Genomic DNA, 57,671 nt, shown 5'->3' with positions numbered 1-57,671 from the left:
GACACAGCAATCAGATGAGAACATTGGTTCTATGATGATAATTTCCCCTTGGGTAAAAGTTCGTCTGGAGAGACCCTCAATGAAAAAGACCAAGATCGTATGTACGATTGGACCTAAAACTGAATCTGTAGAAATGCTTACTAAACTAGCTAACGCTGGTATGAACGTAATGCGTCTTAACTTCTCACACGGTGACTTCGAAGAGCACGGCCAACGTATTCGTAACCTACGCGAAGTAATGGCTAATACAGGCAAAGAGCTAGCAATCCTGTTAGATACTAAAGGCCCTGAAATTCGTACAATCAAACTAGAAGGCGGTCAAGACTTCTCTCTAGTAGCTGGTCAAGATTTTACATTTACAACTGACACTTCAGTTGTAGGTAACCAAAACTGCGTTGCAGTAACTTACCCAGGTTTTGCTAAAGACCTAACAAAAGGTAACACTATCCTAGTAGACGACGGTCTAATCGAAATGGAAGTGTTAGAAACAACTGATACTGAAGTTAAGTGTAAAGTACTTAACAACGGTGACTTAGGCGAAAACAAAGGTGTTAACCTACCTGGCGTTTCTGTAAAACTGCCTGCGCTTGCTGAAAAAGACAAAGCTGACCTTAAGTTCGGTTGTGAGCAAGGTGTTGATTTCGTTGCTGCATCTTTCATCCGTAAAGCTGAAGACGTACAAGAAATCCGTGCGCTTCTAACCGCTAACGGTGGCGAAAACATCCAAATCATTTCTAAGATCGAAAACCAAGAAGGTGTTGATAACTTCGACGCTATCCTTGATGCATCTGACGGTATCATGGTTGCTCGTGGTGACCTAGGTGTTGAGATCCCAGTAGAAGAAGTAATCTTCGCTCAGAAGATGATGATCGAGAAGTGTAACCGCGCACGTAAAGTGGTTATCACTGCAACTCAAATGCTTGATTCTATGATCAAGAACCCACGTCCAACTCGCGCAGAAGCGGGCGATGTTGCTAACGCAATCATGGATGGTACAGATGCAGTAATGCTTTCTGGTGAGTCAGCGAAGGGTAAATACCCAATTGAAGCTGTCACTATCATGGCGCAAATCTGTGCACGTACTGATTACGTTGTTAAGCCAGAGCTAGGTTCTCGTCTAGATAGCCCTCGTCTACGTATCACAGAAGCGGTATGTAAAGGTGCAGTAGATACAGCTGAGAAACTAAACGCTCCGCTAATTATCGTTGCTACTGAAGCTGGTAAGTCAGCTCGCTCTGTACGTAAGTACTTCCCAACAGCACGCATTCTTGCTGTAACAACAAATACTAAGACAGCAGCTCAGCTATGTCTTTCTAAAGGTGTTACACCTGTTGTTGTTGATTCAATTGAAAGCACTGATGCATTCTACCTACGCGGTAAAGAGCTAGCGCTTGAAACAGGTCTTGGTGCTAAAGGCGACATCGTTGTTATGGTTTCTGGTGCTCTAGTCGCTTCAGGTACTACAAACACAGCATCTGTACACGTACTTTAATTCGTACCTACAGATGTACAAAAAGGAGCTCTTGTGGCTCCTTTTTTATTTTATTCTCTTAACACCTTAAACATCCTCCCCCTTAAGGTGCCCCTTTTAATCTTAACAATAAATACGTGATAGCCCTTACTTTAGGGAATGCGACATCATTATGTTAGCCATCACTTATATGATACCCCTTCTATAAATGATCAAATAGCACCTAAAATGTTTAAGCAATAAACAAACCAATGTATACTTTAGTCTCAAATTGCTAATAAATTCATATATAACAAGACGATAAATTCTCAATAATAATAATAACGAGAATTTAAGAAGCTGAAGAGGATTGACGTGTCTAGCCCGACTTTAACGAATCAGGTTATGGAGATCATCCGACAAGATATCTTGCTCGGTAAACTGACTCCAGGCCAAAAGCTCGTTGTTGCTGATCTTAAAGAGCGATACAACGTAGGCGCATCTCCAATTAGAGAAGCCTTAGTACAATTATCATGGAAAAAGTACGTTAAATTTGCACCACAAAAAGGATGTTGGGTCGCCCCCGTTTCAATTGAAGAACTACAAGATCTTTTTAGTGCTAATAATGTTATCTCTCGAGAGCTACTAACACGTGCGATCACACAAGGTGATGAAGCTTGGGAACTCAATATCTTAACGACCTATCACAAACTCAGTCGCTTAGATCCAGCACTTGATGACACTGATTTATCAGAATGGGAGCAACGACATAGTGATTTTCATACCGCTATTTTAACCAGTTCCAACTCTCCTGTAATGCTTGATATCTATAATGATATCTATGATCAAATAAAACGTTATCGTCATATTTGGGTGAGTAAAACACGACAAGCTGAAGATCGTTACAACGATCAAGGGGAACACGAAGCCTTAATGAAAGCAGTCCTTGATCGTGATATAGAGCTCGCACAGAAAATCATGCAGACCCACTTTGAAAGAGCGGTTGATGATATAAAAAACCACCTCTAACCTTTTCAATACTAAATAAAAAGCTCGTTAATACAATTAACGAGCTTTTTTGATTACCAGCCAAAGATCTCTTTATGGTGGGTGTTTAACAGTAATACAACTAACAAAAAGTAAATTGCACTCACTTTACAGCCTAAAATAACGAGAATAGCTGTGGTTAATCGGACCAAAAATTGCCGCAGCATCGCTTACCTCATATGGTATAAGCGCTTCCCTGCCTTCTGCTCCTTACTAAAGGTTAGTCGATATCTATGTATTAAAAAAACTAAAGCCGATTGCTTATTACGACAATCGGCTTTGTTAATAAGTGCGCTATACAATTACGCCTTTAATGCACGCTCTCCTCGAGCCATGCCTACTACGCCACTTCGAGCGACTTCAATAATTTCTGTCGCTTCACCTACTGCCGCTAGAAATGCATCAAGTTTTTCACCTGTACCGATTAATTGAATCGTATAAATTTGGCTTGTCACATCAATAATCTGTCCACGGAAAATATCTGCAGTACGTTTAACTTCTGCTCGCGCAAAACCACTTGCTTTGACTTTGGTAAGCATTAATTCACGCTCAACATGCTCTGATTCAGTAATGTTACTGACTTTTAAAATATCAATCAGCTTATGAAGGTGTTTTTCAATTTGCTCATAAGCCGATTCATTTTTCACATTGGTCGTGATGTTCAAACGAGACAACGTTGGATCGTCAGTCGGCGCAACAGTAAGTGACTCGATATTGTAACCACGTTGAGAAAATAGCCCCACCACACGAGATAATGCGCCCGGTTGGTTTTCAAGTAATACTGAAATAATTCTACGCATTATGTTCTCTCCGTCTTGCTTAACCACATCTCATTCATTGCACCACCACGGATAAGCATTGGGTAAACATGCTCTGTTTCATCAACACTGATATCAATAAAGACTAATTTATCTTTTAGTGCTAACGCTTTCTCTAGTTCACTTTCTAATTTATTAGGATCTGAAATTCGCACACCGACATGGCCATAAGCTTCAGCGATAGCCGCAAAATCAGGCACAGAGTCCATGTATGAATGAGAGTGGCGACCTTGATAGATCATATCTTGCCACTGTTTTACCATGCCTAGGAATCGGTTATTTAAGTTAATAATCTTAACTGGGATATCATATTGCAGCGCCGTAGATAGCTCTTGAATATTCATCTGAATACTGCCATCACCAGTTACACACACCACTTCTTCATCAGGCAAAGCAAACTTCACTCCCATCGCAGCAGGCAAACCAAAACCCATCGTGCCTAAACCACCAGAGTTAATCCAACGACGTGGCTTATCAAACGGGTAATAAAGCGCGGCAAACATTTGATGCTGACCAACATCAGAAGAGACATAAGCTTCGCCATTCGTTAAGCGGTGAAGCACTTCAATGACTTGCTGTGGTTTAATACGATCGCCATCAGTGTCATAACTTAAACATTCACGTTCACGCCACGATTCAATTGATTGCCACCATTGCACGATCTCTTGTTGATCATTTTTAACTTCATGCTCTTTCAATAATTTAAGCATGCTATTTAATACGGTATCCGCCGATCCCACGATAGGAATATCTGCTGATACGGTTTTAGATATTGATGAAGGATCAATATCTATGTGCATGATCGTTGCGTCAGGGCAGTACTTTTCTAAGTTGTTGGTCGTACGATCATCAAAACGCACCCCAATACCAAATATAAGATCTGCGTTATGCATTGCCATATTCGCTTCATAAGTGCCATGCATACCCAACATACCTAAACACTGTTTATGTGTACCAGGGAATGCCCCTAACCCCATCAGGGTATTTACAACAGGAATGTTTAATGACTCAGCAAGCTCAATCAATTGCTCGCTACACGATGACATGATGGCACCGCCACCGACATACAATACTGGCTTTTTCGCAGATAATAGCGCTTTAACACCACGTTTAATTTGTCCTTTATGACCTTGGGTCGTCGGATTATATGAACGTAAGGAAATCGATTCTGGATATTGATATGGATATGCTTCAGCAGGGTTTAACATATCTTTAGGGATATCAACCACAACAGGACCAGGACGGCCTGTAGATGCTATATAGAAGGCTTTTTTGATGATTTCAGGGATGTCTTCAGGTTTGGTTACAAGAAAGCTATGTTTAACGACTGGGCGTGAGATCCCAACCATGTCACATTCTTGGAATGCATCGTTACCAATTAAGCTACTCATTACCTGCCCTGATAACACGACCATAGGAATTGAATCCATATAAGCCGTTGCAATACCAGTAATAGCATTCGTTGCGCCAGGACCAGAGGTCACCAGTACAACACCTACATCACCCGTAGCACGCGCATAGCCGTCTGCCATATGAACTGCAGCTTGTTCATGACGAACAAGAACATGTTCAATATCGCTTTTCTCATGAAGGGCATCGTAGATATCAAGAACAGAGCCACCAGGGTAGCCGAATATATGCTTAACGCCTTGATCGATCATAGAACGTACGATCATATCAGCGCCGGACAACATCTCCATATTTTGTCTCCAGGTCGATGAAACATAGTTAGGGCTTATTTTTAGCCTAATAAACGCCATGAATAATTCATGCTATGTATACTGCGCAATGCCATAACAACACACAGTTACCTGCAACAACTTTAACGCTTTTGCAGCATTTGAATCTAGAGGAAAAGTCGACTTTGATTTTAAAATCTTAAAAATTGCTGTTTTATGACTTTTTACAGGTCAATAAAACCATCTAGGCACATTAATAACCACTGCATAGTTTTATTGCCAAATATGTTACTGGATAAAATAAAAAAGGAGCCATAACGGCTCCTTAATTTATTAAAAATAAAACATTACTTGTCTTTATGAGAGGCCTTTTTATGGCTTTCCTCATACATATGTTCAATTTCTTTGTGATAACGATCTTGAATCACTTTTCGACGAAGTTTTTGAGTCGGCGTTAACTCGCCTTTGTCCATCGAAAATGATTTAGGTAACAATGTAAATTTTTTCACTTGTTCAAAACGTGCTAAATCTTTTTGTAGCTCCACAACACGCTTTTCAATCAACTCGACAATTTGGCTATGTTTGATCAGCTCTAAACGGTCTTTGTATTTGATATTTAATTCGCGTGCATGTTCTTCAAGCGTTTCAAAACACGGAACAATCAAGGCTGATACAAACTTACGAGTATCAGCAATCACAGCTATCTGCTCAATAAAGTGATCTTTACCTATCGCACCTTCAATCACTTGCGGTGCAATATATTTACCACCAGACGTCTTCATTAACTCTTTAATACGATCTGTGATAAACAAGTTACCTTGATCATCAAGATAACCCGCATCACCGGTTTTCAAGAAGCCATCTTCAGTGAAATTTTTCGCGGTTTCTTCTGGCATATTGTAATAGCCACGCATAATCATTGGACCACGAACTAAAATTTCATTCTGCTCGCCAATTTTAACTTCAGCACCAGGCATTGGCATACCAATAGAATCAGGGTTATAACAGCTGTCATCCCAACAAGAAACCGTCGCTGTGGTTTCTGTCATGCCGTAACCTAACTTAACGTTAATTCCAATCGCATGAAAAAAGCGTCCAATGCCCGCATCTAATTTCGCACCACCACATGGCATAAATTTAATATTACCACCGAGTACTGCCTGTAGTTTAGATAGCACCACTTTCTCGGCTAACGCATAAGACTTCTTCAATAACCAAGATGGCTCACGACATTCTTGACGGGCAGCAGACATCTTAGCGCCCATGTTCACCGCCCAGGTAAATATCATTTTGCGGTGTAAGGGTGCGCGAGAGACTTTATCGTGAATACCTGAATAGATTTTTTCAAATACACGAGGAACCGCTGACATATAGTGCGGTTTCACCGTGATTAATGCTTCTTTTAATTTATTCGTATCTGATAGGTAGCAATTTACAACACCACGATGTAGTGCGTAAAACGTCCATGCGCGTTCAAAGACATGCGATAACGGTAAGAAGCATAATGACGTATCACCTTCATCTAATGCTAAACGTTGATCATGTGCTTCAATCTGAGAAGCAATATTTGCATAGTCTAACATGACCCCTTTCGGCGTACCGGTTGTACCCGAGGTATAAATCAGTGTGATCAGATCATCCATTTGTTTTTCAGCTAAACGAGTATCAAGTTCTAGCTGATACTCACCACTTGCTTGCTTAACAAACTCATTATAATGACACGCCAATGGATGTTCTGGGATCGTAACATCGTCAGACAATGCAACAATGCGTTCAAGCTGAGGACATTGCGCTGCAATTTCAACAGCCGCATCCATTTGAGCTTGCTCGCCAACAAAAAGTACTTTTACACTTGCGTCTTGAAGAATATAAGCCGCTTGCTGCGCTGTACTTGTTGGATAAATAGGAACGGTAATACAACGATTGTATAACGCGGCAAAATCAGCAACAGTCCAACGAGGCATATTGTTTGCGAATATGCCAACTTTATCTTGTACTTGTAAGCCTTGGCACAATAATGCTAAAGCCAGTTGCTGAATTTGCTCACCAAAACAATTCCAACTAATATCTTGCCACTCACCATCGACTTGATGACGTAATGCAGGCTTATCACCTAAGCGAGAAACTTGACTGCGAATGCGGTGAACAATATGAAAATCGTGTTGTGCCATAAGTACTCTATTTTTTTAGCTTACACTTGTAAGCTTATTCGAGATATGCAGTCTACAATTCAGCCTATAAAAAGCCAACCATAATGCACATAAAATTATATTTCCCAACGCTTACCCGCTACTCTACGCCTTGTGAATAAAGGCTATCAAACGACTTTTTAATCAAAAAGCAAAAGTGTAAGAATCTATAAATAACATGGTTGAAGAACGAAAAAATCAACCTTATTTCACGTTGCGGCATTATTCATATTGCGAAACAGCAGACAACTCTTACCACTATAATATCGATAGCTTTTAACCAAAAAAGGTCAGCAATTGTGCTGACCTTCACGTTTATATCATGGGGTTTATTACGTTAAATCGCCACAAATTGTCATTAGCTGATCTCGCATCCAGATATTGCCTTTATCCTTTTGTGTAGATTCATGCCAACTTAGGTAACCGCTAATTTTGTTATTCGCAAAGGGAAGCTCTAACACTTTTAAGTGTAGGTTATCAGCCACAGATTCTGCTAACCAACGAGGCGCTACCGCTATTAATTCAGATTGACCGACCACATACATGATATTGCTTAAACTCGCACCTTGATAAGCTTCATTGTAACTGTGCGCTTGATTGTAAATATGATCGGCAAAACCTTTAATTTCAGGGTTCGTTTTTAATACGGCGTGCATTTCATGATTAAATTCAGCTTCAGAAATACTGTCATGTAAACGGGGGTGATTTCCAGATGCGATAACAACAAGTTCATCACTGAATAATTCTGTGCTACAAAAACCTTGTTCATCAAAGCGTACATAATCAATCACAAAATCAATTTCTTGATAACGCAATTTCTGTGCTAATCCGGCTTCAAATTCTGCTTCAAGTTGAAGACGTAAATGAGGAGCTTGGGAGTGCATTTCTTTTAAAATCTGAGGTGCAAAACGTATGTCTGAGGGGCTGCAAATTGCCAACTTAAAAGTACGGCTAGATGTCATTGGATTAAAGATAGAACATGGCAACTCATTCTTCACTAATTGCAGTGCTTGGCGAAGTGGACCAAACAATTGTTTTGCGCGTTGCGTGGGTTGAATACCGCGACCATGACGAATAAATAGCTCATCATTAAACATTACTTTAAGGCGCGCAACTGCATTACTTACCGCAGGTTGTGACATACCTAGATTATGTGCAGCGCGAGTAATGTTCTGCTCTTGCATTACGGCGTCAAAAACAGTTAATAAATTAAGATCAACACTACGTAATGTTGATTCCATTGAGTAACTTTCTGTTGGGAAAACTGACGCTGTTTTACGTGTCATATTATGCCTCTAAATTTATGAGTTCATCGGCACGTCCTATGCCTTCAGTAACTTAGAAGCTTAATTATTGCTTCTAATCTAAACCCGCTTGATTTGGGATGAGACCAGTATTATCCAAACAAATTGATGAGACTAATAATAGAATATAAGTGATTATGAAGATTGTATGAATTAATCCACATTCAGAAATATAAACATTAAAAAATCATAATCTTAAATCAAACATAAAATAAATAAAAAAAGATATGAATAAAATTTTAGACCTTTTTTTAAGGTGAAAAGCGATAACAAATTCAAGAATAATCAGTAATTTTTTCTATTAATTCATTTCACCAATGATTTAATAAGCGAAGGTGTTGTCGTAATATATTGGCTTTCAGGGTAATGCTCAGACATTGCTTCAGCAACTGATTCTGGAAACTCGACTTGCTGCCATAACTCTTCTTTTAGCGTATCAAGATCATGCCACTCCTTATTAAGTAACCACTTACTAACTTCACTTGCGACATCTGGGATTTTAACCCGCCCAACACTCTCGCTATCAAGCCAAACTCGCATCGTCGTCACATCTAATGATGGAGTAACATGCGCTAATCCCATCATCGCTAACGTCGCAACATTACTACTTTGTTCAAATTGCCCTTGGAGTGGTTTTAACAATAATTTTTTCCCTAGAGAAATGGCCTCTGAAGGCAGTTCAAAACCACCGTTTGCCACAACACCTTTACAGCAATGTAAATGGTGATGAAAACCCTCTCGACTTAATGGTTTCAACTGCACGTTTTGCCATTGTGATTTACTCTCAATATCGGGGTGATAACAAACAAAATTCACTTGCTGGAAATGAGAGAGTAAATCGGTAATTTGAGAAAGTGACTCAAAGGGTAAATACACCAAAATAAATGGTTTTTGCTGACAACTTGGTGTATCAAAACAAGGAATAATTGGCGGTAATATTGGGCAGTTAAAATGGTGCCAATGCAGACCAATTTGATATTGAGTCGGAGCAAAATAACGTGTAAGTAATCGATCAAATACGCTTTCATTCGCTTTTGGCACATCATACAGGAAAGCAGCTTGATGACTTAACGAGAGACTGGGCACTTTCTGCTGTTTTGCAGCCCATGCCGTAATGGGCTCAAAATCATTCAACACAAAATCATAACGAGATAAATCTAACGTTTTCACCTCTTGTCGAAATTGCCGTAAATTAAGCTGATGCCATGTTTTTAACCGTTGGATACAGCCTTGTTCGGTAACGAAAGTCAACCCTTTTCCCAATTGATAATCACCAAAGCAGGCCATATCAAAAAACTTATCTCTTTCTCGCCCTGAAAAATAATAATCAACCTCACAATCTAATCCATCAAAAGCACGTGCCATTTCACGAGCTCGAGAAATATGGCCATTACCCGTACCTTGGATCCCATAAAGTATTTTCATTGTATGTTCCTTACAAGATATAACCGGCTAATTCGAAACAAGCAAAACCTAATAATGCGCCAGCAATGATATCGCTAAGATAATGTACCCCCAGCAATACACGGGAGAAGCCAATGCAGCTTGCCCATAGCCACACCATTTCACTATACGAAGGATAAAAGCTTGAAATTAAGGCGGCCATCATAAAAGCCGCCGCAGTATGACCTGATGGCAAGCTATAGCGATCTGAGGGTTTAATAAAGGAGGGTAAACTAACCGGACGACTGCGTTTAAAGCTGTTTTTGAGCAACCAATACAATGGGAGTTCAATCAAAAACATCAACAAACCATAAAAAATGAAAGCCCCCCCCTGTTGTTGATCACCCCACCATATGAGCAAGCCAATCATGGCATATAAGTGACCATCACCGGTTCGTGAAACAATACGGCTAATTTTAGCCAATGGAATATTAAATCGATGACAGAGACATAGCGTTGAAAACGCATAATCAAAACGCTGAATAGGGGTAAGTAATGTCATCATTGTTCTCCTTTTTATAACTATCACTAGGATAAAAAGGACTTGTGACAACAAGGTGAAACTTCAAAGGAGAGTCAGTGACAATCTAGAAGAAAAGAGAATTACGTAAATTGTTAATAATTTGACAACTATTTATCATTAAATGTTATTGCCCTATCATCTCTGTTTTTTTCCCTTATTTATGGAAAAACATATCGCAATAATTAAAAATCAATTAGTTACCGCCATAATTGTAAAATAAACGTAATTATTGGTTGACCTTTGACCTGTCTATTTGGTATTCATTTGTTAATCAACTTTATATAAGTGTGTATAAAATGAAAAAACGTTTCTCTTTACTCCTTAGCCTCCTCCTTATCGTGACTTAAATCGCGCGGGTTGCTTTTGAGTGGGAAACGCCACTAAAGATTTTAAAACCCGCGCAACTTGCGCGGGTTTTTTCATATATCGACTAGCGCAAGTGAATGCGAACTAACCTGTAACGGTAATAGATTAAAAGGAAGTAGCAATGAAAGATCAGGTCATTATTTTCGATACTACGCTACGTGACGGTGAACAAGCGTTATCGGCAAGCCTTACCGTAAAAGAAAAACTACAGATCGCATACGCATTAGAGCGTTTAGGCGTTGATGTGATTGAAGCAGGCTTTCCTGTTTCATCCCCTGGCGATTTTGAGTCAGTACAAACTATCGCGAAACACATCAAAAACAGTCGTATTTGTGCTTTATCACGAGCAGTAGCAAAAGATATTGATGTAGCGGCAGAGTCATTGAAAGTCGCAGAAGCTTTCCGCATTCACACCTTTATCTCAACCTCAACCGTTCACGTACAAGACAAGCTACGTCGTAGCTATGATGATGTCATTGATATGGGTGTCGCAGCTGTAAAGCGCGCGCGTAATTATACTGATGATGTTGAGTTTTCATGTGAAGATGCGGGCCGTACACCAATTGATAATCTGTGCCGCATGGTAGAAGCCGCTATCGATGCGGGCGCTAACACCATTAACATCCCTGATACCGTGGGCTACACCCTGCCAAGCGAATTTGGCGGCATTATCACTCAACTATTTAACCGCGTTCCAAATATCGATAAGGCAGTGATTTCTGTTCACTGTCACGATGATTTAGGCATGTCTGTTGCCAACTCAATGGCGGCCGTTCAAGCGGGTGCTCGTCAGGTAGAAGGAACCATTAATGGTCTAGGTGAGCGTGCAGGTAACTGCTCACTAGAAGAAATTGCGATGATCATCAAAACGCGTCAGGAGTTACTGGGCGTTACAACCAATATCAAACACGATGAAATTCACCGTACCAGTAAAATGGTTAGTCAGTTGTGTAATATGCCAATTCAAGCCAATAAAGCGATTGTTGGTGCTAATGCCTTTAGTCACTCATCGGGTATCCACCAAGATGGGATGCTAAAAAATAAAAACACCTATGAAATCATGACGCCTGAATCGATTGGCCTTAAAAACCAAGCACTAAACCTAACCAGTCGCTCTGGTCGTGCGGCAGTTAAAAGTCACATGGATGCATTGGGCTACACCGAGAAAGAGTATAGCCTAGATAAACTGTATGCTGATTTCTTAAAACTGGCTGATCGAAAAGGCCAAGTGTTTGATTATGACTTAGAAGCACTGATGCATTTTTCTAACCTTCGTGATGAAGATGACTACTTCAAGCTGAACTACCTAAGTGTTCAGTCGGGTAGTGTGATGGCCACCACCAGTATCAAACTATTGTGTGGTGACGAAGAAAAATGTGAAGCGGCGGTCGGTAATGGTCCTGTCGATGCGTTATACCAGTGTATTTACCGCCTAACAGGTTATGACATTGTACTGGATAAATTTGATTTAACTGCAAAAGGCGAAGGCGAAGACGGCTTAGGACAAGCTGATATCATCGCTAATTATAAAGGCAGAAAATACCACGGAACGGGCTTAGCAACCGATATTGTAGAAGCGTCTGGTCAAGCGTTACTGCACGTTATCAATAGCATTCACCGTGCAGATCAAATTGAAGAAATAAAGCAGCGCTCAGCAACTCACTAGTTGATAACGCTTACAGCGACTCACGAATTTATACTTTTAAACAATTATGGAGAGCAAGATACCATGGCTGGTTCTTACAATATTGCAGTTTTACCCGGTGACGGGATTGGTCCAGAAGTGATGCAACAGGCACATAAAGTGCTAAATGCAATCGAGGCTAAATTTAATCTAACCTTTAATCGTACAGAATATGATGTAGGTGGTATTGCTATCGATAATCATGGCTGCCCACTACCTGATGCCACTCTAAAAGGCTGTGAACAATCCGATGCCGTATTATTTGGCTCTGTTGGTGGCCCTAAGTGGGAGCATTTAGCACCTAACGATCAACCTGAACGTGGTGCTCTTCTACCACTTCGTAAACACTTCCAATTATTTTGTAATCTACGTCCAGCTCAAATTCACCGTGGCTTAGAGAAGTTCTCTCCGCTACGCGCTGATATTTCAGAGCGTGGTTTTGATATTGCTGTTGTGCGTGAGCTCACTGGCGGTATTTACTTTGGTCAGCCAAAGGGCCGCGAAGGTGAAGGCGCACAAGAAAAAGCGTTCGATACTGAAGTCTACTACCGCTATGAAATTGAACGTATTGCAAAAATTGCGTTTGAATCAGCTCGCTTACGCAGCAAAAAAGTCTGCTCTATTGATAAAGCTAACGTCCTACAGAGCTCTATTTTATGGCGTGAAGTCGTAGAAGAAATCGCAAAAGATTACCCTGATGTGACGTTAACTCATATGTACATTGATAACGCGACCATGCAGCTGATCAAAGATCCTTCTCAATTTGATGTCATGCTATGTTCAAATATCTTCGGCGATATCATCTCGGATGAATGTGCAATGATCACAGGTTCTATGGGTATGTTGCCTTCAGCTAGCCTTAACCAAGATAAGTTTGGTATGTACGAGCCTGCCGGCGGTTCAGCACCGGATATTGCAGGTAAAAACATTGCAAATCCAGTCGCGCAGATCCTATCAGCAGCACTGATGCTTCGTTACAGCCTAGGTGAAGAAACAGCAGCGCGTGCTATCGAACAAGCGGTATCACAAGCGCTGGAAGCTGGGGAGTTAACTGCCGATCTTGCGAGTGATAAACCAGCACTCACCACCAGTGAAATGGGCGATAAGATCGCAGCCTACATTCAACAAGCATAAGGGAGCATTGAGCAATGTCGAACACTAATAATAACGCTTCAGCTTCACCTAAAACGCTTTATGAAAAAGTTTACGATTCCCATGTTGCCGTTGCAGCAGAAGGGGAAAACCCGATCTTATATATCGACCGTCACCTTGTACATGAAGTGACATCCCCGCAAGCTTTTGATGGCTTGCGTGAGAAGGGTCGTAAAGTGCGTCAAGTATCAAAAACATTCGCCACGATGGATCACAACGTTTCTACCCAAACTAAAGATATCAATGCATCGGGGGAAATGGCACGTATTCAAATGGAAACACTGGCAAAAAACTGTGAAGAGTTTGGTGTCACCCTGTATGACTTAAACCACAAATATCAAGGCATTGTACACGTCATGGGGCCTGAGCTGGGTATTACTCTGCCGGGTATGACCATTGTTTGTGGTGACTCACACACCGCGACTCACGGTGCCTTTGGTGCACTGGCCTTCGGTATTGGTACCTCGGAAGTAGAACATGTCTTAGCCACCCAAACCTTAAAACAATCTCGTGCGAAAACCATGAAGATTGAAGTTAAAGGTAAAGTAGCTGAAGGCATTACAGCAAAAGACATCGTCCTTGCCATCATTGGTAAAACAACCGCAGCTGGCGGTACTGGCTATGTGGTTGAGTTCTGTGGCGAAGCAATCACAGACCTTACAATGGAAGGTCGTATGACCGTTTGTAATATGGCGATTGAACTAGGCGCTAAAGCAGGTTTAATTGCACCGGATCAAACGACCTTTGATTATATTAAAGATCGTGAATTTGCCCCGAAAGGCGCAGACTTTGATGCCGCAGTAGAATACTGGACATCATTGAAATCCGATCCGAACGCCGAGTTTGATGCCGTTGTAACGCTCGATGCTAAAGACATAAAGCCGCAAGTGACATGGGGAACAAACCCAGGTCAAGTGATTGCCGTTGATGAGCCAATCCCTGCCCCTGAAAGCTTTAACGATCCCGTTGAAAAAGCCTCTGCAGAAAAAGCATTAGCTTACATGGGACTAGAAGCTGGCAAAGCCCTGTCTGATTTTGCCGTTGATAAAGTCTTTATTGGTTCATGCACTAACTCACGTATTGAAGATATGCGCGCAGCAGCAGCCATTGCCAAAGGGCGTAAAGTTGCCGCTAACGTACAAGCTTTAGTCGTTCCAGGCTCAGAGCAAGTGAAAGCACAAGCTGAAAAAGAAGGGCTTGATAAAATCTTCATTGAAGCAGGCTTCGAATGGCGACTACCCGGTTGTTCAATGTGTCTGGCAATGAATAACGATCGCTTAGGTCCCGGTGAGCGTTGTGCGTCAACCAGTAACCGTAACTTTGAAGGTCGTCAAGGTCGTGATGGGCGTACTCATCTAGTTAGCCCAGCCATGGCAGCAGCAGCGGCATGTGCCGGACATTTTGTTGATATTCGCCAACTAGATGCCGCATCGGTGTAACAAAAGGATTTGAACATGACAGGTTTTAAACAACACACAGGTTTAGTTGTACCGCTAGATACGGCAAATATTGATACCGATGCGATTATTCCAAAACAGTTTTTGCAGAAAGTAACTCGAACTGGATTTGGTAAGCACCTTTTCCATGATTGGCGTTTTCTAGATGATGCAGGCGAGCAGGCAAACCCTGACTTTATTATGAACGCCCCTCGCTACCAAGGCGCGAGTATTTTACTGGCGCGTGAAAACTTTGGTTGTGGCTCTTCTCGTGAACATGCACCGTGGGCGCTTGCTGATTACGGTATCCAAGTTATGATTGCGCCAAGCTTTGCCGATATTTTCTATGGTAACTCGATCAATAACCAAATGGTGCCCGTACGTCTCTCTGAGCAAGACGTTGACACTTTATTTAAGTATGTCGATGAAAATGAAGGCGCACAGATCACGGTTGATCTTGAAAAAATGATCGTCAGTGCGGATGGTAAAGAGTACACCTTTGAAATTGATGAATTCCGTCGTCACTGCCTATTAAATGGCTTAGACAATATCGGTTTGACACTGCAACACGAAGATAAAATTACAGACTTTGAAAACCGTATTCCTCGCTTCTTAGCGTAATCGTACATCATCTGAAATCGGACGCCCTGTTTAATATAAACAGGGCGTTTTTATTTAAAATATCAAAAAGATAATGAAATTAGCCAATACTTATTACGGTCTTAATCAATATTGTTACTTATTATATTAATAGGAAAAATATGCGTATTGTTATTGCCACTTGGCTGCTGTTATTCACTCTGCCGATCTTTGCTGCGCCAAAATCCGAACTCTGGTCATATTGGCAACCTCATGATCCTAAAAACACAAACAAGATCAGTCATCAAGATTGGCAGCAACTACTCGATAAATATCTTGTCATTCAACCGGATCAAACCTTATTTCGTTATAACCAAGTATCAAGTGCAGACAAACAAAAGCTAGCAACTTATATTAAGCGACTCAGTGCCCAAAATCCTCACCGTTATAATCGTGATGTTCAATTTGCCTATTGGGTTAATTTATATAACGCCCTAACCGTTCAATTAATTATTGATAATTACCCTGTAAAATCAATCACTAAATTGGGAGGTTTATTTAGCTTTGGACCATGGGATCAAACCATTATTACCATTAATAATAAAAAGCTAACTTTAAACGATATTGAACATCGGATCTTACGCCCTATCTGGCAAGATCCTAGGATCCACTACGCAGTCAACTGTGCCAGTCTTGGTTGTCCTGATTTACTGCCTAAAGCGTTTAATAGCGATCGATTAGACTCCCAGTTAGATCAAGCTGCAACACGTTTTATTAATAGTGAAAAAGCAATAAAAATAACAAAAAATGGCATCACACTGTCATCTATCTATGATTGGTATCAAACTGATTTTGGATCGTTAACTGAGTTACAACAACACCTTAATCATTATCGTATTACGCCTAACCTACAATTCACTCAGATCCATTACATCTATAATTGGCAACTTAATCAGAAGCTATAACTTCGATACAGTTGCAGGTACAATAGTTTGTTCTCATTGGGGAGCCATTTGGCTGAGATTGTTAGGCATACGTGCTTTATAGCAGGACCCATTGAACCTGAACCAGGTAATGCTGGCGTAGGAATTGAGATGCTCGAACATGCTTTCGAGCTCGCTGACCATTGCATGATGCAACAGCACTCAAACCTGTGCCGCTCTCTCTTTCAATTTTTGTCCCAAGGATGCAGGACATCTCGGAGCGCATAGTGAAAAAAATAAACACTCTTCTTCCCCTAATCTCTCTGTCATTAGTTGCAAGCTCAGCTTTCGCCTCAGACAATACTCTTAATGTTTATACCTACAGCTCCTTTGCTTCCGACTGGGGTCCTGGTCCTGTAGTAAAGAAAGCGTTTGAAAAACAATGTAATGGTTGTACGGTCAATTTTGTTTCTTTAGAAGATGGCGTATCGATTTTAAATCGCGTTCGTCTTGAAGGGAAAAACAGTAAAGCAGATGTGTTATTAGGGCTAGATAACAACCTAATGACAGAAGCGAAAAATACCGGCCTATTAGCAAAAAATGATGTTGATACCAGTAAGCTCACGCTTCCTAAAGGTTGGAGTGATGATACTTTCATCCCTTATGATTACGGCTATTTTGCCTTTGTGTATGACAGCGATAAACTGAAAAACCCACCAGCGAGTTTAGATGCTCTGATCAAAGATCAAAATATCAGCGTTATCTATCAAGATCCTCGTACTTCAACCCCTGGCCAAGGTCTAATGTTATGGATCAAATCGGTCTACGGTGATAAAGCCCCTGAAATGTGGCAGCAACTAGCGAAACACACCGTGACCGTCACTAAGGGTTGGTCTGAAGCCTATAACATGTTCTTAAAAGGCGAATCAGATATGGTGCTTTCATACACCACATCACCAGCCTATCACATCATTGCTGAAGACAAACACCAGTACAAAGCGGCTAACTTTAAAGAAGGCCATTATATGCAAGTTGAAGTGGCAGCGAAGATGAAAAATAGCCCACATCCAAAACTTGCCGATCAATTTATGCAATTTATTGTAAGTGATGCTTTTCAGTCACAAATTGCTACCCACAACTGGATGTATCCAGTAACAAAGCAAAGCCTACCGAAAGGTTTTGATGAACTCACCGTACCAAGCAAAGCACTTGAATTTAGTGCCGACGAAGTGGCAACACATCGCAAAGCCTGGATCCGAGAGTGGCAGCAAGCCCTCACTCAGTAATGGTTTAAGACTTTGAACAAACGCATTACCTTATTGCCCGGCATTATCAGTGCCGGGCTGATCACTTTTGTTGTTGTTGCCGCGCTCACCGCCTTAATCAGCCAAGCTAACGACTGGCAACTATCAACACTATGGCATGATCCTTATCTGCGACATGTAACAGGATTTAGCTTCTATCAAGCCATCTTGTCGACTCTATTTAGCATCATCCCAGCGATTCCCATTGCTTATGCACTCTCACGACGGCAGTTTGTAGGAAAAGCTCTGCTATTACGTTTATTTGCGATGACGCTCGTGATGCCCGTCTTGGTTGCTGTTTTTGGGTTATTATCGATTTATGGCAAAAGTGGATTGATCAGTCATAACCTAGAAATACTAGGCTTACCGCCATTAAACATTTACGGTTTAAGCGGGATCTTACTGGCGCACGTATTTTTAAACCTGCCACTGACCGTTCGTTTTCTACTGCAAAGCCTCGATGGTATCCCCGCAGAGCAACATCAGCTTGCGGCGCATTTAGGTATTACTGGCTGGAGTAAATTTCGCTTAATTGCATGGCCTCGACTACGCCAACAACTGCCGCATATCACGGGTTTAGTCTTTATGTTGTGCTTTACCAGCTTTGCCGTGATCATGTCGCTTGGCGGTGGTCCTAAATCAACCACTATCGAGCTCGCCATATATCAAGCGTTGCGTTATGACTTTGATTTAGCGACAGGTGCGATTTTAGCCTTATGGCAAATGCTACTTTGCTGCTCATTAGTGCTTTTTACCCAACGTTTTGCTAAACCGCTTTCTACCCTAAACGGCTCTATCAGCAAAAAGGTAGTGAATTATAACGATACATGGCGCGCTAAATGTTGGGATGTATTCTGGATCATCAGTGCGTTAGTGTTTGTTATACCACCGATCATTGCCGTCTTTGTATCGGGTATTAACCATCAATTATTTAATATCTTAGAACAAAAGCAGTTATGGTCAGCAATCACTAACTCACTCCATATCGCACTATTTTCCTGCTTATTAGCATTTTGTCTTGGCGTCATGATCCTCATCACGAGTCGTAGCTTACGCTTAGCACGTAAAAAACTGGCTGCTGACGGGATTGAAATGATCGGCACAGTGATTTTAGTGACACCTGGGTTAGTGTTAAGTACTGGTATTTTTCTTTTACTGCGCCAATATACTGATGCTTACAGTGCTGCGTTTTGGGTTGTGGTCTGTGTTAATGCCCTAATGGCACTGCCCTATGTAATCAAAACATTAAGTCAACCAATGCTCCACCTCGCGCAGCAATATAATCCGTTATGTCGCAGTTTAGGGATGACGCATCTATCGCGATTACGTTTGGTTGAGTGGCGTGCGTTACGTGCCCCTATTGCCCAAGCTCTCGCTATTAGCTTTGTCTTATCTCTGGGGGATTTAGGTGCGATTGCATTATTTGGCAGTCAAGACTTTCAAACGCTGCCACTGTATTTATTTGAACTAATGGGCAGTTACCGAATGGATGCTGCTGCTGTTGCTGCACTGGTTTTACTGTTACTCAGCTTAGGTTTATTTAGTGCCGTCGAGTATCTTGTTGTTACTCGCCATCGCCAAGGAGTTCATCATGCTAAACATTAATCAACTCAACTATACCTACTTACCTCAACACAAAAATGAGGTTGCGATGGCGTTGAGCTTTGATGTTCAGCTTGAGCAGGGAGATATCGCTGCACTCATTGGCCCAAGTGGCGCAGGTAAAAGTACCTTATTCGCACTCATTGCTGGCTTTCTCGTCCCTGATAGCGGTGAGATCACCGTTAATAGCCAATCTATCTGTCAGCTAGAGCCTGCGCAACGTCCACTCTCGATGTTATTTCAAGAGCACAATTTATTTCCTCACCTCAGTGTATTTGAAAACATTGCGTTAGGTATCAACCCAAACCTTAAACTTACCGCAGAGCAAAAACAGCGAGTGACTAATTCAGCGAAACAAGTGGGGATTGATACCTATCTTGAGCGTTTACCTGAGCAGCTTTCTGGCGGGCAACGTCAGCGAGTAGCATTAGCGCGATGTTTATTACGAGAGCGCCCTTTGCTACTGCTTGATGAACCATTTTCGGCCCTTGACCCTGCACTGCGTGCGGAGATGTTAAACCTCGTTAAGCAATTAGCCACAACCCGTAATATGACGGTATTGATGATCACTCATAGTCCTGAAGATGCCGAAAAAATTGCCAATAAATGTATTTTTATTAATGAAGGTACTATCAAAGCGGTAGGAGAAACCTGTGATGTTTTATCTAATCCCGTATTACCTGAGCTTAAAAACTATCTCGGTTTAACCCTACCAGAAACATAACCGCAGAATGCAATAAGTAACAATATAAACAAAAAAGCGAGCACCCAATGTGCTCGCTTTTCTTATTCTTCTTGCTAGTGATTAAAGATTTTCTTCGGCAAATTCAGCTAGACGGCTTCGAACCACCCCGTTGAGATAAATATTGGCGCTACCTTCAAAGTTTTTAAAGCGCTCAACAATATAGGTTAATCCCGAGGTCACTGGGGATAGATAGTTGGAATCAATTTGAGCAAGGTTACCCGAACACACAATTTTTGTTCCTTCACCACATCGGGTAATAATGGTTTTAATTTGTGAAGCTGTTAAGTTTTGACATTCATCGAGTAAAACAAAGGCATTTTGAATAGAACGCCCACGCATAAAGTTAATCGATTTAAATTGAATATTGGCTTTATCAAAAATGTACTTCATTGAGCCATCAGTACAAACATCATGCTTATGAAGTGCTTCCATAGTATCGGTAACCGCTGCCAGCCATGGCATCATTTTTTCTTCTTCGGTACCCGGTAGGAAACCAATTGATTCGGCTATTTCGGGCGTATTACGAGTGACAATAATTTTGTCATACATCCCTTTTTCAATGACCTGCTCAAGTGCTGCAGCCATTGCTAAAATGGTTTTACCACAGCCAGCAGGACCCGTTAAGATCACTAAATCAATCCGAGGATCAAGCATTGCATCTAGCGCCATCCCTTGATAAATATTTTTAGGATTAACGCCCCAAGCTTGTCGATGCATTAGTCGCTCTTGGCTAATGTCTTTAATGGTGACACTTTCATCATCAATACTTTGAATTCTAGCAGCAAAATCATTGCCTTCATCCAGTAGATATTGATTAACAAAGGGAGTTTCAAATAAGTTTTTAGGTAAGGTATGTAAAGTTGAACGACCTCTATTTTCCGACTGACACTCAGCAACATTTTCCCAAAAATCGCCTTGATAGCGATGAAAGCCTTTGGTTAATAATGCGACATCATCAATCAACTGATCGGTACGATAATCATCAACATACAAGACGCCTGCACCTTTGGCACGCAGTCGCATGTTGATGTCTTTAGTCACTAATACCACAGAACGTGGTGCATGTTTTTGTTGCAGAAAGAGAACGCTATTAAGAATACGATTGTCACCCGCCTTATCACTAAAGGCATGGACGGTTTGTTTTACTTCATAGTCAGCAAAAATAGCAATAGTACCGCTATGAGCCACTTTGTCGTTGAAAGGAATACCAGCCGAAATTTGCTCTGGTGGTGCGTCGTGGAATATATCTTCAAGCGCACGTATCGCGACTCGAGCATCACGAGAAACATCACGCTTACTGTCTTTAATTCTGTCCAATTCTTCCAGAACCGTCATGGGAATAACCACGTCGTGTTCCTGAAAAGAAAAGAACGCCAGAGGTTCATGAAGCAGAATATTTGTATCAAGTACAAACAGTTTCCGTTCGGCGTCGTCCATAGGCACCTCCTTGGTAGTCTGGACAGCGATAATTAAGCTATCACTCTATTAGCTTACGTCAAAATTACCCATCTGGTTTAATTATGACGTCTTTCTTATTAAGCCCTCGGTAGATGAAAGTTTTATGATGATTTTACTGTGACCGATTTTCATCACTTTCACCGTGACCTTAATCACATCATGCAGTAACATGAGTCCCCTTTTTGAGCTATGCACAAATTTTAAATTCTAGCGTACACTTATCTTCAGTGTAGCTTATTAATACTTTGCACAGCTTATTGCAGTCTCTTTGATATCAAATAATTAGAAGGTTTCTACCACTATGCCATTTGCTTTGGGTCAACGTTGGATCAGTGATACAGAAAGTGATTTAGGTCTAGGTACCGTTGTCGCTCTTGAACCAAGAACGGTTACCTTGATGTTCCCCGCATCAGAAGAAAATCGCCTATATGCACGTAATGATGCCCCTGTTACCCGTGTCATGTTTAACGTTGGTGATGTGATTGAAAGCCATGAGGGTTGGTCACTAAAGGTAGAAGCGATCAACGAAGATAAAGGCGTGATCACCTACGTAGGTACGCGTACCGACACAGAAGAAGAAAATGTCGCGCTACGTGAACTTTTCTTAAGCCACCAAATTCGTTTCAATAAACCGCAAGATAAATTATTTGCAGGTCAAATTGATCGCATGGATCGTTTTGCACTGCGTTACCGCGCGCTGAAAAACCAATACGAGCAACTAAAAAGCCCATTACGTGGTTTATGCGGTATGCGTGCAGGTTTGATCCCACACCAGTTATATATTGCTCACGAAGTCGGTCGTCGCTATGCGCCGCGTGTTCTCCTTGCCGATGAAGTCGGTTTAGGTAAAACCATTGAAGCCGGTATGATCATCCACCAGCAGGTTCTATCAGGCCGTGCTGAACGTATTCTGATCGTGGTTCCTGAAACCCTACAACATCAATGGCTAGTTGAAATGATGCGTCGTTTTAACCTGCACTTTTCTATCTTTGATGAAGAGCGTTGTGTTGAAGCATTTGCTGATGCCGCTAACCCATTTGATACCGCGCAATATGTATTGTGTTCATTAGACTTTTTACGTAAAAGCCGTCGTCGTTTTGAACAAGCGCTAGATGCTGATTGGGATCTATTGGTTGTCGATGAAGCCCACCACCTTGAGTGGAGTGAAGATAAGCCTAGTCGTCAGTACCAAGTGATTGAAGCCTTAGCAGAAAAAACGCCAAGTGTGCTGCTACTAACCGCCACACCAGAGCAATTAGGTCGTGAAAGCCACTTCGCACGCTTACGTATTCTTGATCCTGATCGTTTTTACGACTATGAAGCCTTTGTTGAAGAAGAGCGTCAATACGAACCCGTTGCTGATGCTGTAACCCAACTGCTTGCTGGTGAAAAACTGAATGATGATGCGAAAAACACCTTAACCGAGCTGCTATCTGAGCAAGATATCGAGCCAATGTTACGTGTGATCGAAGATTCAGCTCAAGACGATCCTGAAGCATTAGCGGCGCGTCATGAATTGATCAACAACTTGATGGATCGCCACGGTACGGGCCGCGTATTGTTCCGTAATACCCGCTCAGCAATCACAGGTTTCCCTCAGCGTCACCTGAATATGTACCCGTTAGCAATGCCAACCCAATACACCACAGCCATGCGCGTTGCGGCAATGATGGGCGGTAAAATGGGTATCAATGAGAAAGCGATCAAGCTACTTTACCCGGAAGATATCTACCAAGAATTTGAAGGTGAATCAGCAACATGGTGGAACTTTGATCCTCGTGTTAACTGGCTACTTGATATGCTAAAAGCCAACCGTAACGAGAAAGTGTTGGTGATTTGTTCTCGTGCGCAAACCGCATTAACCTTAGAACAAGCATTACGTGAACGTGAAGGCATCCGTGCTACTGTGTTCCACGAAGGAATGTCGATTATCGAACGTGATAAAGCGGCGGCTTACTTTGCCCAAGAAGATGATGGCGCTCAGGTACTATTATGTTCTGAAATCGGTTCAGAAGGTCGTAACTTCCAGTTTGCAAACCAATTGGTGATGTTCGATTTACCAAGCAACCCTGATTTACTTGAGCAACGTATTGGTCGTTTGGATCGTATTGGTCAAAAGCGTGAGATAGAAATTCATGTGCCTTACCTAGAAGGCACTTCTCAAGCACTATTAGCGCGTTGGTTCAACGAAGGCTTAAATGCCTTTGAGGAAACCTGTCCGACTGGCCGTGCTGTCTATGAAGCGGTATGTGAAGATCTGATCACCTTGCTTGCCAGTGACAAACACGATCTTGAAGCGCTTGAATCCGTTATTCAGCGCAGTGCTGAAATGCACAATGAGCTTAAAACCAAGTTAGAGCAAGGTCGTGATCGCCTATTAGAAATCCATTCTAATGGGGGCGAAGAAGCTCAGCAGTTGGTTGAGAAGATCAGCGCTAAAGATGGTGATACTAACCTTGTGACTTTCGCACTGGGCTTGTTTGATACCATTGGTTTAAACCAAGATGACAAAGGCGAAAACGCAATTGTTGTGACCCCATCAGAGCACATGATGGTGGCAAGTTATCCAGGCCTTCCTTACGACGGTTGTACCATCACTTTTGAACGTGATACTGCACTTTCTCGTGAAGATATCAACTTCATCAGCTGGGAACACCCAATGATCCAAGGCGGTATTGAATTACTGCTAAGTGAAGGCGTAGGTACGACAGCGGTGTCATTGTTGAAAAACAAAGCACTGCCTGTTGGTACACTGCTACTTGAGCTTATCTATGTGGTTGACGCTCAAGCACCTAAGCAATCAGGTATTGGTCGTTTCTTACCCAAAACACCGATCCGTATTTTACTTGATGGTAAAGGTAATAACCTATCAGCTAACGTTGAATTTGAAGGCTTTAACCGCCAACTTAGCCCAGTCAATCGTCACCTTGGCAGTAAGCTCGTTAACTCGGTTCAAAAAGATATTCATACTCTGATTGAGCACGCAGAGCGCGAGATCAGCAAAGAGCTTGATGTCGTACGAAGCCAAGCACAAGCTGAAATGGAAAACACGTTGCGCGCTGAGCTTGATCGCCTTCAAGCCCTGAAAGCGGTTAATCCGAATATTCGTGATGACGAATTAGAGCTAATTGAAAGCCAAATCATTGAGTTAACTAACTACATTGAAAAAGCACAAATCCAGCTTGATTCACTGCGTTTGATCGTTGTTAGCCATAACTGATCAATAACTCATCATAACTAAATTAAGGCCGTGAATGTCATTACTGATATTCACGGCTTTTTTCTTTAATCACATCACCAAGCATACCAATTTACTATTATTCATATTAATATTCGCCCCGTTGTTATTCATACCTATCCTACGAGTGCATCATGAAACCATTGCCAGTGTTGAACTACAATCCACCTACCGATCCGTGGTTGGATACTCTTTTTCTTGATAGCGACATCATCGCCGTTAATAAGCCTGCTGGCATACTCTCAAACCCAGGACGTGCACCAGAGCATCACGACAGCATATTTGCTCGCGTTCTTGAAAAATACCCTAAGTCACAAATTGTGCACCGTTTAGATATGGGGACATCAGGCTTAATTGTGCTGGCTCTAAACAAAAAAGCGGAGTGTCATTTAAAAGCCCAGTTTCGTGAGCGAGAAACACAAAAAGTGTATTACGCTCGTGTGTGGGGACATATCGAACAAGACACAGGAACCGTGGATCTTCCCTTGATCTGTGATTGGCCTAACCGTCCACGCCAAAAAGTATGTTTTGACGATGGCAAGCCTTCTGTAACGCATTATGAAGTCTTAAGCCGTGATGAGAAAACAACCTTGGTCCGTTTACTGCCCGTAACAGGTCGTTCTCACCAATTGCGTGTTCACATGCAAGCATTAGGTCATCCGATTTTAGGCGATAAGTTTTATGCTAATGAGGAAGCAATGGTAGCCTCTCCTCGTTTACTGTTACACGCAGCAGAACTGACTTTTACGCATCCAGGAAGTGATCAACCGATGCATTTGTTTGCCCCTTGTGAGTTTTATCCAGAAGCGCCAACACAAACGATTTTTAGTAAATAAAACCACTGAGTAATCAGCAACTATCACACGGAAGTTAGATCACGATAAAAAAGAATGCTAGCTTTGTTTTAACAAGCAAAAACCTAAACTAGCATTCTTCTTTTCACACCAAGCGGAACAAAGGTTCCATGGAGTCTAACAGTGGAACATATTGTATTTTTAGATCGTGCTACTATCCCAGCACACATTGATATTCCTCGCCCACAATCTGCTCATCAATGGATTGAATATCAACGTACATCGCCATCTCAAGTCATTGAACGTCTGCAACACGCAACTATCGTCATTTCTAACAAAGTCCAACTCACTGCTGATATTTTATCTCAGCTGCCAAACCTGAAATTTATTGCCATCGGTGCGACAGGAACCAATAACGTCGATGTCGATTATTGTCACCGCCATAACATTCCGGTTTCCAATATTCGAGGTTATGCGACTCGCTCTGTTCCTGAACACGTGCTCGCAATGATCTTTGCGCTAAAACGTAATTTAATGGGCTATCAGCAAGATATCATCGCGGGTGAGTGGCAGAAACAACAACAGTTCTGCTTTTTCACTCATCCAATTAGCGATATCGCAGGCTCAACAATAGGTATTGTTGGTAAAGGCAGCTTAGGGGTAGCGACAGCCAATCTTGCAACCGCGCTGGGGATGAAGGTGCTATTTGCAGAGCACAAGCACGTCACCACCTGTCGTGAAGGCTATACGCTGTTTAACGACGTATTACAGCAAGCCGATATCATCACCTTGCATTGCTCGCTAACAGATACCACTGAAGATCTTATCGCAAAAACAGAACTGGCACAGATGAAACCTAACGCTATTTTGATCAATACCGGACGTGGTGGACTGGTGAATGAGCAAGATTTAGTCGATGCATTGCTCGATAAAAAAATTGCCGGCGCTGGCTGTGATGTTTTTACTTCTGAGCCGCCAACTGATGATAATCCATTATTACAACAGGCACATTTGCCTAATCTATTACTAACCCCACATGTTGCATGGGGATCTGATTCCGCGATTCAAACACTGGTAGAGCAACTTATTGAAAATATTGATGGCTTTTGTAACAACAAACCGCAAAACCTCGTTTAAGAGCTTTAAAAACAAAAAAGCGAGCACCAAGCTCGCTTTTTCAATTTATTATTCAGCGTAATAACAATTATTTGAATCCTTTCTCTTTTCGGATCAAATCATAGGCAGCTTGTAGCTCTTGGGTTTTTTGTTTCGCTATTTCCATCATTTCTGGTGGTAACCCTTTCGCTGCGAGTTTATCTGGATGGTGTTCATTCATCTGTTTACGATAAGCACGTTTCACATCTTGCGCAGAGGCATTTTCATCAACCCCTAAGACATTAAACGCATCAGCTAATTGATCTCGACTAGGAGGCGCTTGGAAGCCACCACCTTGTTGTTGATATTGCTGATGGAAACCACCTTGTTGAAAACGAAACGCCGCTTCTTGCATACGCAAGCGTTGTTCAAGCTGGGCTTCAGAAAAGCCAAGGTATCGCGCAATAATATGCAGTAACTGACGCTCTTTAGGATGTAATGAACCATCCGCAAATGCTGCTTGAATTTGTAATTCTAAGAAAAATTGGAGTAAATCAGCACGTCGTGCACGACTACGAACACGATTTAGCATCTCTTCTAATGGGAAGTTATCTTCTTTTCCCTCACGAAACGCATTCTGCGCTTGAAGTCGAGATTCGCCTTGTAACCCCATTCGATCCATAATCGCACTTGCAACACGAATTTCCTCTTTTGTCACATGCCCTTTCGCTTTTGCGACATGCCCCATTACTGCAAAACAAGCATGGAAAAACTCTGCTTGTTGCTCTGCACTACTGGCTCTGTTCTGACCAAAACCGGCAAAACCGCCATTCATCTGACGAGCATAAGCCTTATCAAACTGGTGACCAATAAATAAACCAATCAACAATCCAGGCAATTTTCCAATGGAGAGGCCAAGCAACGCACCAATAATTTTTCCCCATATACCTGTCTTCTGCATTCTATACTCTCTGGTAATTTGTTAAATTTTTTCAATGTTTACCCAACAGCATGCGCTGAAAAGATGCCGTCGCGTCGAATTTGCATTATGATAGCTGTCATTTATCGGGAATGCTTGTAAAAAGCGCAATTATTCGCCTTGCTCTCAAACTGATACAGGAATGTTGAATCTGATGTCACTCACCTCTCACAGCTTACTTGCCACCATGATTGGTCTTGCCCTTTATGGGCCGGCAATGGCAGAAGATGCCACATCTTTACATAAAGATATCAACGGTAAACATGCTGTAGCAGAAGATCAAACAACAAAAACAGCCGTTAATAACGATCCTTTAGCTATGGCAGATGGTGTTTTTATTTCGCCAAAAGACCGCAAAGAAAATGCCACATCTTTAGATAAAGATATCAACGATAAACACGCAGTAGCAGAAGATCAAACAACAAAAACAGCCGTTAATGACGATCCTTTAGCTATGGTACGTGGTGTTTGTATAGCACCAAAAGACCGTAAAGAAGATACCAAAAACACACCGATCCACATTGAAGCTGACAATGTTCAAGCTAAAAATGAGCATAAAGCCGTGTATTCTGGTGACGTTATTGTTCAGCAAGGAACGCGTACGATTGCTGCCGATACTGTGACACTTCAACAACCACAAAATATTGTTACAGCAAAAGGCAACGTTTACTACCATGACGGTGGTATAGAAATGGAAGCGAAAGAGCTCCATAGCGATCTTGATACCAAAGACTCACAAATGGATGATGCTGTTTATCGTATGACCTGCCAGCCAGGGCGCGGTGACGCAGAGCAAATCGACAAGAAAAATGTTGATGGTACTCAGTTCTACAAAATGAAAGATGGTACTTTCACTACCTGTCCAGAAGGCGATAAAAGTTGGCGCTTTGCTGCTGGCTCTTTGGAGCGTGATGGTGATTCACCCTTTGCCGATTTATATAACGCGCGCTTTGAAGTACTTAATGTACCGGTATTCTATCTTCCGTGGCTTCGTATTCCTGTAACCGATGAGCGTATGACGGGTTTCTTATACCCAACGTTAACCTATGGCTCACGTAATGGTATGGAATATGAAGCGCCATTTTATTGGAACATTGCGCCAAACTATGACTTAACATTAACGCCAAAATACATGAACCACCGTGGTCTACAAACAACGGCTAAATTCCGCTACCTGAATGAATTAGGTGAAGGCCAAGTTGTCGGTGAGTACATGGGCCATGATAAAAAAGCCGATTACGTAGATTATCAATTGGAAGACAATAAACCCAACACGGGTAAATATTGGGGCTTCCAATGGACACACAGTGGGATCATCGATAAAAACTGGTTAGTTGATATCGACTACAGCAAAGTCAGTGATTACAAATATTTTGAGCGAGGCTTAGATTCTAGTATTGGTGAGCGTGAAGATAATAACCTGCTTCAAACGGCAGAAGTATCTTACCGAAATGCGAACTGGGATACGATGTTAATGGTCCGTGATTTTCAGCTTTTAAAAGATCCTGACGTAGCTGAATCATCAACAGATAATCGTTCACCGTATCGCTTAATGCCACAACTATCATCAACTTACTATAAAACAGATCTCGGCTACGGTCTCGATTTTAAAATGCCAATGAGTATCAGTAAGTTTGAGAATAGTTCGATATTCAAGCCTGACGCTGATCGTATAACTTTTGAGCCGACATTAACGCTTCCCTACGCGACACCTTGGTGGTCTGTAACTACTCAGGCAAAAGTGAACTACGCTCATTACAACCAAGATAAAAAAGAGTTAAGCAAAAACTCAGATTTTGATGCTCTTAAAGACAGTGTTAATCGTGTTGTTCCTGAATTTCGTGTCAACAGTAGCTTATACTTTGAGCGTGATACCTCCATTTTAGGTAGTCATTATACCCAAAGTTTAGAACCACAAATTCAATACCTTTATGTAAAAAATGTTGACCAAGACGGTATTTATAACCCATTTGATTATATCGGTGGCGGCTATGATTCAACCCGTTTACAACAAGATTACTACGGCTTATTTAGCGATCGGACATACAGTGGTAACGACTATATAGCTCCTGCGAACCAGTTCACCGTCGGCGCATCTACACGCTACTTTGATGAAGATTTTAAGGAACGATTTACCCTATCCATGGGTCAAATCTTCTATATCGATAAACCTGTTAACCAAGGAACTGATAATAAAGAAGCCAAAAGTTACTCAGCGACAGCGATTGAAACAGAATTTAACCTTGATGATAATCTGTTCTTAAAGAGCGCAATGCAATATGACTCAAGTGAGAATGACATTCAGCAAGGTAATGTGACCGTTGAGTACCGTAATGGTGGGGTATTTGTTCAACCGAGTTACCGTTACGTATCAAGTGATTACTTAACAAAATACGTGAACAACCCGAACCCTGTCATTTCAGGCACGAAAGATAAGCGTGACGGTATTTCACAGTTAGGTTTATCCATTGGCTTCCCAGTTAGCGATAATGTTGATGTTAAAGCTGATTACTACCAAGACATGAATGTTAACAAAATGCTTGAAAGTAAAGTTGGCTTCACCTACACATCTGCATGCTGGATGATAGGGCTTAGCTACAATCGTTACGCGAAAGATGCAATATCACAAGATTTTACTGAATACGATAGCAATGTCACTTTCTCATTCAGTTTACTTGGTTTACAAGGTGCCGGACCTTCATTCGGTCAATCATCGGATGATGGCGGTAATATTTTATCTTACGGCGATCCGTTCACTCTTAATAATTAATAGTTAGGCGACACATGTGTCGCCTTATAACCTGATGGAATATAAATGAAAACGTGGAAGTATTCTGTACTTAGTCTAATGATGATGGGTATGTCAGCAACCAGCATGGCAGCACCTCAGGAACTTGACCAAATTGTGATGACTGTTAATGATGGCGTGATCTTACAAAGCGATGTGAGCGCCATGCTAAAAACTGTTCGTCTTAACGCTGCTGAAGAGCACCAACAATTACCGCCTAATAACATTTTACGTCAGCAAGTGATGGATCAACTGATCCTTGAAAACTTACAGATCCAACAAGCTCAGCAGCTAGGGATCCGTATTGATGACAGTCAATTAGATCAAGCGATCGCCGATGTGGCTAAACAACGTAATATGAGCGTAGACCAACTACGTCAAAGCCTTGCTAAAGCAGGAGTTTCTTACTCTATGTTCCGTGAGCAAATGCGTAACGATATGCTAGCCTCTGAAGCGCGTACCATTATTGTTCGTAAACGTGTTAACGTTCTGCCACAAGAAGTTGAGTCTTTAGCCAAACAAATGGCCGAGCAAACTCAACAAAACGTGCAATACAACATTAGTCAAATTCAAATTCGGGTTGATGAAGATGCTGATAAAGCAGCACGTGAGAAAGCAAAACAAGAAGCAGAAGACATTGTTGCTCAACTTAAAAAAGGCGCAAACTTTTCACAACTGGCTTACCGTTATTCAAAAGGACCTAAAGCTCTAAAAGGGGGCGAATGGGGCTGGATGAGTAAAGCAGAAATGCCAACCGTCTTTGCTGATCAGATTAAAAATAACGCTAAAGATGCGATCATTGGGCCATTCCGTAGTGGCGTTGGTTACCACATTTTAAAAATCAACGATGTAAAAGGTATGCCAAACGTCTCTGTTATTGAGGTAAAAGCCCGTCATATTTTAATCAAACCTTCAATGATTCTAAGTGATGCAGCAGCAAAAGCTGAGCTTGAGAAAATTCGCCAAAATATTATTAGCGGTAAACAAACCTTTGCGGCAGCAGCAAAAGCCTACAGCGAAGATCCAGGTTCAGCGGCAAATGGTGGTCAACTAGGCTGGCAAGTACCAGATATGTATGCTCCAGCATTTAAAGAAAAAGTAGAAACGCTACCGATCGATAAAATCAGTGAACCGTTTAAATCTGCATTTGGTTGGCACATTGTTGAAGTTGAAGGGCGTCGCAAAGTCGACCGTACGGATGCTGCAATGAAAAACCGTGCTGCACAAATCATCTTTAACCGTAAATTCAATGAAGAAGCACAGACATGGTTACAAGAACTACGTGCAGGTGCTTACATTGAACCAATGAATACAACCAATAATGGCTAAATAAAGACATGACTGACACACAACGGATTGCAATCACCCCCGGTGAGCCTGCTGGAATAGGCCCAGATTTAGTCATCGCCTTATGCCAAGAAAATTGGCCGCACCAACTTGTTATTTGTGCTGATGCGCAGGTTATGGTAGAACGTGCGGCTAAATTAGGTTTACCACTAACCATTTTACCTTATCAGCCCGATCAACCCGCCCTGCCACATAAAGCAGGAACGATGACGGTTGCGCACATCAATACTGCAGTTGATGTTGTCGCTGGCACGTTAGATGAACGTAATGGCATGTATGTGCTCTCGACGCTTAAACGTGCTGCAGAAGGGTGTATGAATGATGAATTCGCCGCCGTTGTCACCGGCCCTGTACATAAAGGGGTCATTAACCGCGCTGGCGTATCATTTAGTGGCCACACTGAATTTTTTGCTCAACAATCTGACACTGCACAAGTTGTTATGATGCTAGCAACCGAAGGATTACGCGTCGCGTTAGTGACAACTCATATCCCTCTAAGTCATGTATCACAAGCAATTACAGAAGACAGATTAAAACAGGTGATTCGTATTTTACACGCTGATTTAATCAGTAAATTTGGTATTGAGTCACCAAAAATTTATGTCTGTGGATTAAACCCCCATGCTGGTGAAGATGGTTGCTTAGGGATGGAAGAAATAAATATTATTACTCCTACTCTTGAACAATTACGCCAGCAAGAAAACATGGATCTTATCGGCCCTTTACCGGCCGATACTATTTTCCAAGAAAAATATTTAGCTGATGCCGATACGGTATTAGCCATGTATCACGATCAAGGGCTACCGGTGCTGAAATATAAAGGCTTCGGTAAATCAGTTAACATTACGTTAGGATTGCCCTTCATCCGAACTTCAGTAGATCATGGTACCGCACTGGAACTCGCAGGTACCGGACAGGCAGATACAGGTAGCCTTTGGACAGCGCTATCTCACGCCCTAGAATTGGTAGATAAACAAGCATGAGCAGCGATCAAGTCCATCTAGGTCACCGCGCCCGTAAGCGCTTTGGCCAGAACTTTTTGAAAGACCCTTACATCATTGATGGCATAGTGTCAGCAATTAACCCATTACCAGGTCAAAACTTGGTTGAAATCGGTCCGGGTCTGGGTGCTATCACCGAGCAAGTTGGTAAACTTGTTGATAAATTTACTGTTATCGAACTCGACCGCGATCTTGCAGAACGCCTTGAAAGTCACCCAGATCTAGCTTCCAAGCTAACGATCCACCAAGGCGATGCAATGCGTTTCGACTTCACGCAACTTATTAAAGAAAATAATAAGTTACGTATTTTTGGTAACTTGCCATACAACATTTCGACCCCTTTAATGTTCCACATTTTTGAATTCCACAAAGATGTTGAAGATATGCACTTTATGCTGCAAAAAGAAGTGGTTAACCGTCTTGCGGCAGGCCCTGGTAGCAAAGCATATGGCCGCCTAACGGTAATGGCGCAGTATTACTGCCGCGTGATGCCTGTACTTGAAGTGCCGCCAGAATCTTTTGTACCTGCGCCAAAAGTCGATTCAGCGGTAGTACGTCTAACACCTTACGAAGTGTTGCCGTTCCCATGTACCAACCTAAAATGGTTAGATCGTGTATGTAGAGAAGGCTTTAACCAACGTCGTAAAACGATTCGTAACTGCTATAAAGCACTCTTTACAGCAGAGCAACTTGAAGCACTGGGGGTTAACCCAGGCAATCGCCCAGAGAACATTACCGTTGAACAGTTTGTGGCAATGGCGAACTGGCTTGATGCGAATTACCAAAAAGATGCGAAAGCTTAACCTCATTTAAGTGGATTACACAAAAACCCCGATAGCTTCACGGTTATCGGGGTTTTTCTTTATTTGTGGTTGAATGACGCTAAAATGAGAAGAGATCATAAACAAAGGATGTTGTCTGTGAGTACCACTTCTCCCCCAACCATAAAATGTCATGTCGTTACTCATTACCTCGATGATCAATCCGAGCCTGACAAGAGTCGCTATGTGTTTTCCTATACCATCACTATTCATAATCTTGGTCGTGGTCAAGCACAATTGCTTAAACGCCACTGGTTGATCACCGATGCCAATGGCAAAAAACTAGTGATTGATGGTGATGGTGTTGTGGGTAAACAACCCATAATTCAAGCAAGTGATGACTATACCTACACCAGTGGTACAATTATTGATACCCCGCTTGGTGTGATGCAAGGACATTACATTATGGAAGACGGGGACGGTAATAGCTTTAAAGTTAACATTGCCCCTTTTCGTTTGGCTGTGCCTAACATTATTCACTAGCTGTTTACTTTCACTTTCCTCAATAATGAGAGCAATATGGCAACCTACCTTGTTGGTGATATTCAGGGCTGCTTACCTGATCTAAAAAAACTCCTTGCTCAAGCGCATTTTGATCCCAAGCACGATCACCTTTGGCTTGCTGGCGATCTTGTCGCCCGTGGTCCTGAATCATTAGAAACATTACGTTTTGTAAAAGCACTGGGTAATAGTGCACAGGTGATCCTCGGTAATCATGATCTTCACCTATTAGCCGCTTCAAATGGCTTCGCACGTTTAAAACCGAGTGATAAAACTCAAGCCATTTTAGACGCGCCCGATAGCCCAGAATTACTTCATTGGCTACGCCATCAACCATTGCTGGCTGAACATCCTGATTTTCCATTAGTTATGGTACACGCTGGCATTAGCCCACAATGGTCGTTAGCGACGGCGCGTCAACAAGCTCGCCGAGTTGAAGCGATCCTTCAGTCTGAACGTTATGTATGGCTATTAGAAAATATGTATGGTGATGGCCCTGATTTTTGGCAAGAAGAACTTAATGAATTAGATCAGCTCCGCTATACCATCAACAGTTTTACCCGTATGCGCTTTTGCGAGCCTAACGGACGTTTAGATATGCAGTGTAAAGTAGAGCCAGGAAACCCTGAAGTTGGCAACTTGATCCCGTGGTTTGAAGTAAAGCGCAGTGAGCCGATTGAGAAAACCATTATCTTTGGTCATTGGGCGGCACTCATGGGACATCAAGATAAGCATTGTATTGGGCTTGATACAGGGTGCGTGTGGGGAAACAGTTTAACTATGTTACGCTGGGAAGACGGACAACGCTTTGTTACCGAATGCCCTATTTATTAAATCTTGCCACTTTATCCTATCCAATAATGCCCACTAGCATGGGCATTATTAAACAGTATGATTAATTGCGTTCAAGTACCGTAAAGTCCATCGCATAAGCATTTTTTTCATCTGCTTCATAATGCTCAGACTTCACTTGATGCCACCCCTCTCCCCATTCAGGGAAACGTGTATCACCGTCTAAATTAGCATCAATAAACGTTAAATAAAGACAATTCGCTTTTGGTAAACACGCTTGGTAAATACTACCACCACCGATGATCATTACTTCTTCTACATCACCAGCGACTTGTATTGCAGCTTCTATATCGCTCACAACAGTGATCCCTTCGGCATGAAACTCAGGGTTACGGGTGATCACAATGTTATGACGACCTGGAAGCGGGCGACCAATAGATTCAAACGTTTTGCGCCCCATTATCACAGGCTTTCCTAAAGTACATTGCTTAAACCAAGCAAAATCAGCGGGTAAATGCCATGGCATCGCATTTTCTTTGCCAATTACTCGATCATGCGCCATTGCGGCGATCATACTGATCTTCATCTTCAGGAAACTCCTTTTTAATATTTGTGATGCTATAGGTTACACCACAGGTCGACGGCGATAAAACAATAATCCCGGCATAGCTAACCCAATGGCTAATGCAGCAACAATAAAGATCGCTTTAAGCAAATTCTCAATCATCACTCCCCATAATTCCATTGAAAAACCACGATGATTAATTTCAACAATCGCAATCATTGCTTTATAAGTAAAAACGCCAGGTACCATAGGGATCATTGCTGCGACAGTAAAGACTTTGGGATGAGCTAAAAAGCGATGCGACCAATGCACACCAATCATACCAACAAGAGTAGCTGCTGCAAATGTAGCCCACTCAATAGGCATTCCCCAGTGCATTAAAAGAAAACGAGTGCCATGCCCTAACGCCCCTCCAATGGCACAATATTTCAGTGCCTTTGGTGGGACATTAAAGACTAATGCAAAGCCAACGGCTGGGATCATAGCGAAAAACATATCATTACCTAGCGCCAGCATTAGTGAGATCAGATCATTCATAGTAACCATCCCCACACATCCAGCACATTCATCGCAGCAACAATACCAATACAAGCGGCAAGTGTTAGTAAACTCGCCATCGTCCACCGTGCTAATCCCATTGAAGGGTAACCTTTTACCATATCAGCAACGGCATTGATCAAAGGAAAACCCGGTACCAACATCAGTACAGACGAAGCCATCGCTAAAAAAGGTTTATCACCAATTTGATAAACTTGTCCAAGACCTGAAATTAATGTGGTAACAAAGGCGGTAAAAGCAAAATTAATCAAAGGATTAAAATGACAATGTGCAATCTCTTGGCGAACAAACATACCAATAGATGAAGCTAGAAAAGTCAGGCAAAAAACTGGCCAATCCCCCCCAGCTAAACGGCTAAAAGAAGCACAAGATAGACCAATCATAATAATCACCAATAAGCGGTGATAACGCTGAGGTTGGATTTGTTCTAATTTGTGGTGAACATCATAACGATCAAGCAATCCACGCTCAGTTAAAATACAGATCCGTTGAATGTCCGTCACGATCTGCATATTGATCCCACTATCTTGGCAACGCCTTGTAGTCGTAATACAGCTCCCCTGATGACGAGTACTGATCACCATCGAACTAGCAGATAATGAGACCTCAACACTTTCAACCCCAAGCGCCAAACCAAGTCGACTTGTCACATCTGCCACTAAGGTACTTTCTGCGCCATGCTGTAAAAGACGTTGACCTGCAGATATCACAAGCCGTGTTATGTCTCTTTGTTCATATTCTGAGAGTGAAGTAATAATACCGTCCTTATGAATTGCCATTTATCATCCATTAATATTGCGCATTTATTATCCTATTAGAGTACCGAATAACTCCTGCATCCATTTTGATTAAGCACAAAAAAAGCCGTACCTCACGGTACGGCTTCCTCTACACAATCAGACTTGATTATGGCTTGTAGATGATTTCAACATCGTAATCATCTTCATTCCAATCATCCCAATCATCATCGTCGTCTTCATCCTGCGCTTTCTTAATTTGCTCAGCGTGGTAATCATCCCACTTGAAGTCAACTTTATCTTCTTTCTCTTCTGGCTCGTATTTGATCTTAGGCATAGCATCAATCGCTTCCATCAGATCATACGTTAGCTCTTTCGTACCGGTACGGTTTAGTGCAGAGATACTGTAGTACTTATCTTCCCAAGCAAGGGCTTCTAATACTTCAGTCATTTTCTCTTGCGCTTCTTCTTCATCAAGCAAGTCAGCTTTGTTAAATACAATCCAACGTGGCTTATTGCCTAGCTTATCACTGTATTGCTCAAGCTCATTGATGATAGTGAATGCATTTTCTACCGGATCAGAGCCATCAGCAGGCAGTAGATCAATCATGTGAAGTAATACACGACAACGCTCTAGGTGCTTAAGGAAACGAATACCTAAACCAGCACCGTCTGCCGCACCTTCAATCAGACCAGGAATATCAGCAACAACGAAATTACGCTCTGCATCAACACGTACAACACCTAAGCTTGGTACTAACGTAGTGAATGGGTAATCCGCTACTTTCGGCTTAGCTGCCGATACAGAGCGAATAAAGGTCGATTTACCTGCGTTAGGTAAACCTAACATACCTACATCAGCCAAAAGCAGCAATTCTAGGCGAAGATGACGAACCTCACCTAAACTCCCCATTGTCTTTTGACGAGGTGCGCGGTTTACAGATGATTTAAAACGGGTGTTACCTAGGCCATGGAAACCGCCTTTAGCAACCATCACTTTCATGCCGTGTTCAGTCAGATCGGCAATCACTTCACCTGTATCGTCATCAACTGCACGTGTGCCTACAGGTACTGTCAGTATTTTATCGGCACCACGTTTACCCGTACAGTTACCACCACGACCATTTTCACCACGCTCTGCGGCATGGAAACGTTCAAAACGATAATCGATCAGGGTGTTAAAGTTTTCATCAGCAAAGAGGTAAACGTCACCGCCGTCACCACCATCACCGCCATCAGGACCACCTTTAGGAATGTACTTTTCAGTACGAAAACTCACTACGCCGTTACCACCGTCACCGGCATCAACTTTGATAACTGCTTCATCTATAAACTTCATTCTTTTCTCCGCACTGTGGCGTTTAACATACAGCCATGATCACTAACTCATCATGGCGTAGTAATTATTGTCATCGACCTAGATTATTTGTGCTGGCGAATAAATTTATGGCCTATAGCACAGCATATCGCACCACTTACCACCACCATCGCACCAAGGTAACCCCAGATGTTCAACGTTACTGGCGCAACGTATTGTGGTAGAGCAAGGCTCGCAAGATCGACAAATAATATCGTAAACAAAGGAGTCAGTGTGATCACTGCACTCACTTGTGAGGCTTGCCAGCGTGACATCGCTTCAGCGAAAGCACCATAGCCAACAAGCGTATTAATACAACAGAATGCCAACATCGCAAGTTGACGATTATCCATTGCATAGATTTGTTCTGGTTGCGCTACTGGCGTAAGGATCAAAGCACAGATCACATAGATCATCAGCAAAATTTGCGCTGATGTAAATTGCTTTAATAACCACTTCTGCGCAAGGCCATATATTACCCACACAATAGCAGCCGCCACAGCTAAACTCACACCTAAAGTATAACCAGAAAAACTGGTAAATAACTCAATTAAGCGTTCATTAAAAAACAGTAGTAAGCCAGCCAATAAACAAATCACACCAATAATCTGGTGCTTAGCAAGCTTTTCTTTAAATACCCATGCACTGGTCACCAATAAGCCCACTGGAGCTAATTGAATGATTACCTGTACCACAGGTGGATTAAGATATTTTAGCGAGCTATTGAACAGGACAAAGTTACCCGCAAGACCAATACTTGCAATCAGTAACACTAGCCCACCAGCTCGGCCTAAATTTGAAATTGTTGGTAACTGCTTTTTCCAGCTTAATAATAAACCTAAACCTACAGATGCCGTAATAAAGCGATACCAAACAATAGTGAAAGGGTCCATCACTTCAACAGCTTGCTTCATTGCTATTGGTAACGCGCCCCAAAAGACAGCCGTTGTTAATGCAAGAAAAAAACCGATCATTGGGCCACGATCTCGCATAAACCCTCCAGATATAAAAAGCCCCGCCAATAGGCAGGGCTTTAATCTTCGTGTCAAAGTTGAATATTATTCAGCTTCGATAGATACGAATTTACGGTTCTTAGGACCTTTAACTTCGAACTTCACTTTACCATCAGATAGAGCGAATAGAGTGTGGTCTTTACCTAGGCCAACATTGTTACCAGCGTGGAACTTAGTACCACGTTGACGAACGATGATGTTACCTGCTAGAACTGATTCGCCACCAAAACGCTTAACACCTAGGCGTTTGCTTTCTGAATCGCGACCGTTGTTAGTAGAACCGCCAGCTTTTTTGTGTGCCATCTTTAAATTCTCCTATTATTAAGCGCTGATGCCAGTAATTTTGACTTCAGTGAACCACTGACGGTGGCCCATTTGCTTACGAGAGTGCTTACGACGACGGAACTTAACGATTTTAACTTTATCGCCACGACCGTGAGTAACAACTTCAGCAGTTACTTTACCGCCAGCCACAAAAGGTGCGCCTACAGATACTTCTTCGCCATTAGCTACTAAAAGTACTGAGTCAAATTCAATGCTAGCGCCAGTTTCAGCGTCTAGTTTTTCTAAGCGTAAGGTTTGGCCTTCGCTTACACGGTGTTGTTTACCACCACTTTGGAAAACAGCGTACATGTCTTACTCCGCTTGTCCGCATAGGCCATTTGCCACATAAAAAAGGCAATGGGTATGCGCTTAATCTTGTCATCAATAGGGCGCGAATGTTACGCGAAAAGAGTTATTCTGGCAAGCCATTATAGAAAGAAAATTGATGAAAAGCTGCTCAACAAAAAAAGTCTTTGAAATAGCGCACGTTGGGGTTATGACGATAGTGCTATTTTAGTGTAAGATTCGATAAACCATTCGAATCACTTTACCGCCCTACGTGGCCAACAATCTTGCTGGATGTATTAATGGATTTCAAAGCTATCCAAGCGCTCACCGCCAACGATATGGCCGAGGTCGACGCGAAGATACAAGCACAACTTAACTCAGAGGTTGTGCTTATCAATCAACTAGGCTTCTACATTGTCAGTAGTGGTGGCAAACGTCTACGCCCAATGCTGGCTGTTTTGGCAGCGCGAGCTTTGGGCTATGACGGTGATCAACACACTACAGCTGCTGCTTTTATTGAATTTATTCATACAGCAACATTATTACATGATGATGTTGTCGATGAATCAAACATGCGTCGTGGTAAAGAAACAGCCAACGCAGCGTTTGGTAATGCAGCCAGTGTTTTAGTCGGTGACTACATTTACACACGTTCATTTCAAATGATGACTAGCCTACGATCATTAAAGATCCTCGACATCATGAGTGAAGCAACCAATGTGATCGCTGAAGGTGAAGTTCTACAATTAATGAATTGTAATGATCCTAACACCACCGAAGATAGCTACATGCAAGTGATCTATTCAAAAACAGCACGCTTGTTTGAAGCTTCAACTCAAATCGCAGCCATTATTGCCCAAGCACCAGCTGAAATTGAGTCAGCACTTCAAGAATACGGTCGTTATTTAGGCACGGCATTCCAACTTATCGACGATGTATTAGATTACATTGCTGATGGTAAAGAAATGGGGAAAAACGTCGGTGACGATTTAGCAGAAGGTAAGCCAACTTTACCACTGCTCCATGCTATGCACCATGGTAATACCGAGCAATCAAGCATGATTCGCGAAGCTATTGAAAAAGCAAATGGGATGGAAAAGCTTGATGCTATTTTAGCTGCTATGCACGAACATGGTTCACTTGAGTACACCCAACAACGTGCAGAAGAAGAAGCAGAGAAAGCCATTGCGGCTTTAGCACCTATTGCAGACTCTAAGTACAAAGAAGCCTTAGTTGCACTAGCACACATGGCTGTACAGCGTAATAAATAAGTCTTCAATTTAGCATCATAGAGCCTGCCAATGTGGCAGGTTTTTTTATCTCTAAAAATCAGATGATCACTATGATCTATAATTGGTATTAGTTTATTTCTTTTGCTGGTAAGTGGGAGTGAATAATGGAAATAACCCAATTAAAGATTGGTATGTGGGTAGAATCATTACATGGCGTGGGGAAAGTGATCGGCATTGATCAACAAAATAACGCCGTAATCATTGAGCATAAGAACGATCATCAACTGCGTTCCATTGAATGCAACGAGATCACTGATCAACCGCAATTGCACACAGGCTGTGATCGTTATTATTAGAAAAGACTTCTCACAGGCAATAAAAAAGCGGCTTAATCGCCGCTTTTTCTTACTCTACTATTTAAACGGGTTACTTTGCAGCGAACTCTTCGCCTAGAGCAATATCACCTTTAAGCGTATCTAGCATGCTGTCCATCGCGGATTGCTCAAAGTCACTTAATGAACCGTAATCCATTACTTCTTCAATACCATCTTTACCCAACAATACAGGTTGTGCGAAGAAACGTGCATGCTGCCCATCACCTTCAACGTAAGCACATTCAACAACACCTTGCTCACCTTGTAATGCACGTACTAGCGCTAAACCAAAACGACATGCCGCTTGGCCCATAGACAAGGTTGCTGAGCCGCCACCCGCCTTTGCTTCAACAACTTCAGTACCTGCATTTTGAATACGTGGTGTTAATGCTTTTACTTCTTCGTCAGTAAACTCAACACCTTCAACTTGTGATAGCAACGGTAAAATAGTTACACCTGAGTGACCACCAATTACTGGAACACTAATATCACAAGGCGACTTATCTTTTAATTCAGCAACAAACGTCTCAGAGCGGATAACATCAAGTGTTGTAATACCGAACAGCTTACGCTTGTTATACACACCTGCTTTTTTAAGTACATCAGCTGCGATAGGCACTGTTGTATTTACAGGGTTAGTAATAATACCAATACAAGCATCAGGACATACTACAGCAATTTTTTCTGCTAGAGATTTAACAATACCGGCATTTACATTGAAAAGATCAGCACGATCCATACCCGGTTTACGCGCTACACCTGCAGAAATAAGGACAACGTCAGCGCCTTCTAATGCTGGAGTAGGATCTTCACCTGCATAACCTTTAATGGTTACAGGGGTCGGGATATGGCTAAGATCGGCTGCAACACCAGGCGTTACTGGTGCAATGTCATATAGAGCAAGATCTGAACCTGCTGGAAGATGGTTTTTTAATAGCAGAGCAAGAGCTTGACCGATTCCACCAGCAGCGCCAATTACAGCAACTTTCATGTTCGTTCTCCTTTACGATAGAAGTATCTTTTTTTATTAATACATCTTACTTAAGCCAATTTTCATTGCATAAGATAAGCATAATAGAAGGACGTTATAGCAAGCCGATAACAAATACAATCTTCGGCCGCGCGCTTTGCGAAGTTGCGCAGAAACCCTTTTTTTTCATCCGATCTTGTCACAACAAAAACAACTTTCATGCAAAAAAGTGAGAATTTAAGCAGTTTTAAACAAATGTTATCTAATAAAAACAACGACAAAGATTATTTCTTACCTTATGCTGAACATTAACACCTGATAATACAAAAATCAGATTTCATGCAGTTTGTTTGCTACTTAGTGATAGGTTATGCAAAAATACCCCACCTCATCTCTGTAGATAATATTTATTTATGCGAAATTCAGATAAACAAGAGCGCTTAGTAAAAGCGTTTAAACTCATTCTAAAAGAAGAAAAATTCAGTTCTCAAGGTGAGATTGTTGATACATTGAAAGCGCAAGGTTTCGATAATATCAACCAGTCTAAAGTTTCTCGTATGCTGACGAAATTCGGTGCAGTACGAACACGCAATGCAAAAATGGAAATGGTGTATTGCTTACCTGTTGAACTCGGCGTACCCACAACAAGCAGCCCATTAAAAGATCTTGTCATGGATGTTGGTTATAACAGCGCACTTGTTGTTATTCACACAGGTCCAGGCGCTGCACAAGTGATTGCTCGCTTATTAGATTCTTTAGGTAAAGCCGAAGGCATCCTTGGCGTAGTTGCGGGTGATGATACGATCTTTATTACACCAACGAGTAGCGTAACAGCAGAAGAGCTTTACGATTCTGTTTGTGAACTATTTGATTACAGTAAGTAATACCTTGGGTCTATTTATTTTCATCATTGAGTGACATAACAAATAGACCCGGCTCTTTGCCTACTTTTATTCCCTATCTCTGACTCTTGTTCTTTATTTCAAGTTTATCTCTTTTCATCTTGCTTATTACTTAATTTGAGTGGTGAAGCACAGACAAAAAAACCTCAGACTACTGTCATTTGTTATGATAAATAGCAAAAATATTCTTTAATACGCTCTCATTCGTATCCATTGACCATCATGATTAGAAAGGATTCATTCATGACATTAAAGAAAAGAATGCTGCTTGGGCTATTTAGTTTAAGTTGTTATTTCATCGTATCGACAGCACACGCTCAACGTTTTATCACAATTGGCACAGGACCTATCAATGGTGTTTATTACCCTGCAGGCGGTGCGATTTGTAAATTAGTGAATCAAGGACGACTGCAACATAATCTGCGTTGTTTGGTTGAATCAACCACCGGCTCTATCTACAACATCAATAAACTCAAAGATAAACAATTTGAATTTAGTGTTGTTCAATCTGATTGGCAATTTCATGGCTATAACGGTACGAACCAGTTTAAAGACCAAGGTCCTTATAGCAAGATGAGGGCTATCTTTTCACTACATGATGAGCCTTTTAATATTATTGTTCGTAAAGATTCAGGCATAAATAATCTTGATGATCTTAAAGGAAAGCGGATCAATATTGGTGAGGCAGGATCAGGCGATCGAGCAACCATGGAAATTGTTATGGATAGCCTTGGTTGGACATATTCTGATTTTAAGCTTATCTCGATCCCAGCCGAGGAACGCTCAGAAGCACTATGTAATAACAAAATTGATGCGTATATCAATCTTGTTGGCCATCCAAACGGGGCAATAAAAGAAGCCGCAGTCTATTGTAATGCGAAATTAATTCCAACCACTGGGGCAAATATCGAAAAGATCATTGCTGATCATCCTTTTTATACCAAATCAATGACTCCTAAAGGTTTTTATAAGGGAATTAAAGGGGATACTGAAAGTTTTGGCGTGTCAGCAACATTAATTTCAAGTACAGATGTCTCTGAAGAAACCGTTTATGCGCTAACAAAATCTATCTTTAACAATTTTGATACCTTTAAACGACTTCATCCTGCCTTTGCCAATTTAACTAAAGCTGACATGCTCCAAAACGGATTATCGGTTCCTTTCCATCCAGGTGCTGTACGTTATTATCAAGAAGCTGGATTTTTTCCCTCTAACGAACAAGATTAAAAAAGCCCGTAAGATTAATTACGGGCTTAAATATTTAACATTATGCGCGTTGATCATATCCCCATCGCGGGACTAAACCTTGCTTAACGCCTAAATGATCCAAGATCCTTGCGACCATAAAATCAATTAAATCATCAATCGATTGTGGTTGATGATAAAAGCCAGGAGCGGCAGGCATGATAGTAGCCCCAAGCTGAGAAAGCTTAAGCATATTTTCTAAATGAATGGTCGAAAATGGTGTTTCACGTACCACCAGCACCAATTGACCACGTTCTTTAATCACTACATCAGCAGCACGCTCAATCAAATTTTCTGACATGCCATAAGCAATGGAAGCCAAGGATCCAGCCGAGCATGGGCAAACAACCATTTGTTTCGGTGCAGCAGAGCCAGACGCAACAGGAGAAAACCAATCATCTTTGCCACAAACAGTTAATTTATCAGCATTACCATTTAAATGAACCGCTAATTGTTCTCGTGCTTTATCAGGCGATGCTGATAGTTTCAAACCATGCTCTGTTGCTAAAACCACACGTGCCGCAGATGAAATCAATAAATACACCTGATAATCAGCCGCTAATAAACATTCTAATAAACGTAGTCCGTAAGGTGCACCCGATGCGCCTGTCCATGCTAGCGTTATACGTTTATCTGTCATTACGTTTTCCTATTATTTAGCTAGTGCTGCCAATAACTTATCATGAATACCACCAAAACCACCGTTACTCATCACTAAAATAGTATCGCCCGGTTGTGCTTTGTTTGTAATGTTATTGACCAAATCATCTAAATCTGCGCTGCAATAAGCAGGCTGTGAACATTGCTCAGCAATCTCTTCTACTGACCATGGAATATTTGGCGGTTGGAAGAAAAAAACTTCATCTGCAGCATGTAAAGAAGGAGCAAGATCATCTTTATGTACCCCTAACTTCATGGTGTTAGAGCGAGGTTCTAATACGGCTAAAATACGCGATTGGTTCACCTTTGCACGTAACCCACCTAAGGTTAACTCGATAGCGGTTGGGTGATGAGCAAAATCATCATAAACCGTTACACCGTTAACTTCGCCTTTAAGCTCAAGACGACGCTTAGTATTAATAAATTTAGCTAAGGCTTCACATGCAAGATCTGGCGTAACTCCAACATGACGTGCCGCAGCGATAGCCATTAAGGCATTATTAACGTTGTGATCACCCACTAAAGGCCAATGTACGGTACCCACCATATCGCTATCTAAATACACATCAAATACACTGCCATCGGCATGGTGCTTTTCAGCGCGCCAGTGTCCATCACCACCAATATATTCCAATTCACTCCAGCAGCCCATCTCTAGCGTTTCATCAATATTTTTCACACCTTTTGGCGCTAAAATACGACCATTACCAGGCACTGTACGTACGAGATGATGGAACTGACGTTGAATAGCTTTAAGATCATCGAAAATATCAGCATGATCAAATTCCAAATTATTCATGATCAAGGTTCTAGGGTGGTAATGTACGAACTTCGAACGCTTATCAAAAAAAGCACTGTCATATTCATCCGCTTCCACCACGAAGAACATGCTTTCCCCTAAACGCGCTGAAATACCGAAGTTTCCCAGCACACCACCGACTAAAAACCCCGGTTGATAACCACAATCTTCCAAAATCCACGCCAACATGCTTGCTGTTGTTGTTTTACCGTGTGTGCCCGATACCGCCATTACCCAACGATCATGTAATAAATACTCTTGTAACCATTGTGGGCCTGAGGTGTAACGTAGATTGCTGTTAAGGACATACTCAACACAAGGGTTACCACGACTCATTGCATTACCAATCACCACGAGATCAGGAGCAGGATCAAGTTGTTTCGGATCATACCCTTGGATAATTTCAATACCTTGGGCTTCTAACATGGTACTCATCGGTGGATACACATTGGCGTCAGAGCCAGTGACTTTATGGCCTAACTGCCTTGCAAGCATTGCAGCACCGCCCATGAATGTACCGCAAATACCTAAAATATGAATATGCATTGCTGCTGGCTCCGTGATTAATTCGGTTAGTTTCACGCTTTCACGTTACTTCGTTACCATAAAAAAGATCTTTATATACAATTTCTTATATAACAAAAAATACGATTTAGCACTTCCACTCACCCGCAGGTGAGTTTATCAAGTGCTATATTCTACTCTCTTCACCCGATTATATGACAACATGATGAAAGGAATGTTTATGACTGATATTAGAACGCTTGGTGAATTCATTGTCGAGAAACAGAGTGACTTTCCTCATGCAAGTGGCGAGCTTTCATCCCTATTAGGGTCAATTAAACTCGCAGCTAAAATCGTCAACCGAGAAATTAACAAAGCAGGATTGGTCGATATTACAGGTACGGTCGGCGAGAACAACATCCAAGGCGAAGAGCAACAAAAGCTCGATGTCTATGCCAACGATAAATTTAAAGCCGCTCTTGAAGCAAGGGATCAAGTCTGTGGTATTGCGAGTGAAGAAGAAGATGAAGCTGTTGGATTTGATAAGCCATTAAATTTAAATGCAAAATACGTTGTTTTAATGGACCCTCTCGATGGTTCATCTAATATCGATGTTAACGTCTCTGTGGGAACGATATTTTCCATTTATCGCCGAGTTTCCCCTGTCGGCTCTCCTCCAACAAAAGAAGACTTTCTGCAAACCGGCAACCAACAAGTTGCTGCTGGGTATGTCATTTATGGCTCATCCACTATGCTCGTTTATACCACGGGCAATGGTGTTCATGGTTTTACCTATGATCCCTCATTAGGGAGTTTTTGCCTCTCTCATGAAAATATGACCATTCCACAAGATGGCGTCATTTACTCGATTAACGAAGGTAATTACATTCGTTTTCCTACCGGTGTAAAACAGTACATTAAATATTGCCAAGAAGCTGTGCCAGAAGAAAAACGACCTTACACATCACGCTACATAGGCTCGTTAGTTGCTGACTTTCATCGTAATTTATTAAAAGGTGGGATTTATCTCTACCCAAGTACCGCCAGTTACCCTAATGGTAAGTTACGTTTACTTTACGAATGTAATCCCATGGCATTTATTGTCGAGCAGGCTGGCGGTAAAGCAACGAATGGTTTTCAGCGGATCTTAGATATTCCACCAACCGAACTACATCAGCGCGTACCCTTTTTTGTTGGCTCAACCAATATGGTCGAAAAAGTCGAAAGTTTGTTACGTGAATATCCAGAAAAATAAGTGTTAACTCGATACATGTCGCGCATTTAAAGGCGCGACACATCAACGATGATGATTTGCTTTTGTTTTTGTTTACATTCATTATAATTTTAACAAACAACACATTTCATTAACCTTAGAAGGAATTAGTCATGAGCCTTAATCAGGTCCCTGCTGGCAAGGATATCCCAGAAGATATTTACGTTGTTATTGAAATCCCTGCAAATGCAGATCCGATTAAATATGAAGTAGACAAAGACAGTGGTGCGATTTTTGTTGACCGTTTTATGTCTAGCCCGATGTTTTATCCGTGTAACTATGGTTACGTTAACCACACGCTATCGCTTGATGGTGATCCGGTCGATGTACTCGTACCAACGCCACATCCACTCGTTCCGGGCGCAGTGATCCGCTGTCGTCCTGTTGGCGTGTTGAAGATGACAGATGAATCAGGTGAAGATGCAAAAATCGTTGCCGTGCCTCACAGCAAACTAAGTAAAGAATATGATCATATCCAAGATGTGAATGATCTGCCTGAATTACTTAAAGCACAAATCACTCACTTCTTCGAGCGCTACAAAGAGCTTGAGCCAAACAAGTGGGTAAAAGTAGAAGGCTGGGATAATGCAGAAGCAGCAAAAGCTGAAATTCTGACTTCCTTTGAACGTGCTCAAAAAAAGTAATTAGCTAATAACACTTATTAATAGCGGTAAAATATAATGAAAAATAAACGTGGTTTACTCGCGGTATTTTTAACTTTTTTTACCGCTATTTCATTTGCTAAAAATGTCACCCCCGATGAATTTTGGCAACTAGAGCAAGCACATAACCCTATCATTGTTGATGTAAGAACAGCCGATGAATTTGCCGCTGGACATATTCCTAACGCTGTTAACATTCCTTTTGAACAGATCGCTACAATTTCAGAATATTTGGCAGACAAGTCCAAACCGATATTACTCTACTGCCGCTCAGGCCGACGTGCTGAAATAGCAGAAGCTGAGCTATATTCTCTTGGCTATAAAAACACATTTAACGGCATAAGTTACCAACAACTCCTCCGAACTAAACCAAAGGACTGAACCAAAGGACTAAACACATGCTACAAACATAAAAAAACCCAATGCAAGCATTGGGTTTTTTATTAGATGGCATCACTAATGATTAATTAAATTCAAATTGGTAAAGCAAGTCCACAGCCTGATCGAGACCATTTACTGCTTCGATATATAAATTCTTCATCAAGCGATAACGTACTGTAAACTCATCCACATCATTAAATAAGCCTACGCCATATTTCACCTGTAGTCCTGGTGCGATATAACCACTAACAGTTACTTGTGAGTCGTCGCCAGCCCCTGCGGTAGATAAGCTAAGATCTTTGATACCAACGGCTTCACCAACATCACCAACAAGTTGACCACTTTGCGCCAGTCCCATACCTATCAATGCCGTCGTCATCGCATTACCCGAACCACCATCATCCTCACTATCAAGATTACGGCCAGTTAAAATATACGATAAAGCATTTTGTTGTGGCATAGCCGGATCAGAGAAAATCGTTACTTCCGGTTTATCTGCAGAGCCTGTCACCTTCACACCAGCAATAACATCATCTTCGATATTATCAGGGTCACGAATCGCTTCAATCGACAGGAATGGTTGATCTGCAGGGCCGTTAAATAATATCTGCCCTTTACGGATAAGTAATTCCTGTCCCAGAGCTCGATAAAACGACCCTTTGGCAATATTCACTTCACCGTAAATCATTGGTCCTTTACCATCTTGGCGAACATTCAAATCACCGAATAAACCAGCTTTTAAACCAAACGCTGATAACTTCACGTCATCACCAACATGCACCATAATATTGGTTGTAATATCAAACGGCACAGATTTTTTCGGTTCAACTGGTTCTAGGTTATCTTTTAAAATGACCTGATCTTTAGAAACCGCGATCGCAGATTTTGGTAATTGATTAACCGTAATACGTCCCCATGGAATCCCCACCTTTCCGCTAATATCTGCAGATTTAGGTGTTGCTTTAATGGTGAGATCTGGAGAGACCTTAAGGGAAACCATTGGCGGCATACTCACTTGTAACTCTTTACCATTAATATTTAATTCTGTTTTCCACGCAGCCATATCTTGCCAGTCACCAGTACCACGTAACAGCAATTGCCCATCAGGAGTATAAATATTCCCCATTAACGTTGCGTTATATCCCTTAAAGGCTAATTTGATATCAGCGTTCTGAACATCTAATGGTACTTTACGCCCTCTTGCTTCTAGCTTCGTGACTTGTAATAAACCATTCACTGCGGGGTGCATGATTGGGCCGGTTATTTGCAAGTTAGTATCAACTTGACCACCAAACTGATGGTAGTCTTTAATAACAGGCTCTAAGAATGCAAGTGTAAAACGATCTAATTTCACATTAGCATTAATGCGCTTATCACCTTGTAGATCAGTGATTTTAGCATTACCGGATAAATCACCATTATTTTTAACCGCCACTAACCAATTAGCATTTAGAACATCATTTTCCATCTCAGCATTGACGGTAACTTTATCCCAGCCTAACGCTAATGGGGCATCATCGGTATCCACTTGTTGAGTAAAACTGCCGCTTGGCATCAAAATCTGGGCTTTCACATAGGGTGCACTCTTTGGCGCCCATTTAGCGACAACGTTCGCACCAAGCTCGCCGTTAACCTTCATCTGCTCAGGAATAAATGATTTCAATAAATCAAAATTGAATCGTTTTATTGCTAACTGCGCATTACCCGATGCACCAGCAGTCAGATCCTGAGTTAGACAAATTCCAGCTTTACCTTGTTGCCAACAGTGAGCACCGACAGTTGCCATTGCAGTTTTCAGATCATAACGAATAGGTGTTGGATGGTTTAATACCCACTCACCAACAGGAGTCGTAAAGTCACCTTTTTGCAAGATCCCTTGCCAGCCTGTCTTACGATCTAATTTACCTGTTAGAAGTAACTCAGTGCCAACGGGCTCCCCTTTTACTTTTACCGTTAAACGATGATCTTGCTCTGTGCCTTTAAACAACACATCCATATCATCTAACGTAACACTATCAAATTTCCCTTTTTTAGCATTTAAACTAATATCAGCTTTTAATGCTGGTAATGGCGTTACGCTACCTTTCAATTTAAAAGACGCAAGGCTTGCGACTTTTTGCCAACCAAGATCATCACCTTCAAGATCAAGTGTTACATCCGGTTCAGCCATTTTGCCTGATAACTTCACCTCACCATTAACACGACCATGTAAGTCCGCTAATGATTTAGATAAATCTGGCGCTTTAATATCAGCAACAACGTTCCACGTCTTGTCTAATTCACCTTTCGCGACTAAACCATTAGGACCATGCTTTAATGTTAAGCCCTGTGTTTTAAACTTAAGATCTTTACCTTTACCCGTCACATCAGAAGCATCAAGCTGACCATGAAGCTCAAGAGGCTGTTTCATGATGGAGCCATTAACAGCAAGTTCTGGCAATTTAATAAACCAACCACCTTTTGCAGTTAAACCACCCGATGTATTTAACTTACCGCTTACGTTGCCTTCCGCTTCTGGCCATTGCTTACCTGGCTGGATATTGGCAAAAGCGAGCTGGCCTTGCCATTTAACAAGATCTTTCCAACTTGCTTTTGCATTGCCGGTAATAGAACCACCTAAGGTCTCTACATTCAGCGCAGATAAGTTCACCGAATCAAGGTTACCTTTACCTTTCAAATTAAATTTCACGTTTGGCATAGGCGTGCCATTTACGTTACTTTTAGCATTAAACATAAACCCCTTTAAGCTACCTTTGGCGTTTATATCAGTATTGGCAACAGTAAATTCTGCTTTTTTATCAATCGGCCACTGTAAATGCTTACTGGATACCACCACATCAAAAGGAAGATTCGGATCTAGCGGCGATAATTTACCCTTAACCAACGCATCTAATTTACCTTTTAACGTCGCATCAAGTACCAATTTCGCTAATGATCCTGATGCTTTTAAATGCAACTGATGTCCTTCAACAGGCTTCATCGATATCTTTGCATTCGCATCTAATGAAAGTGGGTAATCTCCCGTTAACGTCACATCAGCTTTCGCGGTTAAAGACGCTTGAGGCGCATTTACCTGCAACTTATCAATCTTGATATCGCTGTCTTTAGCATTCGCAATCAGCTCTAATAACGAGATCTTTTGTGGCGTTTCGCCAGCTAACTCGAAGTCTTTTACCGTAAAGCGCTCAATATCAAACGACATCGGTAGCACAACATCAGGCAGTTTTATTGCTTCCGCTTTTTTCGTTGATTTCGACGCTGCAACTGACTTCTTATCAGCCGTTTTAGATGGCGCTAATGATAAATAAATCCCTTCCCAATCCGTTGGCTTTAAGGTGACATGACTGCCTTGTAAATCTGCTGCTGTAGAGAAATGCTTCCAGCGCACTTTATTCGCCAAGATATCTAAATCGATATCATCAAGCGTTACCTTCTCAATATGAATAGGTAATGGCATTGAGATTTCAGTGACTGGCTTTGAAGGTTGTTCAGGCTTATCCGATGAAGGAGGAAGTTTTGGCATTGAAAACTTCACACCTTGCACCCCTAGATCAGAAATACAAATCTCAGGGGTTAATAAACAGCTATCATTTAATGTTAAATTCAACTTATTAACAGCAAGATCTATATTACCGTCGTTATAACGGACATTCTTAAATTCAAAACCATCAAGCAAAGCGCCTTGCGATTCACCAATCGACAAGGCAGGAAGCGCTTTTTGCGCTCCCCATGCAGCAACTTTAATACCAGCAGGAGTATAAAGTAGTGCAGCAACAGCAATAACTAATAATAATAATAAGGCTAATACGCCAAGTGCTATACGCTTAACCCAAATCATAATTCAGGACCTAAAGTAAAGTGGAGCTGAAATTCATCTTTGCTCAGTTTAAGGAAACGATCATTATTGCTCTTGTTCTTATCTAAGCCCCAAGCAAAATCAAGGCGAATAGGACCTACAGGTGAAACCCATCGAACACCGACTCCGACACCACGCTTCCAATCAGGTGTAGTATTCCAAGCAGAACCATAATCATAAAATACAGCCCCCCACCAATCACCATACACACGGTGTTGATATTCAATGCTAGAGGTTGCCATATAACGACCGCCTTCCATTTTGCCTTGGCTATTACGAGGAGAAATAGACTGATAACCATAGCCTCGAAGGCTACTATCACCACCAATAAAATAACGTAACGAAGGTGGGACATCTTGAATGCCATCACTAATAATAGCACCGCCATCTAAACGCAAAATACCACGCTGATTTTCACCAAAACTACGAATCCAAGCATTTTTTGCTTGTACTCGAGCAAAAGTCGTATTTGATCCAACATTTTTATTAGCAAGATCAACAGAAAAATTATATTTACTCCCACTGGTCGGGAATATTCCTCCAACCATACTACTTTTACTGTATGACAATCCTGGCATCAAAACATTGAAAACACCTTTTTCCATCCCACCTTGTTCATATTTCTCCGTCAACCAACGAAGCGCAATAGTACGATTCCATCCCGAATCTAAACGCCAGTGACGTTCAACCCCGATACCAAATTGTGTACTTACCGTATCGTGTGTATCGACATAACGTATGCCCCCGACAACTTGATAATAATCATTCAACACATCATCGAGTGGGATCTTATAAACCGCTTCAACTTTTGGCTCATCTTTCGATATTTCGGATTTCAAGTTAAAGCTATGGCCTTTACTCGTGATCCACGGTTTTTTCCAATTGAACTTCAAACGAGGGCCGGTATCAGTCGAAAAGCCAATACCGGTTTCAAATTGATTTTTTATTTGTGGCGTAACAACAACATGAATAGGGATCGCATCATCTTTACGTTCTTTTACATCCCCACCAACAAAAATGGAAGAAAACCAACCAACGTTAGACAAACGTTCATTGTACTCTCCCAGTTTTGAAGCTAGATAAGGTTCATCTTCCGTGTAAGGGATCATTGAACGTAAGCGGTTATCATCAATTTGGCTTCCCTGAAAAGTCGTTTCACCAAAGGTATAACGTCGACCTGAGTCAAAATTAATATCGATAAAGACCTCGTTACGACTAGGTACCACCTCTAATGTACTTTTCGTTAATTCATAATCAAAATAACCACGTCGAAGTGCTAAACTCTTTAATGATGCTTTAAAAGCCTCATATTTACCTTGATTAAGCGGTTCACCAATCCCTAAACCACTGCTTTTTACTAATGAAATAAAAGCAGGATCATTTTTAGCATCACCAGTAATAATCAGATTACTTTTACTAATATGCGCTCGTGGACCTTTATCAACGGTAACCACTATTTTAGTTTTAGCGCCGCTACCCGAGACTTGATAATCAAACTTTGGCTGGTAATAGCCCAATGCCTGCAGCGCGTCGCTAATTTCATTTAATACCTGATCTTTAAAGCGCAATGTCGCACTATAATCATCCTTTGATAATGCAGAAAGATAAGCATCAACATTATCTTCTACTTTTCCATCTAAGCCTTTAATCTTCAATGAAGAGGCCATAACTGGACTCGATAGCACCAAAGCAAATGATGTCACACCCAGCCATTTAAAAACTTTATTCATTCTATTGTGCTTCTTTGCGAAATTTAGAATTAATTACGAATCCATTGTGGCAAAGCGATAAGTAACTTCCAACCTTTGCCATCTGAAAACTTATGAATATTGAACCGAATAGAATTTTTAACCATTTTCAGCTACCTATTTATAAATATTAACAAAATGAATCTAAAAAAAAGTAACCAAAGGTCAATGAAATTAAGAAAAACAGTGCCTCAACACGAATTTATGCCATCTTTTTAATAGAAGTATTAGACGTATTCTAAGTCTTAACTATAACTTCATTGCCAGTATTATAGCCTGTTGGAATTATTAATAATTATCACTAAATAAATAGTGTACTGAAAACGGTTCAAACTACTTTCAGCAACTAAAACAACTGTAGAACAATTAATAACTTTTTTTGAGAAAAAATAATTTAATACCGCTCTGTAACTGAATACATTATATAGGAGGGAGTATATTTGTGTTGTCATATGGCAGGATCAAGTTTTCTGTTAGCCGAAAGCAGGAACAAAGTAAAACTTACATCTGACTCGTATTCCAATTTAGAGAGAAATACGCTAGATTTTAGTGATTACACAACTATTCCTGATAGTACCTGAATCTCTTTATTCACCTCAGTTAATACATTTAATGCTTTTAAATCACCAGACTTAGGTGGTAATAGTCGTCCACTATCAAATTCAAAGCCACCTACCCCCATAATAAAAATACGACCTCTAAAATAGCTTTTTACATAACGAGCCACTTGGTTTGGTCGGTAAATTTTAAAGATTCTAAGCATATTTTCCTCACTCAACGGTTACAGATATAGACCGCAAATCGATCACTTTGTTTCATCACATTAAAACTTAATGCAAACAGCCTGCCATATTCCAATAAATACGAAATTTGTAACAATAATGATCGACTTAGAGCCCAAATATTAACTTCTGGTACTACCAGATCAAAGAAGATTAACTATCATAATCACAAATCAGACTAAAAAGAGGCAACACATGAAATTGAAAGCAACCTTTATCTTACTTGCAGCTTTAGCCCCTTCAATCAGCTTTGCTACCAATATCAAGCTAGGTGATTCATTACCTGGTGTTACAGTTACCAATAAAGGTGAGCTTGTTTTAAAAGATAAGGCGATTAGTTACAAATCATGGAGAAGTACAAAACTAACAGGCAAAATGCGTATCGTATTCGCAATAGCTGGACGCAGTGCAGCCAAAGAGCTTAACGCGCCACTTGTTGCAGCTATTTCTGCCGCAAAATTTCCGGAAAATGAGTACCAAACAACAACGATCATTAACCAAAATGATGCGATGTGGGGTACGGGGGGCTTTGTAAAATCAGCAACAGAAGACAGTAAACGTGAATACCCATGGTCATCAATAGTGCTGGACAGCAATGGGATTGTTCAAAAAACATGGGATCTAAAAAAGGAAAGCTCTGCCGTATTTGTTGTAAATAAGACTGGTAAAGTCATATTCGCCAAAGAAGGCAAACTGACACCTAGTGAGATTAAAAAAGTAATCGGTTTAGTGAGTAAAAATTTATAATGAGACTTTAGTCACCTCTCTCTGGGTGGCTAAGTTTTTTCAAAGTAATAAAGAAACGATAGCTCTAGTCGATATACTATTTACTAAAAAACCAAAGCAAGTAACTCACGATCGTTGAATAACCAATGACTAAAATAAGATCAGTAATATATCGATTCAATTTTTTCATGGGATGCTCCGTAATTATTAGTTACTTAAAATTAACACAAAGATAACATCTCATTATGTTCGTTGCTAATCATGAGATCAAGATAACAAAAATGAGTTAACGATTGGTTAAGAGAATGAAAGAAGTATGACTAATAAAGTAGAGAGTATAGATAAACCAATAGAAAATAATCGAGCGCTTGGAGTGTTAAAAACATTAACCGACAGTAAAAAAAAAATAAAAAGCATCGCAGAAAAATATGCTATCGATGGGGAAATTAACAATACTCAAGAGAGGACTTTAAAACAAAGATTACAAGTTCGTCTTCAACAAAAACGACAACAAGAACAATCAAATTTAGAGCAGATCATAAAACAAGCCTATAACCAATGTAATGATGAGACAGCGAGAGATCCTGATCCTGATTGGTTAGTAAGATTTATAGAGATGGCTCAACAAATTCATACTCCATCCATGCAAAAACTGTGGGCAAAAATTCTAAAACAAGAGATCATTCAACCAGGCTCAGTCTCTCTTCGCACGTTAAAAATACTCTTATCAATGACACATCGAGAAGCCGCTCTATTTCAAAAAGTCCTTACTCTTACCTGTTGCATTGGTAACGATAAAAATAAAAAACTTCTCACAAGTATCAAACAGCGAACAAGCAGCTTTAGTTTTCATAGAAGTCACCAAACACATATTGATTATAACCAATACCATTTACCTTATTCGTCTATTTTAATTTTAACTGAACTTGGGCTGCTATTAAGTACAGAGCTAGAAACAAACTTAATAAGTTACACTGATAAACTCAATTTCAACTACCATACAGAGTCTTACAGTTTATCACCCATCAAAAAAGGGACATCGTTCACCTATTATCGTTTATCACCAATAGGACAGGAATTAGCCCAACTAATTGGTTCACAGACTCATGATGAGTATCAAGAGCAACTAAATGAACTACTTTTAAAATATTTTACGGTAGCTCACCAATACTGATACACAGCCTAAATTTTTTTGACTCCGCTTTTTTAATAATTATTAAAACGGGCGGAACTCGAAATAGCAGGCAGCTAGTTGCTTCCCAATAAAGCACCTAGCTCACTACCCTATAATGTTCATTTTCTACAGACGAAAAAAACCTGAATCTTTCGATTCAGGTTTCTTTAATAAAGTGGCGGAGCGGACGGGACTCGAACCCGCGACCCCCGGCGTGACAGGCCGGTATTCTAACCAACTGAACTACCGCTCCGACGAACATGGATGTTTTAATATCGTGAAGCCATGGATGGCTAAGAGCGATAACACCACATGCGATATCTATAGTTCAAATAGATATCTATTTTTTATTTTCATCTTTTTCTTAAAAAGATGAAAACGAATTGGAAGCCTGGCGATGTCCTACTCTCACATGGGGAGACCCCACACTACCATCGGCGCTATTACGTTTCACTACTGAGTTCGGCATGGGATCAGGTGGGT

The 57,671-nt window shown here is 41.3% G+C and carries 49 protein-coding genes, 1 tRNA gene, 1 rRNA gene and 1 riboswitch; of the genes, 28 read left to right on the top strand and 23 right to left on the bottom strand.

What is annotated here, in order from left to right:
* The first annotated feature begins 79 nt into the window (after positions 1-79).
* The gene (pykF, locus tag C9J42_RS16170) at positions 80-1,492 is read left to right on the top strand and encodes a pyruvate kinase PykF (RefSeq protein WP_005369842.1); all 1,413 of its coding nucleotides are present in this window, start codon (positions 80-82) and stop codon (positions 1,490-1,492) included.
* Positions 1,493-1,855: 363 nt separating this feature from the next.
* Complete coding sequence (locus tag C9J42_RS16165; RefSeq protein ID WP_107207649.1) at positions 1,856-2,479, top strand: FCD domain-containing protein; 624 nt, start codon at positions 1,856-1,858, stop codon at positions 2,477-2,479.
* Positions 2,480-2,799: 320 nt separating this feature from the next.
* Here the strand turns inward: C9J42_RS16165 and ilvN are convergent, their stop codons facing one another.
* The 6 genes from ilvN to C9J42_RS16135 form a co-directional block, all read right to left on the bottom strand.
* Positions 2,800-3,297 (bottom strand): acetolactate synthase small subunit, encoded by a 498-nt coding sequence (ilvN, locus tag C9J42_RS16160; RefSeq protein WP_005369845.1) that lies wholly within the window; start codon positions 3,295-3,297, stop codon positions 2,800-2,802.
* Positions 3,297-5,015 carry an acetolactate synthase 3 large subunit gene (locus tag C9J42_RS16155; RefSeq protein WP_107207648.1) on the bottom strand — a complete coding sequence of 573 codons (1,719 nt, stop codon included), beginning with the start codon at positions 5,013-5,015 and terminating at the stop codon, positions 3,297-3,299. Before C9J42_RS16155 ends, ilvN begins: the two co-directional genes overlap by 1 nt.
* A gap of 326 nt (positions 5,016-5,341) precedes the next feature.
* Positions 5,342-7,165 carry a long-chain fatty acid--CoA ligase gene (locus tag C9J42_RS16150; protein WP_107207647.1) on the bottom strand — a complete coding sequence of 608 codons (1,824 nt, stop codon included), beginning with the start codon at positions 7,163-7,165 and terminating at the stop codon, positions 5,342-5,344.
* Positions 7,166-7,515: 350 nt separating this feature from the next.
* Positions 7,516-8,469: a transcriptional regulator LeuO gene (gene leuO, locus C9J42_RS16145; RefSeq protein WP_107207646.1), complete on the bottom strand. Its 954-nt coding sequence runs from the start codon at positions 8,467-8,469 to the stop codon at positions 7,516-7,518.
* 324 nt (positions 8,470-8,793) lie between these two features.
* On the bottom strand, positions 8,794-9,912 hold the full coding sequence (locus C9J42_RS16140; RefSeq protein WP_107287775.1) for an MJ1255/VC2487 family glycosyltransferase: 1,119 nt from the start codon (positions 9,910-9,912) through the stop codon (positions 8,794-8,796).
* A gap of 10 nt (positions 9,913-9,922) precedes the next feature.
* Positions 9,923-10,432, bottom strand: coding sequence for a phosphatase PAP2 family protein (locus C9J42_RS16135; protein WP_107207644.1), 510 nt, complete (start codon positions 10,430-10,432; stop codon positions 9,923-9,925).
* Between the two features lie 508 nt (positions 10,433-10,940).
* Between C9J42_RS16135 and leuA the strand changes: the two genes are divergently transcribed.
* The 8 genes from leuA to thiQ all read left to right on the top strand — a co-directional run bounded on the left by leuA (position 10,941) and on the right by thiQ (position 20,223).
* Entirely contained in the window at positions 10,941-12,485 is a 1,545-nt protein-coding gene (gene leuA / locus C9J42_RS16130) for a 2-isopropylmalate synthase (protein WP_005369859.1), read from the top strand.
* A gap of 63 nt (positions 12,486-12,548) precedes the next feature.
* Positions 12,549-13,637, top strand: coding sequence for a 3-isopropylmalate dehydrogenase (gene leuB / locus C9J42_RS16125; protein ID WP_107207643.1), 1,089 nt, complete (start codon positions 12,549-12,551; stop codon positions 13,635-13,637).
* Positions 13,638-13,651: 14 nt separating this feature from the next.
* The gene (gene leuC, locus C9J42_RS16120) at positions 13,652-15,094 is read left to right on the top strand and encodes a 3-isopropylmalate dehydratase large subunit (protein WP_107207642.1); all 1,443 of its coding nucleotides are present in this window, start codon (positions 13,652-13,654) and stop codon (positions 15,092-15,094) included.
* A gap of 15 nt (positions 15,095-15,109) precedes the next feature.
* Complete coding sequence (leuD, locus tag C9J42_RS16115; RefSeq protein ID WP_107207641.1) at positions 15,110-15,712, top strand: 3-isopropylmalate dehydratase small subunit; 603 nt, start codon at positions 15,110-15,112, stop codon at positions 15,710-15,712.
* 140 nt (positions 15,713-15,852) lie between these two features.
* Entirely contained in the window at positions 15,853-16,635 is a 783-nt protein-coding gene (locus tag C9J42_RS16110) for a DUF547 domain-containing protein (RefSeq protein WP_107247484.1), read from the top strand.
* Positions 16,636-16,662: 27 nt separating this feature from the next.
* Positions 16,663-16,776: riboswitch (TPP riboswitch) on the top strand.
* A 113-nt stretch (positions 16,777-16,889) separates the two neighbouring features.
* Positions 16,890-17,879, top strand: a complete 990-nt coding sequence (gene thiB / locus C9J42_RS16105; protein ID WP_199187108.1) for a thiamine ABC transporter substrate binding subunit — start codon at positions 16,890-16,892, stop codon at positions 17,877-17,879.
* Between the two features lie 12 nt (positions 17,880-17,891).
* Complete coding sequence (gene thiP / locus C9J42_RS16100; protein WP_107302161.1) at positions 17,892-19,502, top strand: thiamine/thiamine pyrophosphate ABC transporter permease ThiP; 1,611 nt, start codon at positions 17,892-17,894, stop codon at positions 19,500-19,502.
* Complete coding sequence (thiQ, locus tag C9J42_RS16095; protein ID WP_107207638.1) at positions 19,489-20,223, top strand: thiamine ABC transporter ATP-binding protein; 735 nt, start codon at positions 19,489-19,491, stop codon at positions 20,221-20,223. The genes thiP and thiQ overlap by 14 nt, the downstream gene beginning before the upstream one ends.
* Positions 20,224-20,304: 81 nt before the next feature.
* Here thiQ and C9J42_RS16090 read toward each other — a convergent pair whose 3' ends face one another.
* Positions 20,305-21,681 carry a PhoH family protein gene (locus C9J42_RS16090; protein WP_107294728.1) on the bottom strand — a complete coding sequence of 459 codons (1,377 nt, stop codon included), beginning with the start codon at positions 21,679-21,681 and terminating at the stop codon, positions 20,305-20,307.
* Between the two features lie 322 nt (positions 21,682-22,003).
* Here C9J42_RS16090 and rapA point away from each other — a divergent pair, with 322 nt between their 5' ends.
* The 3 genes from rapA to C9J42_RS16075 all read left to right on the top strand — a co-directional run bounded on the left by rapA (position 22,004) and on the right by C9J42_RS16075 (position 26,871).
* Positions 22,004-24,922: an RNA polymerase-associated protein RapA gene (gene rapA, locus C9J42_RS16085; RefSeq protein ID WP_107247486.1), complete on the top strand. Its 2,919-nt coding sequence runs from the start codon at positions 22,004-22,006 to the stop codon at positions 24,920-24,922.
* Positions 24,923-25,083: 161 nt separating this feature from the next.
* Positions 25,084-25,776, top strand: a complete 693-nt coding sequence (rluA, locus tag C9J42_RS16080; protein WP_233220415.1) for a bifunctional tRNA pseudouridine(32) synthase/23S rRNA pseudouridine(746) synthase RluA — start codon at positions 25,084-25,086, stop codon at positions 25,774-25,776.
* Between the two features lie 141 nt (positions 25,777-25,917).
* A complete protein-coding gene (locus C9J42_RS16075) occupies positions 25,918-26,871 on the top strand; it encodes a D-2-hydroxyacid dehydrogenase (protein WP_107294726.1) in 954 nt (317 codons plus the stop codon).
* Positions 26,872-26,938: 67 nt separating this feature from the next.
* On the opposite strand, the gene djlA is transcribed toward C9J42_RS16075, so the two are convergent.
* Positions 26,939-27,790, bottom strand: a complete 852-nt coding sequence (gene djlA, locus C9J42_RS16070; protein WP_107207634.1) for a co-chaperone DjlA — start codon at positions 27,788-27,790, stop codon at positions 26,939-26,941.
* A 172-nt stretch (positions 27,791-27,962) separates the two neighbouring features.
* On the opposite strand from djlA, the gene lptD reads away from it, so the two are divergent.
* From lptD to C9J42_RS16040, 6 genes are all read left to right on the top strand, one after another.
* Positions 27,963-30,578, top strand: coding sequence for an LPS assembly protein LptD (lptD, locus tag C9J42_RS16065; RefSeq protein ID WP_370445025.1), 2,616 nt, complete (start codon positions 27,963-27,965; stop codon positions 30,576-30,578).
* A 45-nt stretch (positions 30,579-30,623) separates the two neighbouring features.
* Positions 30,624-31,925, top strand: coding sequence for a peptidylprolyl isomerase SurA (gene surA / locus C9J42_RS16060; protein WP_107207633.1), 1,302 nt, complete (start codon positions 30,624-30,626; stop codon positions 31,923-31,925).
* Between the two features lie 8 nt (positions 31,926-31,933).
* Positions 31,934-32,926, top strand: a complete 993-nt coding sequence (pdxA, locus tag C9J42_RS16055) for a 4-hydroxythreonine-4-phosphate dehydrogenase PdxA (protein WP_107207632.1) — start codon at positions 31,934-31,936, stop codon at positions 32,924-32,926.
* Positions 32,923-33,747 carry a 16S rRNA (adenine(1518)-N(6)/adenine(1519)-N(6))-dimethyltransferase RsmA gene (gene rsmA, locus C9J42_RS16050; RefSeq protein WP_107207631.1) on the top strand — a complete coding sequence of 275 codons (825 nt, stop codon included), beginning with the start codon at positions 32,923-32,925 and terminating at the stop codon, positions 33,745-33,747. The genes pdxA and rsmA overlap by 4 nt, the downstream gene beginning before the upstream one ends.
* Before the next feature lie 117 nt (positions 33,748-33,864).
* The gene (gene apaG / locus C9J42_RS16045) at positions 33,865-34,248 is read left to right on the top strand and encodes a Co2+/Mg2+ efflux protein ApaG (protein ID WP_107207630.1); all 384 of its coding nucleotides are present in this window, start codon (positions 33,865-33,867) and stop codon (positions 34,246-34,248) included.
* Between the two features lie 36 nt (positions 34,249-34,284).
* On the top strand, positions 34,285-35,100 hold the full coding sequence (locus tag C9J42_RS16040) for a symmetrical bis(5'-nucleosyl)-tetraphosphatase (protein WP_107294725.1): 816 nt from the start codon (positions 34,285-34,287) through the stop codon (positions 35,098-35,100).
* Between the two features lie 61 nt (positions 35,101-35,161).
* Here the strand turns inward: C9J42_RS16040 and folA are convergent, their stop codons facing one another.
* From folA to rplU, 7 genes are all read right to left on the bottom strand, one after another.
* On the bottom strand, positions 35,162-35,644 hold the full coding sequence (gene folA / locus C9J42_RS16035) for a type 3 dihydrofolate reductase (protein WP_107247490.1): 483 nt from the start codon (positions 35,642-35,644) through the stop codon (positions 35,162-35,164).
* A gap of 39 nt (positions 35,645-35,683) precedes the next feature.
* Positions 35,684-36,160, bottom strand: coding sequence for a threonine/serine exporter family protein (locus C9J42_RS16030; RefSeq protein WP_045083540.1), 477 nt, complete (start codon positions 36,158-36,160; stop codon positions 35,684-35,686).
* Positions 36,157-36,960 (bottom strand): threonine/serine exporter ThrE family protein, encoded by an 804-nt coding sequence (locus C9J42_RS16025; protein WP_107302160.1) that lies wholly within the window; start codon positions 36,958-36,960, stop codon positions 36,157-36,159. The genes C9J42_RS16030 and C9J42_RS16025 overlap by 4 nt, the downstream gene beginning before the upstream one ends.
* Before the next feature lie 127 nt (positions 36,961-37,087).
* Complete coding sequence (gene cgtA / locus C9J42_RS16020) at positions 37,088-38,257, bottom strand: Obg family GTPase CgtA (protein ID WP_005369899.1); 1,170 nt, start codon at positions 38,255-38,257, stop codon at positions 37,088-37,090.
* Between the two features lie 83 nt (positions 38,258-38,340).
* Positions 38,341-39,267, bottom strand: coding sequence for a DMT family transporter (locus tag C9J42_RS16015; protein ID WP_005369900.1), 927 nt, complete (start codon positions 39,265-39,267; stop codon positions 38,341-38,343).
* A gap of 66 nt (positions 39,268-39,333) precedes the next feature.
* Positions 39,334-39,591 (bottom strand): 50S ribosomal protein L27, encoded by a 258-nt coding sequence (rpmA, locus tag C9J42_RS16010; protein ID WP_005369901.1) that lies wholly within the window; start codon positions 39,589-39,591, stop codon positions 39,334-39,336.
* Between the two features lie 18 nt (positions 39,592-39,609).
* On the bottom strand, positions 39,610-39,921 hold the full coding sequence (rplU, locus tag C9J42_RS16005; RefSeq protein ID WP_005369904.1) for a 50S ribosomal protein L21: 312 nt from the start codon (positions 39,919-39,921) through the stop codon (positions 39,610-39,612).
* Between the two features lie 278 nt (positions 39,922-40,199).
* On the opposite strand from rplU, the gene ispB reads away from it, so the two are divergent.
* Both ispB and C9J42_RS15995 read left to right on the top strand, forming a co-directional pair.
* Entirely contained in the window at positions 40,200-41,171 is a 972-nt protein-coding gene (ispB, locus tag C9J42_RS16000) for an octaprenyl diphosphate synthase (RefSeq protein WP_107207626.1), read from the top strand.
* Positions 41,172-41,296: 125 nt separating this feature from the next.
* Entirely contained in the window at positions 41,297-41,488 is a 192-nt protein-coding gene (locus C9J42_RS15995) for a hypothetical protein (protein ID WP_107207625.1), read from the top strand.
* Positions 41,489-41,558: 70 nt separating this feature from the next.
* Here the strand turns inward: C9J42_RS15995 and mdh are convergent, their stop codons facing one another.
* Positions 41,559-42,497: a malate dehydrogenase gene (gene mdh, locus C9J42_RS15990; protein ID WP_107207624.1), complete on the bottom strand. Its 939-nt coding sequence runs from the start codon at positions 42,495-42,497 to the stop codon at positions 41,559-41,561.
* 392 nt (positions 42,498-42,889) lie between these two features.
* Between mdh and argR the strand changes: the two genes are divergently transcribed.
* Together argR and C9J42_RS15980 are read left to right on the top strand one after the other, a co-directional pair.
* On the top strand, positions 42,890-43,360 hold the full coding sequence (gene argR, locus C9J42_RS15985; RefSeq protein WP_045083547.1) for a transcriptional regulator ArgR: 471 nt from the start codon (positions 42,890-42,892) through the stop codon (positions 43,358-43,360).
* A 261-nt stretch (positions 43,361-43,621) separates the two neighbouring features.
* Positions 43,622-44,605 (top strand): TAXI family TRAP transporter solute-binding subunit, encoded by a 984-nt coding sequence (locus C9J42_RS15980; protein WP_107207623.1) that lies wholly within the window; start codon positions 43,622-43,624, stop codon positions 44,603-44,605.
* 40 nt (positions 44,606-44,645) lie between these two features.
* Here C9J42_RS15980 and C9J42_RS15975 read toward each other — a convergent pair whose 3' ends face one another.
* Both C9J42_RS15975 and mpl read right to left on the bottom strand, forming a co-directional pair.
* A complete protein-coding gene (locus C9J42_RS15975; RefSeq protein ID WP_107207622.1) occupies positions 44,646-45,263 on the bottom strand; it encodes a flavin prenyltransferase UbiX in 618 nt (205 codons plus the stop codon).
* A 12-nt stretch (positions 45,264-45,275) separates the two neighbouring features.
* Positions 45,276-46,628, bottom strand: coding sequence for a UDP-N-acetylmuramate:L-alanyl-gamma-D-glutamyl-meso-diaminopimelate ligase (mpl, locus tag C9J42_RS15970; protein ID WP_105061285.1), 1,353 nt, complete (start codon positions 46,626-46,628; stop codon positions 45,276-45,278).
* Between the two features lie 199 nt (positions 46,629-46,827).
* On the opposite strand from mpl, the gene fbp reads away from it, so the two are divergent.
* From fbp to C9J42_RS15955, 3 genes are all read left to right on the top strand, one after another.
* Positions 46,828-47,841, top strand: coding sequence for a class 1 fructose-bisphosphatase (gene fbp, locus C9J42_RS15965; protein ID WP_107207621.1), 1,014 nt, complete (start codon positions 46,828-46,830; stop codon positions 47,839-47,841).
* A 131-nt stretch (positions 47,842-47,972) separates the two neighbouring features.
* Positions 47,973-48,503, top strand: coding sequence for an inorganic diphosphatase (gene ppa / locus C9J42_RS15960; protein WP_105059407.1), 531 nt, complete (start codon positions 47,973-47,975; stop codon positions 48,501-48,503).
* A 36-nt stretch (positions 48,504-48,539) separates the two neighbouring features.
* Entirely contained in the window at positions 48,540-48,902 is a 363-nt protein-coding gene (locus C9J42_RS15955; protein WP_107207620.1) for a rhodanese-like domain-containing protein, read from the top strand.
* A gap of 82 nt (positions 48,903-48,984) precedes the next feature.
* Here the strand turns inward: C9J42_RS15955 and C9J42_RS15950 are convergent, their stop codons facing one another.
* The 3 genes from C9J42_RS15950 to C9J42_RS15940 all read right to left on the bottom strand — a co-directional run bounded on the left by C9J42_RS15950 (position 48,985) and on the right by C9J42_RS15940 (position 55,269).
* Positions 48,985-52,740 carry a translocation/assembly module TamB domain-containing protein gene (locus C9J42_RS15950; protein ID WP_107287783.1) on the bottom strand — a complete coding sequence of 1,252 codons (3,756 nt, stop codon included), beginning with the start codon at positions 52,738-52,740 and terminating at the stop codon, positions 48,985-48,987.
* Entirely contained in the window at positions 52,737-54,488 is a 1,752-nt protein-coding gene (locus C9J42_RS15945; protein WP_107207618.1) for an autotransporter assembly complex family protein, read from the bottom strand. The genes C9J42_RS15950 and C9J42_RS15945 overlap by 4 nt, the downstream gene beginning before the upstream one ends.
* Before the next feature lie 571 nt (positions 54,489-55,059).
* Complete coding sequence (locus tag C9J42_RS15940) at positions 55,060-55,269, bottom strand: DUF1107 domain-containing protein (protein WP_107207617.1); 210 nt, start codon at positions 55,267-55,269, stop codon at positions 55,060-55,062.
* A gap of 214 nt (positions 55,270-55,483) precedes the next feature.
* Here C9J42_RS15940 and C9J42_RS15935 point away from each other — a divergent pair, with 214 nt between their 5' ends.
* Both C9J42_RS15935 and C9J42_RS15930 read left to right on the top strand, forming a co-directional pair.
* Positions 55,484-56,035, top strand: coding sequence for a YtfJ family protein (locus C9J42_RS15935; protein ID WP_107260852.1), 552 nt, complete (start codon positions 55,484-55,486; stop codon positions 56,033-56,035).
* Positions 56,036-56,330: 295 nt separating this feature from the next.
* Complete coding sequence (locus C9J42_RS15930; protein ID WP_107260850.1) at positions 56,331-57,188, top strand: TIGR03899 family protein; 858 nt, start codon at positions 56,331-56,333, stop codon at positions 57,186-57,188.
* 176 nt (positions 57,189-57,364) lie between these two features.
* Here C9J42_RS15930 and C9J42_RS15925 read toward each other — a convergent pair.
* A tRNA-Asp gene (locus C9J42_RS15925) sits at positions 57,365-57,441 on the bottom strand.
* Positions 57,442-57,577: 136 nt separating this feature from the next.
* A 5S ribosomal RNA gene (gene rrf, locus C9J42_RS15920) occupies positions 57,578-57,671 on the bottom strand; the annotation flags it as partial.

Origin of the sequence: Photobacterium sp. GB-56 (genome assembly GCF_003026105.1) — a bacterium.
GTDB lineage: Bacteria > Pseudomonadota > Gammaproteobacteria > Enterobacterales > Vibrionaceae > Photobacterium.
Note: the sequence above shows the minus strand (reverse complement) of the source record. Positions and strands in the feature narration are given on the sequence as shown.

Coding starts and splice junctions, on each gene's coding strand:
- ppa (WP_105059407.1), top strand. CDS start 47,973: ATGAGCCTTAATCAGGTCCCTGCTGGCAAGGATATCCCAGAAGATATT.
- C9J42_RS15935 (WP_107260852.1), top strand. CDS start 55,484: ATGAAATTGAAAGCAACCTTTATCTTACTTGCAGCTTTAGCCCCTTCA.
- C9J42_RS16090 (WP_107294728.1), bottom strand. CDS start 21,681: ATGGACGACGCCGAACGGAAACTGTTTGTACTTGATACAAATATTCTG.
- C9J42_RS15980 (WP_107207623.1), top strand. CDS start 43,622: ATGACATTAAAGAAAAGAATGCTGCTTGGGCTATTTAGTTTAAGTTGT.
- argR (WP_045083547.1), top strand. CDS start 42,890: ATGCGAAATTCAGATAAACAAGAGCGCTTAGTAAAAGCGTTTAAACTC.
- mpl (WP_105061285.1), bottom strand. CDS start 46,628: ATGCATATTCATATTTTAGGTATTTGCGGTACATTCATGGGCGGTGCT.
- lptD (WP_370445025.1), top strand. CDS start 27,963: ATGTCACTCACCTCTCACAGCTTACTTGCCACCATGATTGGTCTTGCC.
- rpmA (WP_005369901.1), bottom strand. CDS start 39,591: ATGGCACACAAAAAAGCTGGCGGTTCTACTAACAACGGTCGCGATTCA.
- ispB (WP_107207626.1), top strand. CDS start 40,200: ATGGATTTCAAAGCTATCCAAGCGCTCACCGCCAACGATATGGCCGAG.
- fbp (WP_107207621.1), top strand. CDS start 46,828: ATGACTGATATTAGAACGCTTGGTGAATTCATTGTCGAGAAACAGAGT.
- C9J42_RS15975 (WP_107207622.1), bottom strand. CDS start 45,263: ATGACAGATAAACGTATAACGCTAGCATGGACAGGCGCATCGGGTGCA.
- folA (WP_107247490.1), bottom strand. CDS start 35,644: ATGAAGATCAGTATGATCGCCGCAATGGCGCATGATCGAGTAATTGGC.
- C9J42_RS16040 (WP_107294725.1), top strand. CDS start 34,285: ATGGCAACCTACCTTGTTGGTGATATTCAGGGCTGCTTACCTGATCTA.
- C9J42_RS16015 (WP_005369900.1), bottom strand. CDS start 39,267: ATGCGAGATCGTGGCCCAATGATCGGTTTTTTTCTTGCATTAACAACG.
- ilvN (WP_005369845.1), bottom strand. CDS start 3,297: ATGCGTAGAATTATTTCAGTATTACTTGAAAACCAACCGGGCGCATTA.
- rapA (WP_107247486.1), top strand. CDS start 22,004: ATGCCATTTGCTTTGGGTCAACGTTGGATCAGTGATACAGAAAGTGAT.
- leuB (WP_107207643.1), top strand. CDS start 12,549: ATGGCTGGTTCTTACAATATTGCAGTTTTACCCGGTGACGGGATTGGT.
- C9J42_RS16165 (WP_107207649.1), top strand. CDS start 1,856: ATGGAGATCATCCGACAAGATATCTTGCTCGGTAAACTGACTCCAGGC.
- djlA (WP_107207634.1), bottom strand. CDS start 27,790: ATGCAGAAGACAGGTATATGGGGAAAAATTATTGGTGCGTTGCTTGGC.
- C9J42_RS15995 (WP_107207625.1), top strand. CDS start 41,297: ATGGAAATAACCCAATTAAAGATTGGTATGTGGGTAGAATCATTACAT.
- C9J42_RS16135 (WP_107207644.1), bottom strand. CDS start 10,432: ATGACATTACTTACCCCTATTCAGCGTTTTGATTATGCGTTTTCAACG.
- C9J42_RS15950 (WP_107287783.1), bottom strand. CDS start 52,740: ATGATTTGGGTTAAGCGTATAGCACTTGGCGTATTAGCCTTATTATTA.
- C9J42_RS15945 (WP_107207618.1), bottom strand. CDS start 54,488: ATGAATAAAGTTTTTAAATGGCTGGGTGTGACATCATTTGCTTTGGTG.
- surA (WP_107207633.1), top strand. CDS start 30,624: ATGAAAACGTGGAAGTATTCTGTACTTAGTCTAATGATGATGGGTATG.
- rplU (WP_005369904.1), bottom strand. CDS start 39,921: ATGTACGCTGTTTTCCAAAGTGGTGGTAAACAACACCGTGTAAGCGAA.
- C9J42_RS16140 (WP_107287775.1), bottom strand. CDS start 9,912: ATGAAAATACTTTATGGGATCCAAGGTACGGGTAATGGCCATATTTCT.
- C9J42_RS15955 (WP_107207620.1), top strand. CDS start 48,540: ATGAAAAATAAACGTGGTTTACTCGCGGTATTTTTAACTTTTTTTACC.
- leuC (WP_107207642.1), top strand. CDS start 13,652: ATGTCGAACACTAATAATAACGCTTCAGCTTCACCTAAAACGCTTTAT.
- mdh (WP_107207624.1), bottom strand. CDS start 42,497: ATGAAAGTTGCTGTAATTGGCGCTGCTGGTGGAATCGGTCAAGCTCTT.
- pdxA (WP_107207632.1), top strand. CDS start 31,934: ATGACTGACACACAACGGATTGCAATCACCCCCGGTGAGCCTGCTGGA.
- pykF (WP_005369842.1), top strand. CDS start 80: ATGAAAAAGACCAAGATCGTATGTACGATTGGACCTAAAACTGAATCT.
- leuA (WP_005369859.1), top strand. CDS start 10,941: ATGAAAGATCAGGTCATTATTTTCGATACTACGCTACGTGACGGTGAA.
- thiQ (WP_107207638.1), top strand. CDS start 19,489: ATGCTAAACATTAATCAACTCAACTATACCTACTTACCTCAACACAAA.
- C9J42_RS15930 (WP_107260850.1), top strand. CDS start 56,331: ATGACTAATAAAGTAGAGAGTATAGATAAACCAATAGAAAATAATCGA.
- C9J42_RS16030 (WP_045083540.1), bottom strand. CDS start 36,160: ATGAATGATCTGATCTCACTAATGCTGGCGCTAGGTAATGATATGTTT.
- C9J42_RS16110 (WP_107247484.1), top strand. CDS start 15,853: ATGCGTATTGTTATTGCCACTTGGCTGCTGTTATTCACTCTGCCGATC.
- C9J42_RS16025 (WP_107302160.1), bottom strand. CDS start 36,960: ATGGCAATTCATAAGGACGGTATTATTACTTCACTCTCAGAATATGAA.
- C9J42_RS15940 (WP_107207617.1), bottom strand. CDS start 55,269: ATGCTTAGAATCTTTAAAATTTACCGACCAAACCAAGTGGCTCGTTAT.
- C9J42_RS16155 (WP_107207648.1), bottom strand. CDS start 5,015: ATGGAGATGTTGTCCGGCGCTGATATGATCGTACGTTCTATGATCGAT.
- C9J42_RS16150 (WP_107207647.1), bottom strand. CDS start 7,165: ATGGCACAACACGATTTTCATATTGTTCACCGCATTCGCAGTCAAGTT.
- leuD (WP_107207641.1), top strand. CDS start 15,110: ATGACAGGTTTTAAACAACACACAGGTTTAGTTGTACCGCTAGATACG.
- cgtA (WP_005369899.1), bottom strand. CDS start 38,257: ATGAAGTTTATAGATGAAGCAGTTATCAAAGTTGATGCCGGTGACGGT.
- rsmA (WP_107207631.1), top strand. CDS start 32,923: ATGAGCAGCGATCAAGTCCATCTAGGTCACCGCGCCCGTAAGCGCTTT.
- leuO (WP_107207646.1), bottom strand. CDS start 8,469: ATGACACGTAAAACAGCGTCAGTTTTCCCAACAGAAAGTTACTCAATG.